Origin of the sequence: Acinetobacter sp. UC24323, assembly GCF_024151445.1 — a bacterium.
GTDB classification, from domain to species: domain Bacteria; phylum Pseudomonadota; class Gammaproteobacteria; order Pseudomonadales; family Moraxellaceae; genus Acinetobacter; species Acinetobacter baumannii.
Genome location: NZ_JAHIBY010000010.1, coordinates 1 through 57,671 on the forward strand (window position 1 = coordinate 1; position 57,671 = coordinate 57,671).

Below are 57,671 nucleotides of genomic sequence, written 5' to 3' on the forward strand. Positions count from 1 at the left end.
TGCAATCGCAGCAGTTAAAGTTGTTTTACCATGGTCAACGTGACCGATTGTACCCACGTTTACGTGTGGTTTATTACGTTCAAACTTGGCTTTAGCCATGATGATCTTCCTTTATTAACTACTCATGGAGGGTCGCTCCATGAGCACTTGGTTTTTAACTAAGAATTAGTTAGGGCTTATAGTAATCGAAAGATTACTCGTCGTCACCTTTTTTACCGCCAGCTTGGAATTTAGCGATGATGCCTTCAGCCACGTTACGTGGAGTTTCAGCATATTTAGCAAATTCCATTGAGTATGTCGCACGACCTTGAGACATAGAACGCATTTGAGTCGCGTAACCAAACATCTCAGCAAGTGGAACTTCTGCTTTAATTGCTTTTGTTCCACCAGGAAGATCGTCCATACCTTGAACCATACCACGACGACGGTTTAAGTCACCCATGATATCGCCCATGTAGTCTTCTGGAGTCTCAACTTCAACTTTCATGATAGGTTCAAGAAGAACAGGATCTGCTTTCATGAAACCATCACGGAATGCGTAAGAACCAGCCATTTTGAACGACAATTCGTCAGAGTCGACATCGTGGTAAGAACCGTCAAAAAGAACAGCTTTAACGCCTACAACTGGGTAACCAGCCAAGACACCATTCTTCATACGTTCTTGAATACCTTTGTCAACTGCACCGAAGAATTCTTTAGGTACTACACCACCAACAACTTCTTCAGCGAATTCGTATTCTTTACCAGCAGCTTCAACGTCAAGCGGTTCTAAACGAACATATACGTGACCGAATTTACCTTTACCACCTGTTTGACGTACGAATTTACCTTCTTGCTCAACAGTTTTCTTAATCGTTTCACGATAAGCAACCATTGGTTTACCGATATTCGCTTCAACACCGAATTCACGCTTCATACGGTCAACGATGATGTCAAGGTGAAGCTCACCCATACCAGCAATAATTGTCTGACCAGATTCTTCATCAGTGTGAACACGGAATGAAGGGTCTTCTTTAGCCAAACGGCCTAAAGCGATAGACATTTTTTCTTGGTCAGCTTTAGTTTTTGGTTCAACCGCTAACTGAATTACTGGATCTGGGAATTCCATACGTTCAAGTGTAATGATGTTTTTCTCATCACATAATGTATCACCAGTAGTAACGTCTTTAAGACCTACACACGCTGCGATATCACCTGCACGGATTTCATCAATATCTTGACGTTCGTTTGCGTGCATTTGCACGATACGACCGATACGTTCACGCTTAGATTTAACTGGGTTATAAACAGCATCACCTTGTTTAAGAACACCAGAGTAAACACGTACGAATGTTAAGTTACCTACGAATTTGTCGTTCATGATTTTGAACGCAAGCGCAGAGAACGGAGCTTCGTCAGATGCTTCACGAGACGCTTTAGTTTCGTCTTTATCGTCAAGGATACCTTCGATCGCTTTAACTTCTGTAGGTGATGGTAAGAATTCAATTACAGCGTCCAACATACGTTGAACACCTTTGTTCTTGAATGCAGAACCACAAAGCATTACTTGGATTTCAGAAGCTAATGTACGAGCACGTAAACCTGCGATGATGTCTTCTTTAGAAAGATCACCCTCTTCAAGGTACTTGTCCATTAACTCTTCAGAAGCTTCAGCAGCAGCTTCAACCATGTTTGTACGCCATTCTTGAGCAGTATCAACTAGGTCAGCTGGAATCTCGCCGTATTCGAACTTCATACCTTGAGAAGCTTCATCCCAGATAATTGCCTTCATTTCGATAAGGTCAACTACACCAGTGAATGTGTCTTCAGCACCGATTGGCACAACGATTGGCACAGGATTCGCACCAAGACGTGTTTTCATTTGTTCAACAACACGGAAGAAGTTTGCACCAGTACGGTCCATCTTGTTCACGAATGCTAAACGAGGCACTTTATATTTGTTAGCCTGACGCCATACAGTTTCAGACTGAGGCTGTACACCACCAACTGCACAGTAAACCATGCAAGCACCGTCAAGAACACGCATAGAACGCTCAACTTCGATTGTGAAGTCAACGTGTCCCGGTGTATCAATTACGTTGATACGGTGTTGTGGGAATTGGTTACCCATACCAGACCAGAAACAAGTTGTTGCAGCAGAGGTAATTGTAATACCACGCTCTTGCTCTTGTTCCATCCAGTCCATTGTTGCTGCACCGTCGTGTACTTCACCAATTTTGTGAGATACACCTGTGTAGAACAAAATACGTTCAGTTGTAGTTGTTTTACCTGCGTCGATGTGCGCAGAGATACCGATGTTACGGTAACGAGTAATTGGGGTTTGGCGAGCCATGATGTCTACATTCCTAAATGTTATCTTTAAAACAGGGCGCACCAATTAAATTGATGCGCACGAATACTCAAGCGGGGCAACTTAAATACCCGCAAAGCCCCCACTTTGGTAGAGAGCAATGTTGAATCTAGCTACTGTATGCATGAGTATTCTCCTGATTAGGGACTGTTTTATCCGCTTAGAAACGGTAGTGAGAGAAGGCTTTGTTAGCTTCTGCCATACGGTGCACGTCTTCACGTTTTTTGATCGCAGCACCTTTGCCTTCAGCTGCATCAAGCAACTCGCCAGCAAGACGTAAAGCCATAGTTTTTTCAGAACGCTTAGCAGCAGCATCTACTAACCAACGCATTGCTAAGGCAGTACGACGGGATGGGCGTACTTCCATAGGTACTTGATAAGTAGCACCACCAACACGGCGTGCTTTTACTTCGACCATAGGACGAACTTTTTCAAGAGTAGTCTCGAAAAACTCAACTGGGTCTACTTTGTTTTTTTCTTGAACGCGTTCTAAAGCACCGTAAACGATACTTTCAGCAATAGATTTTTTACCATCTTGCATTACGTGGTTCATGAATTTAGCGATTGTTTGGCTGCTAAATTTAGGATCTGGAAGGATCTCACGAGCAGCGACTACGCGACGTCTTGGCATTTTAATACACCTAATAATATGACACTTCAGGATGATCCAGCAGTTTGTACAAGTGTCATGTACACGACGCTGGCCTTACTATACGTCGCTTGAATTACAAATCTATGAAGAATTCAAACAAGCGAAACGCTAAAGGGCTTTTGGACTAGTTTCCCAGAATTACTTCTTAGGACGTTTAGCACCGTATTTAGAACGTGATTGGTTACGATCTTTAACACCAGCACAGTCTAAAGAACCACGAACGGTATGGTAACGTACACCCGGTAAGTCTTTAACACGACCACCACGGATAAGAACAACACTGTGCTCTTGTAAGTTATGGCCTTCACCACCGATGTAGCTAGATACTTCAAAACCTGAAGTTAAGCGAACACGGCAAACCTTACGCATAGCTGAGTTAGGTTTTTTAGGTGTAGTTGTATAAACACGTGTACAAACACCACGACGTTGTGGACAAGCCTTCAACGCAGGAACTTTGGATTTTTCAACCAAAGTCGTACGACCCTTACGGATCAACTGATTCGTTGTTGCCATATGGCAATTCTCCCGTTATTAAAAAACCTTAAAAAGAAAACACCTCTTTTTAAGGGCACATAATTGTAAGCCAAGATGCAAAAATGGTCAACATGGCAGCAGTTGCCAAATGTTGACCATATCAATGATTGACAGGATTATTTACAAATTTAAATAGGGGTGAAATTTAGTTTTCAAACCCTACCTTTGTAATTGTATTGTTAAGAGTACTTTTGCCCCTCTATAACGTCATCATTTTCTTCACTTTCAGGCTCTAATGCTGGCTTTTGTTCACTATGTTCATGTTCAACTACATGTTTCTCTGCAAGATGCTCAATTCCTTGGTGAACATTTTCTTGAACTTTCTCTTCGCTTTTTTCAGAAGTATTTGATTTGACCACAACAGATACTTTTGAAATTACATCATGATTTTCAATTTTATGATGCTGTGTAGCATGAACACTACCATTTTCACCCACATTTAAAAGACGTGGACTCGCTTTTTGAATTAGAGTTACCGCCGCGTAGTACGCCTGTAATGGTGATAAATGCTCATTTGGATGTTCATTTAAATAATGTCTTGCTGCACCGAAAATAGCTTGTGCCTTATGGCCTACATCTTCTTGTAACTTCCAACTATAAACAGCACTAAGCACTGCACCAGCTACTGGAGTAAACTTGCCTACCACAGCAAGTTGCGGAACTTTATTTAACCAGTTCCATTTAAACTCACCATTTTCATCAACTAACCAGCTTTTTAAGGTTTCAATATCATTTGAAGAGCCAAGTACTTGCTGGAACTGTTGAATGTCTTGAGTCTCCAACATATTTCGTAAGGCTTTCAGTGCCAAGAGTAAAGTCTGCTTTTCCGCAATTAAGCTGATATCAACTTCTTTAAAAATAAATTCAACAACGTCTTGGTCAGTTGCTTCGGTTAAATCAAAGCCGTGTGATCTACCTGTTTGGTAAATTGTTCTTAAAACTAGGACCAATGAAACTGGAATATCTACGGCTGCTCCAACCATTCCAGATACGCCCGTAATTGCACCTTGAATACTGGCAATCAATTTATTTTGTTCAATAAGTGCCTGGCTTAAACGTTGGGAGCGTGAGGTATCTTTTGTAAGCTCAAATAAGTCTTTGGCCCCCGCTTCTTCTAAAATTTTTTCAGTTAACGTACTTTTCGAACTAAAGTCATTCAACCAATCAAATAAATAGCTTGATATTTTTTCATTCCAGTCAGGTGAAATAAATGTAGCGATACCATTGACCTTTCTAAAATGGCGTCCAAATACCTGACGAGTAACTTTAGGTAAATGTTCACGTAACATTTGTTGTGGGCTTTCATACTGCTCCACTTCAAACGGACTTTTATTTCTGGCATTACCTTCTACTGTTTTGCCATTTGAAAGTGGCTCAACCAATTTACTTACCTCACCAATTTGACTTTGCTGCAAGATGTTTAAACCAGTAGAACTGAGCTTTTTAGCCACTCCGAAGACCTGAGAAAACAAATTGTCAGATTGATTATTATTAAATTTTGTCATCCAGTACCTCGATTTTTTAATTTATCTAATTAGAGATAAATACTAGGTGGAATGTGGATTTATCTCAACTTGAATGTGTGTATTTTAGTTAACCCTAAATGCAACATACTGTGTATTTGGTTATTTTTTTTAAATGCAAAATTGACATAAAGATTTGCCATAAGAAATAAAAAACCTTTCTGCTATCATGGTAGCAACGAAAACATGGGTCTACTGTTCTTACAGCTATATTCTCCTATCATTTAATAGCTGCTCATGATCATAGACTTTAAATATCACCATAAAGGGACCTGTAGATGAAACGTGTTGTAATCACTGGTATGGGTATTAACTCATGTATCGGTAACTCTTTAGAAGAAGTTACTCATTCACTTAAAAATGGAATCTCCGGGACACGTTTTAACCCAACTTATGCTGAACTCAATTTTAAAAGTCATGTCAGCGCTGCGGCAGAACAAGATTTTGACAATATTGATCGTAAATTAAAACGGTTCATGGGCGTATGTGCAATGTACGCTTATAACTCTGCTGTTGCAGCTGTTGAACATGCTGGCTTAAAAGCAGAAGATTTAGCAGATAATCCACGTTATGGTATTGCTGGTGGTTCAGGCGGTGGTTCAACTGCTTCTGTTGTAGAAATGACTGAGCTTTTAGAAACTAAAGGTGCTCGTAAAGTTGGTCCTTTCTTTGTTCCACGTAACATGACAAATACAATCACTGCAAACGTGGGTGTAGCATTTAAACTTCAAGGTATTGCTCACTCAATTGCAAGTGCTTGTGCAACTTCTGCAGACGCAATTGGTTATGCATATAACCTTATCGCTCTAGGCAAACAAGATCTTATGCTTGCTGGTGGTGGTGAAGAAGATCACTGGTCTCAAAGCCTATTGTTTGATGCAATGGGTGCTTTGTGTTCTAAATACAACGACACACCTGAAACAGCATCTCGTCCATATTCTAAAGACCGTGACGGTTTCGTTATTGCTGGCGGTGGCGGTTTCGTTGTTCTTGAATCTCTTGAACATGCTCAAGCACGTGGTGCAAATATTCTTGCTGAAGTTGTTGCTTATGCTGCAAACAGTGACGGTGCTGACATGGTAGCTCCAAGTGGTGAAGGTGCAACTCGCTGTATCTTGATGGCTCTTGAAGAAGCGAAACAACACGGCGTAGATAAAATTGACTATGTAAATACACATGGTACTTCTACACCAGCAGGTGACGTGACTGAGCTTAAAGCGATGGAACGTGCTTTTGGTGAAGGTAAAGTTCCACCTCTTAGCTCGACTAAATCTATGACTGGTCACAGCTTAGGTGCTGCTGGTGTTCATGAAGCAATTTACTCTGTATTAATGCTTCAAAATGACTTTATCGCGCCAAACATCAACGTGACTGAGCTTGATGAAGGTACGGAAGGCTTTGATATTGTGCTTGAAAAACGTGATACAAAATTGAATACTGTAATGAGTAACAGTTTTGGCTTTGGCGGTGTTAACGCTTGCCTAATTTTCAAGAAGTGGGATACATAATCCCGCGTAGGATTATCGATGGATGCACCTTCTGATGCCTTTTTGTGGGTAAAAGCATTACATATTATTGCTGTGGTTTGTTGGTTCGCTGCTTTGTTCTACTTACCACGTCTTTATGTTTATCATGCAATGAGTGATGATGCTACAAGCCATCAACGCTTTGAAGTAATGGAACGTAAGTTGTATCGAGGTATTATGTGGCCATCTATGATTGCCACATTAATTACTGCTCACTTTCTCGTAGATTGGGGGGATGCAACTAGACATTACCATGAAGCCACTTGGTTTTATCTAAAAGTTGGATTAGTGGCTTTATTAGTGATCTACCATTTAGTTTGTGGTTACTATCGCAAAAAGCTTATTGGAAATGCTCACTACAAATCACATAAGTTCTGGCGTTTCTTTAATGAAATGCCAACCTTAATTTTATTTGCTGTTGTGATTTTAGTTGTTGTAAAACCTCAGTTTTAACTGGGGTTTTTTATTATCTAGGACTCTCATCTCATTCTCTTATACATTTTACTGACTCAACCTATTCATAATTTATTATTCAGAGCAAAAGACTTTTATACCAGTCTTAATACATTCTTATAAAAACATCTCATCTTTTTTATAAATTCAATCAACAGAAAGGATAAAGCATGAAAAGTCTGGCTTTTATTCATCGTAACGATACTCGCTTTGCGGTCGGTGATTTTTATCCAGTTCTTTCTGTTTTTTCTTACCATGAGTTAGGCAATACCCTCTCACCCTTCTTACTACTCGACCATTTAGGTCCCGGAAAAATTGCACCTTCTATGAAACGTAGAGGAGTTAATGATCATCCCCATCGTGGATTCGAAACGGTAACACTTGTTTATGCAGGTGAACTAGAACACAAAGATTCATCTGGTGGAGGTGGATTTATAAGTGCTGGCGATGTGCAATGGATGACCGCAGCCTCTGGTGTGATTCATCGGGAATTGTTTAGTGAAGAGTATTCTCGATCTGGTGGTCCTTTTGAAATGATTCAACTTTGGGTCAATTTACCAGCAGCAAATAAAATGAACTCTCCGCGCTATCAAAGTTTAAAGAAAGCTGAAATACCGATGGTGGAACTGGAAAATGAAGCTGGATTTGTACGTATTATTGCAGGGCAGTTTAAGCATGTTATGGGCCCTGCCCTCACTCACACTCCTATTACCGTATTAGATGTAGAGCTTCAGGCAGGTCAACAAACTGCCTTCCCTGCTCAATCTGGTGAAACAGCTTTAGTTTATTTACGTTCAGGTCGGGCACAATTTCAAAAAGATGAAGACGTTCTAGAGGAACAAGGCCTAGCAGTCATGTCAAACCAAGGAGAGCATTTCTCTATTACTGCCCTGCAAAGTTGCAAATTACTTATTTTGACAGGACACCCCATCGCAGAACCGATTAATGGTCATGGTCCATTTGTAATGAATACTTATGATGAGATTTTACAAGCCTATGATGATATTAAAAATGGAAGATTTGCCAAGTAAAACAGACCAGCTGCCGCATGAGAAACAAATGACAGTTATTTGCGTCTGTCTTTCAACATAGTTGATGTATGTTATGCTACAAACCAATAGATGAACTTATTTATTAGCAAAACTATGTTCACTCTCAACGCTTTTAAAATTGTCATATATCGACAATTTATTATTTTCACCCTTTTTATATTTCGTCACTTAAAAAGCTATCCAATTCGATTTCTTACACCTGAAGAAAAAGCTTTAGCACAAAGGGTGTTTGGGAGTTTGCTAGATTGTGAACGTCCTAAAATTATTGCTACTCGTTACTTACCGTGGCAAGCGCATGGAATTTTGATGGCTCCAAATGGGAATATATACGTCAATCTTTCTGACTACAGCAGTAATTACGCGCTAGAGTCTAAATTCATACAAGGGATTTTTATTCATGAGCTAGCTCATGTTATGCAATACCAACGAGGTATTCATGTATTACTAAAAGGTGCGTTACTACAATCCGCCTACTATCTGAGCTTTAAATATTACAATCCTTATAAATATACTTATCATCCTCAGAAAGCATTTAGTTCTTACAATATTGAGCAGCAAGGAGAAATTGCTAGAGATATCTGTTCAGGTAAACTGCCAAATATCATTTGTTTACCTCAACTTGATTTGTAACCAAATAATCCAGTTTGTTTTCAACGTAACTTTTTTGCTAACTTATCAATAGAAATTTGATAAACAAAAAACATAAAAATAAAGTTGAGATCTGAATTTATTAATGTCAAATTATTGAAAATAAGTATAAAAACTTATTTCAAATTTTTGAGCGATAAGGCAGTATACAAACAATAAAAATAATGAAGCTTGTTTCTATTGTATACAGAAAATCTCGTTATTTTTACGCAGAAAATATGTGATTGGTATATATTATTGATCTTGACATTTTTGTTTACTATTTTACGTGTTTATTATCGTGCTATACACATCGTTGAAAAATTATATCCATAAAAATCAACAATATGTGTATTTATATTCGTTATGATCTAGGATTAGGTTTGAATGAAAAGTTTTAAAGTTGCCCTTGCTCAGTTTTCTCCGCATATTGGCAATATTGACTCAAACACCCAAAAGATGATTGAGCAAGCAAATCAGGCGAAAAAACAAGACGCTGACCTGATTATTTTTCCTGAGCTTTCTGTGATTGGTTATCCAGCTGAAGACTTATTGTTACGTCCAAATTTAAATAAGCGGATACAAAAGGCTTTTGCTCAACTTAGTGAAGTTAAAGATATTGTGATGGTTTTCGGCTTCGTAAACCAGACAGAAGATGGCCAACGCTATAATTCAGCTGCTGTCATGAAAGACGGTCAGGTTTTAGGTGTCTTCAATAAACATAACTTGCCAAACTATGGCGTTTTTGATGAAAAACGTTATTTCCAAAAAGGCCATCAGCACTTGGTATTTGAGTACTTAGGCCATAAGTTTGGTGTACTCATTTGTGAAGATATCTGGTCAATCAATACAGTAAAACAATTAAGCCAATTAAATGTTGATACTGTACTTGTGCTTAATTCATCGCCATATGAAGTGGGTAAACCACAGCATCGTAAACAGACATTAAGTGAGCTTGCAAAGCAGCTTCATTTAAATATTGTTTATGTTAACCAAGTTGGTGGACAAGATGATTTAATTTTTGATGGTACAAGTTTTGTCAGCAATCAAAATGGTGAAATTGCTTTACAAGCACCTAGCTTTAAAGAAGATCTCTATGTTGCTGAATTTGACCGCGATACAAAATTATATAAAGTTGTCGAGTCTGCTCCTGCATTAGAAACTTTTGCAGAGATCTATCAAGGCCTAGTCATGGCAACACGTGACTATGTAGAACGCTCAGGTTTTCCTGGAGTAATTTTAGGTCTTTCTGGTGGTATTGACTCTGCCCTTACGCTTGCTATCGCAGTTGATGCAATCGGTGCAGAGAGAGTTCAAGCTGTGATGATGCCATATACTTACACTTCTCAAATTAGTGTAGAAGATGCAGCGGAACAAGCTCGCCGTATGGGCGTGACTTTCGGTATTGCCGAAATTCATTCAATCGTAAATAGCTTCATGCAAACTTTGTATCCGTTCTTTGGTAATTCACCAGCCGATGCGACTGAAGAAAATTTACAAGCGCGCGCTCGTGGCACATTGCTTATGGGCTTATCTAACAAGTTTGGTAATTTAGTTCTTTCTACAGGTAATAAATCTGAACTTTCAGTTGGCTATTGCACACTTTACGGTGACATGGTGGGTGGCTTTGCTGTTCTCAAAGATGTTTATAAAACAATCGTGTTTGAATTAGCAAAATACCGTAATAGCTTAAGTGAAACTCCGGTTATTCCTGAGCGTGTAATTACTCGCCCACCTTCAGCAGAACTGCGTCCAGATCAAAAAGACCAAGACTCTTTACCAGCGTATGATGTATTGGATGCTATCCTTTATGCATACATTGAAGAAGATTTAGGTCAGGCAGACATTATTGCCAAAGGTTTTGATAAAGAAGTTGTTGAAAAAGTCATCCGTTTAGTTGATCGTAATGAATATAAACGTCGTCAAGGTGCGATTGGCCCGAGAATTACTTCTCGTGCATTTAGTCGCGAACGACGTTATCCGATTGTCAACGGTTGGACAGCGAATGACTGAGCAGAAAAACTCATCAAAAACTACAGCACTTGCTCAAGCACTTTTGCTTGAGCAGGTGGAATTTTTCAAAAAACAATTATCTATAGAAAACTCACCTATTTATTTCCGGCAATTTATTCAGCTTTTTATGCAACATGCCGATGAAATTAAACTTTATGAAGTTGTGGATTTAGAACAATTACAAGCCGTTGTGAAACGCTATGCTTTTGAAATGCAGCTTGGTGCAGGCTTGCTTGAGTTTATTGGGGAAATTGCACAGCGTATTTATTTATCTGCCATGAAATCTCCAGTTCAGCTACAAGACTTGGTATCCGATCACCAGTTTGAAATGTGGCTTTCCAAGTTTTTGGAAATGGAGCATATTCCACATTATCTCAATCAGTTTTTAAGAACTAGCCCTTCTGTTCAACAACTTTGCCAATATATTGCCACTTCAACCTTAGAACAAAAATTACCTAAATTTCTAACGGCCTCTAGAGTGGATGACTACCATTTTGAATGGCAACATAAACTCAAAAAATTCTCTTTTTTACAGCAACAACGTCTTGAGCATAAGCTTGAAACGTGGATTGCCAGCTTTATTCATGAACAACTGACAGAATTAAGCCTTTTATCGGCTGAAGATTTAGAAAGCTTAGTACGTCATATCTGGGAAGATATTAGACATAAAAAAATTTATGAGTTTATGAAACAGCTCACTCCTCTCGATGTTGAGGAGTTCTTTGTTTTAATTTATGAATACTGGAAAGAATTACGACAGTCACAATTTATGCAAGGTCTTATTTTGTATGGTGTCGAAGTTTTTTATGATTTTTATAAAGATCAGAGTTTATTTGAAGTATTAAGTGCAATTGGTTTATCCGAAACTGACTTACAAACTGAAGCTTTACGTTTTTATCCAAAAGTTATGGATGCCTTTAATGAGCACGGTATTTTGGAACCGTTACTTCAAGCGCTCTTAGCTCCTTTTTATCAAAGCTCAAAAACACTCGATATAATTGAAAAACATTTTAGTGAGTAAAAAATAGATAAAAAGAAACCACGCAGGAGCGTGGTTTTTAAAATGGTGGCTATGACGAGACTTGAACTTGTGACCCCCGCATTATGAGTGCGGTGCTCTAACCAACTGAGCTACATAGCCGTAAACTGTGTGCGCATTATCTATAGTTCTGTATAGCAGGTCAATACTTCAAAACTCTTTATGCCCACCAAATGAACAAATATGATTCAGATCACCATTATTTGTTCATTTTTTAGCAAATTCTTACTTTAAGCAATTGATCGGCCACAGAAATATATTAAAGATCTAATACCAATTTTTTGCCTTTTGCTCTTGATACACAAATCATCATGCTCTTTTGTGAAGCTTTTTCAGCATCACTTAAGTATTGATCGAAGTGTTCTGCTTCACCTTCTAAGATAGCGGTTTCACATGTACCACAAACCCCTTCTCGGCATAGACATTCCACATCAATATTTAATGTCTCGATGGCTTGTAAAATAGTCTGGTTACTTTGTACTTCAATTTCCTGATTAGATTTGGCAAGTACCACCGTAAATGCTTCACCATCTTCAGGAACTGTTGAGGCAAATTGTTCCCAATGAATGTATTCATCGCGGTAACGGTGCTTGTTACAACAATCAATCACAGCATCAATCATAGGTTTAGGTCCACATACATATACATGTGTGCCTTTTGGTTGCGATGAAATTAATTCGTCTAAATTAAGCATGCTGCCTTCTGAGTCAACATAACTAAATACATGCCCTGCATGTTTCTGTGTTAGCTCATCAAGTAAAGCTGCATGTTCAGGTGAACGGTAAGCATAGTGCAGCTCATACTCTGCTCCACGTGCTGCCAGCTCATCCATTTGAGGTAAGAATGGTGTAATACCAATACCACCAGCTATCAAGATATGTTTATTGCCTGTTTCAGCTAATGGAAATAAATTTTTTGGTTCTGAAATCTGGATTTCACAGCCTTCATTGCACTGATCATGCATGAAAACTGATCCGCCCTTACCTTCCACATCCTTACGAACGCAGACTTGGTAAGTTGATAAATCTTGCGTACAGCTCATCAATGAGTAGGCATTGGAAAGTTGTTCATTCATTTTGACAATAATATGGCTTCCCCCACTAAATCGAGGAAAGTTCTGCCCATCTTGACGTTTGAACGTAAACCGTTTGATTAAAGGGGTTAGCTGTTCCACACGAGTAACAACCGCTGGGAACATTTCATAATGACTCGCCATATTAGAATCCTTCTTTTACCGCATATTTTTGTTGTTAGGGCTTATCCTTAAAGCCCTAAACACATGTATTTAATGGTCATGAATTCTTCAAGACCATATTTTGAGCCTTCACGCCCAACACCTGATTGTTTCACACCGCCAAATGGTACAACTTCATTTGAAATTGCAGTGGCATTCATACCGACCATTCCATATTCAAGCTGTTCTGACACTCGCCATAAACGTGAAATATTTTCGCTATAAACATACGCTGCCAAACCGAAGATAGTGTCATTTGCTTGAGCAACCACATCTGCTTCATCTGTAAAGCGAATGAGCGGCGCAACTGGACCAAAAATTTCTTCTTGGACAATTTCCATTGTACGGTCAACGTTAGTTAAAACTGATGGTTCATAAAAGGTTTGTCCTAAAGCATGCTGCTTACCACCACAGGCAATCTTAGCGCCTTTGCTCACTGCATCATCAATTAACTGCTGTGCTTTCAAAACTGCCTTTTCATTAATTAATGGGCCAATTTGTACGCCATCTTCAAGTCCATTACCGACTTTAAACTTTTGTACTTCTTGTACAAACTTCTCGGCAAAAGCTTGATAAATATTGTCATGTACATAAATGCGGTTAGCACAAACACAGGTCTGGCCTGCATTACGGAACTTGGCAAAAATCGCGCCTTGTACAGCTTTATCTAAATCGGCATCATCAAACACAATCAGAGGAGCATTTCCACCCAACTCAAGCGCCAATTTTTTAATGGTGCTTGAACACTGCTGCATCAATAAACGGCCCACTGGCGTTGAACCAGTAAAAGTTAACTTCTTCACTTTTTCATGTGAAGTAAATACCGAGCCAATTTCTTGAGATTTACCAGTAACAACATTAATCACACCAGCTGGAATACCTGCTTTTTCTGCAAGCTTTGCAATCGCTAATGCACAGTAAGGTGTTTCATTGGCTGGCTTAATCACGACCGTACAACCCGCTGCTAAAGCTGGCGCTGCTTTACGGGTAATCATGGCAATTGGGAAATTCCACGGCGTAATCGCAGCCACCACACCCACAGGTTCTTTACTAATAATAAAGCGCTGCTGGTTATTTACGGTTGGAATCACATCACCATAAATACGCTTGCCTTCTTCGGCAAACCATTGAATAAATGATGCAGCATAGCGGACCTCACCTTTTGCTTCTGCTAAAGGCTTGCCTTGCTCAATGGTCATGATTAAAGCAAGTTCATCGGTATGATCGAGAACCAGTTTATGCCAAGCCAATAAGATATCAGCACGGTTTTGGGCCGTTAAAGCTTTCCAACTTTGTAAAGCCGTATAGGCAGCTTCAACTGCTTGGGTTGCCTCCGCTGCTCCCATATTAGGAATTGTGCCAATTTCTTCGCCTGTAGCTGGGTTACTCACCGGAACCGTGGCATTTGACTGTGCAGCTAGCCATTGCCCATTAATATAGGCTTGTTGCTGAAATAGTTCAGTACTTTGTAAACTCGACATATCGTCTTCCTAAATGAAGAATCAGGTGTAAGTCATGTTTACACCTGAATAAATCCCTTTGTTTTTATTGATGGTACTGCGCCACAAGATGTTGGAAGTAAGCAATACCATGCTCACTGATACCAGAACGTTGCTTGTCAGTCATGATACGGCCTTGACCACGATAACCACGTGATTTCAATCCACGTTGTACGCTCTCTACCAAGTTCAAATCTTCCGGGCGGAATACATTGCGATACCACTCAATCAAATCTTTTTGATCTTGAGTCAGTTCTTCGTTCGTAAAGTAAATATCGTAATGCTGCAAAGTTGTTTCTGCATCAACAGGGAATTCATAAATAACTGTCATGAAGTTGCTGCCTGGTGGTACGTTGAACATGGTGCAAGGCCAAGTCCAGAAACCATGAAACTCAGGATCTGTTACTGATGGATCAAGTTTGAATGACTTCTCAGATGAACGTGCAAAACCATATTGCAATGTCCAGTTTTGATGCGTTGTGTGCCAGTATTTATCGACTTGTACAGAGTCAGCAAAGCCTGGATGTGCAGGTCCACAGTGGTAGCATTCCATGTAGTTATCAACAATCACTTTCCAGTTTGCTGGTGTTTCTGTCACAAAGCGTGCTGCCAATTTTAAATCTTTAATCACACCACATGCCTGATTTAAACGTTCAGCAAAGCCCGGGAGCTGGTCTTCTATACAAGTCGCATTTTCATCCATATTAATAAATACGAAACCTGCATATTCTTCGACTTTTAAAGGCACCATGCTTGAGTTTTCTTTATCGAAAGATTCAACGTGGTCACAGTTACGTGCCAATGCCAAGCTACCGTCTAGCTTAAACGTCCATGCATGATATGGGCAGGTAATTACATTTTTTGCTTTACCACTACCGCTTAAAAGTTCATGACCACGGTGCGGACACACATTATAAAATGCGCGTAGAACACTATCTTTACCACGAATGATGACAATATTTTCACCAATTACTTTACGGGTAATATAGTCATTTGGCTGAGCCAACTCACTACCATGTGCAACGCAAATCCAGCTTTTAGCAAAGATTGCCTCTTTCTCGTGCTCAAAAACTTGAGATGAAGTATAGAAAACTTTAGGGAAAGTCCATGCAACATCTGGGTTTGCGCAAAAATCTTCAGGTAATTTTTCAACTGCACTCATGTTTTTACTCCATTAAATTCTTTTCGTCCAAATGACTCGATATTAAATTGATGTCTTTTCGGCACTGCTCAACATGCGACGTATTGCACTTAGCATGTTTTGATATAAATGTTGAACTTCCGGACAGTCACGCATCAAACGTAAACTGCCATGTAATAAACCTTTACCTAAATGAAACTCGTTAGGGATGCCTGCTTGTTCCAGTTTTTGGGTAAAGAGGTAACCGTCATCACTTAAAGGGTCATATTCTGCAACAGCCACAAAACTTGTAGGCATATCTGAAAAATCAGTTGCCAATAAAGGTGCTAGATGTAAATCCTGCCAATCTTGTGAATTCGGTGCATATTCCTTTAAATAAAAATGCATATCTTCTGTTGTTAACAATGGCGCATGGGCGTGCTTTTGTGCGGATGGGGTATCAAATGCTGTCGTTAAACATGGATAAACCAATGCCAGCCCTTGAGCTTGCAAACCACTATGTTGTAGCTCCACTGCAAGAGCTGCTGCTAAATTACCGCCTGCGCTATCACCTGCTAGAACGATATTTTCACTATCGATTTGCCAAGCTGAACCATGTTGTTTAAGCCAGTGATAGACTGCTAAACAATCTTCAAAGGCTGCTGGAAAACGATGCTCTGGAGCCAAGCGGTAATCCACACTAATAACAACCGCATTTAAGTCCTTACACAAATAACTGGTAATAAACTCATGTGAATCGAGTCCACCCACCATCCAACCACCACCATGTAGATACAACACACATGGCCAACCAGACTCAGGTCGATTTGTTTTTGGTAAATACACACGAACAGGCACAGGATGCTCTTCATTTGCAATCACTCGATCTTCTACATCTAACTTGTCATCACGTGGCAAAGTGTAGTGTCGGCACATGGCATCATATGCCGCACGGACTGAGTCAATATCTGCATCTGCTGGTGAATAAATGCTGCTCCAATACACAAGGCTTTGCATTTCTTCACTTAAGGCATAAGTAGCCTGTTCATATGTCGTCATTACCATTCCCTCTAGCTGGTTTTTCTATCCAGTTTGATTGAGCTTGCAAGCTCAAGCTGCATCCGTTTTGCATGTTCATCTTGAGTCTGGTTTAAACCAATTTCCTGATCATCATAACCTTGTTGCTCAATTAAATGTGATGGGACTTTGGCATAATCCTGTATGAGCCATTTCACTAAGCCATAGGTCTGAATCAGAATAATCACGATGAATGGTAAAGCCGTCACAATAGTTGCCGTTTTCATGGTGTCTAATGGTGCTTTACTAAAGATCATGGCAATTGGAACTAAGGTCAGCATGACACACCAGAACAAACGTGCATTTGGCGATGGATCTTGCCCTTCACTTAAACCGCGTGTACATGTTGCTGAAACCGCATACCCGACTGCATCCATGTGTGCTGCCAAGAACACCACCATAATGCCGAGGAAAATCCACATCATGAGTTTTCCGGCAGGTAACAGGCTAAGCAATTGACCAATCGCAACCTCACCACCTTGTTGGCTTAAGATTTGCGGCACATTTACAGCTCCATGAATAAAGCTATAAACACTATAGTTTTCAAACACACCAAAGATGAACCAAAGACCGACACTGCCACCAATGACCATGGCAAAGATCACTTCTTTAATAGTACGGCCTTTAGAAACACGCGTTACAAAGAGTGCCACACCTGGTGCATATGAAATCCACCATAACCAGTAGAAAACAGTCCATTCACGGGTAAACTTGCCGTCACCCATTGGATCAGTAAACAAGCTCATATCGACAAAGTTGGTTGCCATTAACCCGAAACTCATTAATGAATTATTCAAAATGAATTGAGTCGGACCAAAGCAAAGTACATAAATTGCAAATAGCACTACACCCAAGCACACCATATGGCTTAAACGCTGCATGCCCTTGTCCATACCTACATATGAACTGAGTGCGAACAGAACTGAAACTGCCAAAATAATGATAACCTTGGTCATAAAGGTATTTGGAATGCCTGTGAGCTGAGACAAAATATTGGTAAATGTCACGGCAGTGAGTACCAATGAAATCGTCAATGCACCGAACATGCAAAGCAAGAACATTAAGTCGACTAAACGACCAACCACGCCAGTTGATTTAAAGCCTGTCACAGCCTCAATCACTGAAGCTAGACTTAAACCCTTATTTTTTCTCACATGGTAGCTGTAGCACAAAGAAATTGATGCCAAAGCATAAATTGCCCAAGCACTTAAGCCAGAGTGAAAAAACGAGTAAGCCACACTATATTTCAATGCTTCTGCTGACTCAGGCGGTAAGCTCAAACCCGGAGTTTGATAATAGTAGGCCCAGTCCAAAAAGCCCCAGTACAATGTAGAAGACCCAATACCCGACAAGATGAACATAAAAATCCATGACATTGTGCTGTATTGAGGTTTTCCTTCTCCAAGCTTAATTTTTCCGTATTTACTAAAGGCAAGACCAAAAGTAAAAATAATGGCTAAAAAAGCAAACAGTAATACTGGGGTTGTAAATACCGATGTCGTCCACTGCATCCATGTTGCAGCAATCTTTATCGATTCTTGCGAATAAATCGCCAAACCAGCAACTGAAATAAATACAAACAGTAAGCTGGTTACGGCAAGAAATTTATCCGTATAAATTTTTGTGTTTTGATTATCCATATCCATACATCCATTTTTGGATGGCGTTATTCCATAGCGAATACGTCCATTTTAGTTTGGGCTACACATGATGCAATTGCATCTCCTACCTCATAAGTCTTTGCCTGACCGCCGATATCGGCTGTTTTTGGGCCATTAATTAATACATTCTCAATCGCCTGCATAATATCTTGACCCGCTTGGATACAGCGCTCGTCTTCTTCACCAAAGAATTCGAACATCATGGCACCCGACCAGATCGCAGCGATTGGGTTGGCAATTTGTTTACCGTAAATATCTGGTGCTGAACCATGGACAGGTTCAAACAGTGATGGAAATTTTCTTTCTGGGTTTAAATTTGCCGATGCCGCTAAACCAATGGTTCCCGTACATGCAGGACCTAAATCGGAAAGAATATCGCCAAATAAATTTGATGCCACAACCACATCAAAGCGTTCAGGTTGTAAAACAAAACGAGCCGCTAAAATATCAACATGCTGTTTATCAGCTTGAATTTGTGGATACTGTTTTGCCATCGCATCAACGCGCTCATCCCAGTACGGCATGCTCACTGCAATACCATTTGACTTGGTCGCTGCGGTAATTTTTTTCGCATCTCGCTGATTTGCAAACTCAAATGCATAACGCAAAATTCGATCTACGCCATGACGTGTAAATACGGCTTCTTGTAAAACAAACTCGCGGTCTGTTCCTTCAAAAGCTTTACCGCCAATCGCTGAGTATTCACCTTCACTATTTTCACGAACCACGTAGAAGTCGATATCGCCTGGTTTTTTACCTACCAATGGACATTTCACACCCGGCATTAAGCGCACTGGACGTAAATTTACATATTGGTCAAAACCACGACGGAACTGGAGCAGCGAACCCCAAAGCGAAATATGGTCAGGCACTTTATCTGGCCAGCCTACAGCGCCAAAATAAATTGCATCGTAGCCCTGCAAAGTTTCAAACCAGTCATCTGGCATCATTTTGCCGTGTTCAAGGTAGTAATCGCAGCTTGCCCAATCGAAAGCATCTAACTGAAGATCAATGCCGTACTTCTCTGCTGCTGCCTTTACAACCTTAATACCTTCTGGTAGAACTTCTAAACCAATGCCATCGCCTGCAATCGTGGCAACTTTATATCTTTTTGCCATAAGCTTCCTTCACACCTTCGACTAATATCCTTGTATGGCTTAAACATGATGTTTTAAGCAAAAATGATCAACAACAGAACTATCACTCCAATGGACACGGATCGTGAATAATCTACCTAACCTATCGGATTTAAAGGTTTTTTGCACAGTCGCCAAACTAAAAAGTTTTGTCGAATCTGCTGAGGAACTCGGGACATCGCCAGCTTTTATTAGCAAGCGAATTAATATTCTAGAAAACACGTTGAGCTGCAAACTTTTTCATCGCAGCACGCGTCACGTTAGCCTGACAGAAGATGGCAAACTCATACTTGAGAGAGTTTCAAATATTCTTGAAGAATTTGATGAAGTCTGCGAACTGGTCAATAACCCGCTCAGTACACCTACGGGTCGTATGGATATTATTAGTAGCTTTGGTTTTGGCAGAAAACATGTCGCACCAATTTTGTCTAAATTAATGATGCTGTATCCAAAGCTACAGATTCATTTTGATACCATCGACAATACCAAAGACCTGATTCAACACAGTATTGATTTAGACATTAGAATTGGTAATGAAATTGCACCCAATATGATTGCGAAGAAGCTGGCTTCTAATTTTCGTATTTTGTGCGCGTCACCGAGTTATTTACTTAAACACGGCGTACCTGACAGTATTGAAGATTTGCAAACACATGACTGTTTAACAATTAGTGAACGCGACCAATCCTCGGTTTTATGGAAATTTAGGCATGCTTCCGAAGATGTCTCAGTGCATATCAAACCCCGCTTTGTTTCAAATAACGGCGAAATTATTCATCAACTTGCCATAGAAGGTCACGGTATTATTTTCCGTTCGATTTGGGATGTTGCAGATGAATTGATTACCGGCCAACTTCAGCATATTTTGCCTGAGTACTGGCAAGATGCAGATGTCTGGGCAGTTTATCCATCACGACTCAAAAGCTCCTCCAAACTGCAAACCTGTATTTTGTTTATTCAAAACGAATTGCTCAATCGTTTACAGCATGTGCAAAACCTAAGCCGTGGACAACTTATTTCACCAGCCGTCAAACGAGAGCCACCGCCTGAAAAAGTCTTTCTATAAAAAAAGCCCTAAGTGGGCCTGTTCACTTAGGGCAATAGTTTACTTTTAACTTCTAGAAATAATATCCAATTGAAAGATAAAACAGTTTATCCCAATCATTACTGCTACCTTGTGCAAGGCCATTCGCCCCACCACCAACCATTGGATCATTTTTACTCATAATATATTCACCCTGAATACCAATGGCTTTGTAATTAAAATAAACGCCTGCAATTAAACGCTCAGAGTCTTTATATCCATCCTCATCTTTGAAAAAGCGGCTATGAGAGATATAGGGCTTAATATTTTCAAGTTTGTGGAATGGCTGAGCAAAGGTATAGTTAATTTCATTGACCAGATATTTTCCTTTGTTAGCAACTTGATACGGGTAATCAAATGCTCCAATGGTTGAGCTATTTGGCAATAAATTATCGCCATTAGTGACATCTTGCTTACCTGCTAAGAACATCCATTGCCATGCTTGATATTGCGTTTGAGCAAATACATTCCATGATTTGCGGTGTCCATCTTCGTCTGTTCTTTTATTTTCTAAATCAGAATACCAAACTGAACCACCTAACTCGGTCGAAAGTTTTTGAGCTTTATCAAGCTCAAATTTTCTAGAAGCTCGAGCAATCCACATATTTTTTTCTTCAATATTGGTTCCTGTAGTTAAATCATCAGCTTCAATGAAATTACCACTATATCGGCTTGAGTCTTTTGATGTCCCCTTATAATTTCCTCCATCAGTTGGATAGAATCCTAAGGTTAAATTGTATTTGTCATCTGCAAATTTATATTTAATCCCCAGATTATCAATATCTTCTAAACCAACGGTATTTAAAAGCGTTTCGTAATAACTACTTCCCCAAAATTCACCAAAGCCAAAATCAACAGGCTGCAAACCTGCCGTGACTCTTTGTTGGTCAGATAACTTATACCCTACCCAAGCTTTTTTTAGAAAAATCGCATCACACAAGCGATCATATTGATAACAGCGAGCATCTGCTCCTGCAATCCAGTTTGGGTTTTCATAACCTAACACTAATTTAATATCAGTAAGTCGCCAGTCATCATTTTGGGAACCTTCATTGGCCTCGACCACATAATCTTTATGTAAATAGCGAGAACGTACTGCACCAGATACTTTAAATTGACCCGAATCTAAAGTTGGATCACCCCAACTCAAATCAGCTGCAGAGACTTGTGCTCCAGCAGTTAAACTTAGAATTCCTAAAAATAATAATGACCTTTTCATGTCTTCAACATCCTTGTTAAGTGTTATAAGAACATGAAGAAATTGGCTTAGACAAACAATGCCAGAAGTATGAAGTCGGTCTTTACAAACTGTGTTTAATCAAAAAAACAAGCATAAAAAAAGACCACGCAGGAGCGTGGTCTGTAAAATGGTGGCTATGACGAGACTTGAACTTGTGACCCCCGCATTATGAGTGCGGTGCTCTAACCAACTGAGCTACATAGCCGTAAACTGTGCGCGCATTATCTTAGCTTCTTAACCGCGCGTCAAGAAAAATTTTCAATAAAATGAGGTGAAGTGAGCCTATAAGCCGGGTTCTGTCGAGGATGGTCATTCCTCTAGGCGTACAATCACTCATACGCTCAAGCGACCTACCCGAATCCAGTACGGGCCGCACCTAGGATTCCTATTTGGTCTTGCTTCTGGTGGGGTTTGCCATGCCGTGAACTGTTACCAGACACGCGGTGCGCTCTTACCGCACCCTTTCACCCTTACCTCACGAATGAGGCGGTCTACTCTCTGCTGCACTTTCCGTCGGCTTTCACCGCCCAGGCGTTACCTGGCACCCTGCCCTATGAAGCCCGGACTTTCCTCTCCTGCTTCAGTCACGGAGACTTCCACAGCAGCGACCATCCAGCTCACTTCGAGGGCGCATATTAACAAATTTATTGACTAATTGCTTGTGCTTTTTTGAGCAATTAATCTTTTATATTTGTCGAGTAACTGTTCTTCCGTTTCCTCATGCTGCGGATCTTTTGGAATACAGTCTACTGGACAAAATAATTGGCACTGTGGCTGGTCATGGTGACCAACGCACTCTGTACATAAATCAGGATCGATTTCATAAATCACTTCGCCCATAAAGATCGCCTCATTGGGGCAAACTGGTTCACAAACATCGCAGTTTATGCATTCATCAGTGATATATAACGACACGTTACCAACCTTGTTGATGTTTACGTTCAAAGGCTTCAACCACAGCTTGCGGAACAAACTTGGTTACATCTCCTTTTAAACGAGCAATTTCTCGAATTAATGTCGAAGAAATAAAAGAATACTGTTCAGAAGGTGTTAAAAACACCGCCTCGAAATGTGGATCAAGCTGACGGTTCATATTGGCCAGTTGAAATTCATATTCAAAGTCAGAAACTGCTCTTAAACCACGAAGTACTGCTGTGGCCTTTTGTTCTTTAAAAAAGTTAACCAACAAACCATCAAAACCTACAAACTCAACATTTGATAGATGGCCTAATGATGATTGCGCCAGTGCAACTCTTTCTTCTAAGCTGAACAAAGGGTTTTTATGATGTCCAATTGCAATCGCTACTACAACTTCATCAAACATTCTTGATGCTCTAGTAACTAAATCAACGTGCCCATTCGTGATAGGGTCAAATGTTCCAGGATAAATTACACGCGTTTTAGACATCCGCTAGTACTCTAATTGTATTGTGCGCCTATTTTAGCAAAAGTTATACATGAGACGAAATATTGATATGTGGGAAAAAACTTCACCTTGGCATCAGTTTACGGCACAATAGGGACAATTGTGGAAGTTTGAATTATGGCGAAAGCAACAGTAGTAAAGAAACATAATGGCGGAACCATCGCACAAAACAAACGTGCCCGTCATGATTATTTTATCGAAGAAAAATTTGAAGCTGGCATGTCTTTACTAGGCTGGGAAGTAAAATCTTTACGTGCCGGTCGTATGAGTTTGACAGAAAGTTATGTCATTTTTAAAAATGGTGAAGCATTCTTATTTGGTGCTCAGATTCAACCACTCCTTTCTGCATCTACACATATTGTGCCGGAAGCTACACGTACACGAAAATTATTATTATCTCGTCGTGAACTTGAAAAGCTTATGGGTGCGGTGAACCAAAAAGGTTATTCGTGCGTTCCATTAGCATGTTACTGGAAAGGTCATCTGGTTAAGCTTGAAATTGCACTCGTGAAAGGTAAACAACTTCACGATAAACGTGCGACTGAAAAAGAACGTGACTGGCAACGTGATAAAGCACGTATATTTCATAAGTAATAGACTAAAAAGCCTCTTTATAGAGGCTTTTTTATTTTTCACTAATTTAATCTATATAAAAGCCCAGCAATATATTCACCAAACCATTTAGCAGTATCTAAATCACCTTGCGGCGGTGTAATTTCAACAGGTGCATTATCTGATTGAGTCATCAATCCTAAACAGCTCGATAAACGGTTTAAATCGGTTTCAGTATGGCCTGTTGTCATTAAAGGTAAACCTGACCACAACATGCCGTGCTGCATCGCAAAAATGTTAAGTTGTTGCAGAACCGCTAGTTTATCACCACTTAAACCGCCCGAATTTGCAAAACCCGCTGCTAACTTACCCTGCCATAAACGATTTTTCCAACGTTTAGATGTACTATCCATAAACTTTTTAAAATCGGCAGTTACGCTTCCCATATAAGTTGGGGAACCAAAAATAATGCCCTGTGAGGCATCTAAAACATCCCAATCAATATGCTCAATATTCATCACATGTACTTTGACGCCCATCACTTCGGCACCACTTGCGATAGCAGACGCTACCTTTGCAGTGTGACCATAGGGACTGTGATAGACAATAGAGAGATGTTTTTCAGGCAAAGACATAAGCTTAATATTTTGAGCGATTTTTTCTATTTTATCATTTTATTAAAACTTGCTAAACCTTGTTCTCTAAACATGAAATCTCAGTACTTGCCTTAATTTCTTGAATAAATAGGGAAAATTCAAAATAAAAAACTCTCTTATGCTATTTTGAAATTTAAACAACATAAGAGAGTATTATTACAACAATCATATCCTTAAGAAGAAATATGATTTTTCAAAACTACATAAAAACAAAAGTTGCCATACGGCCAGTTTTAGCATCACGGCGGTAAGAAAAATATTCATCTTGCTGTTGGTATGAACACTGATCTCCCCCTAAAACTTTTTCAACTCCTAGGCTCTGTAAGATAAAACGAGCAATTGCATACAAATCAGCATGAAATTTATTTGGAGCTGCCCCATCAATAAATGCAGTTTCCAATTCAGGATATTTACTACAAAAAGCAGTTTTTACCTCTGCTCCAATTTCAAAGCAAGGTTGACTAATCGCTGCACCCAACCATGCCCATGTTGGAGGACTCTGCATTGCAGCGACTATATTTTCAATAATACCTCCCGCTAAACCTCGCCAACCTGCATGTAAGTTAGCAATTTCTGTACCTTCAGCATTACCAAGCACGACTGGTAAACAATCGGCTGTCATCATCATTAACGCATGACCTTTGGTTTGCGTAATCAAGCCGTCGCCAATTAAAGCTGTAAAGGGAATTTGTTCATTTACTGTATGGCAAATCGTGCTATGTGTTTGGGTCATCCATGTCATTTTTTTAACCCCAAACTGAGCAAATTCATCTAACAGCATCATCCGATGCTGCTGGACACGCTGAGCTTCGTCTTTAACGTGCAAAGCAAGATTAAAACCTGTTAGCTCTGTTTGCTCTGCTGGTAATGCCAAAGGGTGATGAACTCGTGTCTGCCCTACGAATACGCCTTGAGGTAAACCTTGAACAAATTCCATATACCAGTCCTTAATATGCAGCGTTTTCTGTACGTAAAACATTAACCAACTGCGTAAAATCTTCAGGCCATGGTGCTTCGAATAACATTTCTTCACCAGTACGAGGGTGTTTTAATCCCAATTTAGCAGCATGAAGTGCTTGGCGTTTAAAACCGCGTAAAGTTTCGATGAGTAACTCAGATGCCCCTGCCGGAATACGTACACGGTTCATATAAACTTGGTCACCAACCAAACCATGTCCAATATAACTAAAGTGAACGCGAATCTGGTGGGTACGGCCAGTCTCAAGTTGCGCTTGTACACGGGTAAAGTCTCTAAAACGCTCTTTCACGTTATAGTGCGTTACAGCATCACGCCCACCCGGCAAAATTGCCATTTTTACACGGTCAACCGGATGTCTTTTAATCGGCTCATCGATTGTGCCACCTGCAATAATATTGCCATAAGTGACTAAGTCATAAATACGATAAACAGATTTATCTCCCAATTGTTTACTCAAAGAAAATTGTGCTTCGAGATTTTTAGCAACAACTAGTAAACCACTGGTATCTTTATCAATACGATGTACTAGACCAGCACGTGAAAGCTCGGCTGACTTAGGTGAATGGTAAAGCAAAGCATTGACCAAAGTACCCGAGGTATTACCTGCGCCAGGATGAACCACCATACCTACCGGTTTATTAATGACTAAAATATCTTCATCTTCGTAAACAATATCGAGTGGAATATTTTCTGGTTGACTGTTGGTCTGTGCTTCAAGCTCAACATTTAAAGTTAGCGTTTCATTGCCTTCGCAACGATATTTAGGTTTGACAATGTTACCATTTACCAACAGATGACCTTCTTTCATCCATTGTTTAAGTTTTTCACGTGAAAACTCACTCCACACCATGGCTGCCACTTGGTCGATACGTTGCCCTAAGTAGCTTTCATCTAACTGAACTTGCAACGATAAACGTGTTGCAGTTGTATCAGAAGTATGGTTATCTGCATCCTCAGAATCTTCTAGTAAATTGAAGTCTGTTTCAGAGAAGTTTGTGTTTGAAGATTGTGCTGAAGTCATTTGATCATTTAGATAAAAGTGGTTTAATAGCGCAATTGTAGCTCATTGCCCAACATAACAGAGGAGTTTTTATGTCGCTACCACGTTATAAAATTACGATGCTTGCCTTATCTTTAGGTGTAGCGTCTGCATTTGTGGGCTGTAGCAGCAATCCAAGTAAAAAAGAAGTGGTCGATACTGGCCCTCAATCTAGTGAGCAAGCATATTTTGACAAGGCTCAAAAAGCTCTTGATCGTGGTCAATATCTTGACGCTACCAAATCTTTAGAAGCGATTGATACTTATTATCCAACTGGACAATACGCACAACAAGCACAACTTGAACTTCTCTATTCAAAATTTAAGCAAAAAGATTATGAAGGTGCGATTGCACTCGCAGAACGTTTTATTCGTTTAAATCCTCAGCATCCAAATGTAGATTATGCTTACTACGTACGTGGCGTATCTAATATGGAGATGAACTACGATAGCTTGTTGCGTTACACCTCTTTGCAACAATCTCACCGTGATGTGAGTTATTTAAAAGTTGCATATCAAAACTTTGTTGATCTTATTCGTCGCTTCCCAAGTAGCCAGTATTCTGTCGATGCAGCACAGCGTATGAAGTTTATTGGGCAAGAGCTTGCTGAAAGTGAAATGAATGCAGCGCGTTTTAACGTTAAACGTAAAGCATGGATTGCCGCAGCTGAACGTTCACAATGGGTGATTGAACACTACCCACAAACACCTCAAGTACCAGAAGCTTTAGCAACTTTGGCATATAGCTATGACCAATTAGGTGATAAGGCAACTTCACAACAATACATCGAAGTTTTAAAACTTAATTATCCGAGCCTTGTCAATAAAAATGGCACTGTCAACATGCGTGCTGCACGTAAAGAAGGTAACTGGATCAACCGTGCAACCTTAGGTATTCTTGGTCGTGAATCTAAGTCTGTAACACCAGATACGACTACTTCTTCTGAAGCTGAACCAAAACGTAGTCTACTAAACCGCGTAAGCTTTGGTTTAATTGGCAACTCAGGTAAAGAAGAAGCGGAAGAAACAACTAACACACCTGTTGAAGCACCAAAAAGTGAACGTAGTTGGACTAATCGCTTAAGCTTCGGTTTACTAGATAAACCTGAGCCAAAAGCAGCAGAAGGCACAACAATTGCACCAGCAACATCTTCGAGTGAAGCACCGAGTGCCTCACCAGCAGATAACGAAGCAGATGACGCTGCTCAATAAGCAATAAAAGCTTAAAAATAACCAACAAACAGGCAAGTAATATCACTTGCCTGTTTGTTTTTATAAAATAGTAAAATATTTATCGGGCATATCTCGATTCATCATGTCAGAATAATCTGACCTATCGCATCATTAGTTTAAACACGGTTATCTGAATTATGGCAATTCCACAGCATACGATTGATCAGATCTTAGATCGCACAGATATTGTCGATCTGATTGGTCAACGTGTGAAACTGAAAAAAACCGGACGAACTTATTCTGGTTGTTGCCCTTTTCATCAAGAGAAAACGCCTTCTTTCCATGTTTACCGCGATAAACAGTATTATCACTGCTTTGGCTGTCAGGCGAACGGAAATGCTATTCGCTTCCTAATGGACATTGATAACCGAAACTTTATTGATGTGATGAAGGAATTATCGAGTAATACGGGAGTCGAATTACCAAAAGATAATACTGATAATAAAAAACTGTCTTATACACGCCAAGTTACAAAACCATCAACACCGCCCAAAACGGTTGCTGAACCGACTACTCAAGCACCTATAGAAGATCAGTACAATACGTTTGAACCCGTATATTTTGATGATCCCTTTGCCCAGTTTGAACAGCCATTTAGCTTTGATGAGCCAGTACAAGAAGGTAATTTATATGACCTTCTAGAAAATGTTGCCCAGTTTTATGAACATCAATTACCGACTAGTCAAAAAGCTAAAAATTACTTTAAGCAACGCGGTTTAAGTGACCAGACTATTCAGTTCTGGCGTTTAGGTTATGCTCCTGAAGACTGGCAACATCTAGAAAAAGCTTTCCCTTATGATATTGAGGGCTTAAAGCAGCTTGGTCTCATCCGTTCAAGCGACAGTGGTCGTGACTTTGACCTTTTACGTGATCGTGTTATTTTTCCAATTCGGGACCCTAAAGGCCGTGTAGTTGGCTTTGGTGGTCGTGCGCTCAATGATGAAATTAAGCCTAAATACATCAACTCGCCCGATTCGGAAGTATTCCATAAAAATCAATTACTGTATGGGCTATATGAAGGCCGAAAATTAAAAGCAAATGACTGGTTAATGGTCGAAGGTTATATGGATGTCATTGCTTTACAGCAATATGGCATTACTGGTGCAGTTGCGACTTTAGGAACGGCAAGTAATACCGAACACCTTAATATCTTATTTAAACAAAATAACCGGATTACGATTGCTTTTGACGGTGATGCTGCAGGTCAAAAGGCCGCACGCCGAACTTTAGAAATTGCATTACCCTTACTCAATGATGGTCGTGAGCTCAAATTCTTTGTATTGCCAAATGACCATGACCCTGACTCTTTAATCCGCCGTGAAGGAGTGGAAAACTTCCAGAAGCTTCTACAGCAAGCTCCTTTACTTTCTGACTTTGTTTTTGCTCATCTTACTGGGCAACATGACATTAGTACGCCCGAAGGTAAAAGTCTTGTTATGGGCGAATTAAGAGAATTGACCGAGTTATTACCAAAACAAGGGTCTTTTCGCTATCTACTAACCCAATCTTTCCGTGAAAAATTAGGCTTAGGTAAGCGCTTCACTCCACAAATTAGCCACGATGCATCCCTATCTTTTAATATTCAAACGAAAGATGAAGACTTTGCAATTGCAATTTTGATGCACCATCCGTTTCTTTATATTCATTTTGAAGGATTACGGGCTTATATTCCGCAAGATGAGTTGTTGGCTAAAATATTAGCAATTTTAAACCGTATATTTGACGAATTGCCTGATGACCAAGAACTAGCTACCTATTATGTTTTAGGTGCTTGTAGCAGTTATTGCCATGAAATTGCAGATATTATGCAAAGGACCAACATTCAAGCCTTAACTCAAGCACCGGAAGTAGCAGATAAACTCGCAAAAGAATATGCTTTAGGCTTACAAGAAAGATATTTACGTCAAAAACTAAAATCTAAAATCTCATTAGTTGAGTCAAGAAACTTAAGACAACAACTCAATGAACTTACCAAACAGATTAGCTTAAGACTTCTTTCTTAACGTTTGGGTTTTCGCTCATGATCAAATACATCCTGTAAATGCTGCTGTAACCATTCAAAATAGTCTGGGCTCTCTGCTTTTGCAGCTTCACGCAACAACATAGAGGTCGGATGTATTAGTTTTTGCGTCAAACGATGGGCAAATTGCTGCAACACTTGCTCAGGATTTCCACCATGATGCAGAGCCTCTAATGCATGGGTAAGCTCTCGCTGACTAATTTCTTCACTATGTTGGCGGTAAGCATGAATTGTACTGCCCGCCTCTTTGACTTTTTGATGCGTAATTAGCTGGGTAGCTAGCTGATTAACCATCACCTCAGCTTCAACAGCCGCTTGACGACGTTGAGCCAAGTTTTCATCGATCACACTTTGTAGATCATCTACACCGTATAAATACACTCCATCAAGCGACTCTACTTTAGGGTCAATATCACGCGGTACAGCTAAATCGACCATTAACATTTGCTGATAACGGCGTTTTTTTAATGCAGTTTTGACATCTGCATAAGCAATAACCTGATGCAAACTACCCGTACAACTTGAAACAACATCGGCACGATATAGATTCTCAGCCAAATCTGAAAAATCAATAATCTCAACTTCAACTTGATGTGCAATTTCTTGGGCCAATTGATCGGCGCGTTCACGGCTACGATTACAAACAATTATCTTGGCAACGCCCATTTCAGCTAAATGCTTGGCAACAAGGCTATTCATTTCGCCAGCAGCAACCACCATAACCGTTAGTTTTTCAGGTTTACTAAAAACCTGTAAAGCGAGCTGCGCAACTGCATAACCCATTGAAACGGCATGACTACCTACAGCTGTTTCAGAGCGCACACGTTTAGCGGCGTAAAAAGCGTACTCAAATACACTATTTAATTCTGGAGAAACTGTTTGCGCTTCTTTAGCCAATGCTAGAGCACTTTTCACCTGCCCTAAAATTTGCGGTTCGCCCAACATGAGTGAGTCCAAACCACTTGCTACACGCATTAAATGTGTGATGGCTTGAGCATTTTCGTAACGATAAACATGATGAATTAACTGCTTTACATCAATATTATTGGCATCAGCTAACCATTTCAGAAGGCTTTCGGCATCTTCCGCCATGGCGTAGACTTCTGTACGGTTACATGTTGAGACAACCACTAAGTCTTTTAAAGACTCGTGATGACGTTGTTCGGCAAGCAAATTACTTAATCGCTCTGCATTGAAAGCAATTTGCTCGCGGAGTTCTACAGAAGCTGTTTGATGGTTGACACCCAATGCAAAGAAAGACATATCAGATCATCATTTCGCTAAATTTATGCTATTGTGCAACATCGGTGTCATAAAAAGCATTACTTTGGATCAATAAAAATTGCGTCAAATGAATAGCCGTATTAATTTTAACGGTGCTTCGATAAGACAGTATTCTACCACATTCTTATTGTTAGGTAGCATGTCCTCATATGTCTATGCACGTCCAGTGCAAGAGACCTATGCCGTGCATTCATTTGATCAGGCTTTACAGCAGAGTATGGTCGCTGAATTTGCCTTAGCTTATGACGATATTCCCACAGCACTGCACAATTACACAGTGCTTGCGATAAAAAGCAACTCAACAACAATTAAACAGCGTGCATTAGACGTTGCACTTGAATATAACGACTTACAAGCTGCATTAAATATTGCAACACATTGGGTTGTTCAAGAGCCTAAAGATGTCCCTGCTCTATTTTATTTATCGCATATTGCGCTAAAAACACATGAATATCAGCTTGCTGCCGAGACTTTAGATAAAATTTTAAAAATAGATCCAACTGCCGATCTTGAACAAATTTTGGCAAGCATTGCACCTGAAAATGCACAGGATCGAGAAGTTTTATTAACCGCTTTACGTTCTAGTGCAGAGAAAGACAACCCATCCATCTTAGCGCTTATTGCCAACCTAGAAGCACAAAATGGTCAGTTAGAACCTGCCTTAAGTACCATCAATCGCGCACTACGACGTCGCCCTAAAGTGACAAGCTTTATCTTAATGAAAGCCAATTTACTAATCGCACTCAGTGATCAGGAAGGTGCTTTAAAATGGTATGCAAAATCAAGCCGTAAATATAAGAAAAACCTAGACATTCGCCTAGCCGAAGTACGTTACCTCATCCAGATTAATCAACCCCAGCTTGCTCTTGAAAAATTAGAGAAAATTATTGAAAGCAATCCTCATGCTGAAGAGGCTTTGTTTATTGCTGGTTTAACCAGTATTGACCTTAAGCAATATGACAAAGCAGAACAATATCTGGTTGATTTACGCAACTCTGCAAAATATCAAAATGAGGCGTATTACTACTTAGCGATTAATGCTGAAAGAAAACAACATTATGAAACTGCTAAAGCTTACTACCGTTTAGTCGATGGTAGTTTGTATATTGTTTCAAGACGCAATCTCATTGCAATCTATGATAAACAAGAAAACTTACACGACGCTTTACGCTTTTTAACCCAAGAGCGAGTCAATTATCCTCAGCATGCAAGCTTTCTTTACCAAGCTCAAGCTGAAATTTTAAAGAAGATGGGCAATAAAAAAGCTGCATTAAATTTATTAGATGAAGCGATCAAAAACTTACCAGATGATCCGGAGCTCATCTATGCAGAAGTTTTATTATTAGACCCTTATACTGACCGCGATAAACTCGATAAAACACTCAAACAATTATTGCAGTTAGAACCCAATAGCCCAACGTATCTAAACGCCTATGCTTATACATTAGCTTTGCAAAATCGTAGGCTTAAGGAAGCACGTCAATATGCTGAACAGGCTTTAGAATATGCCCCAGAACAAGCTTCTATTCTGGATACGCTAGGCTATATCGCATTTTTACAAAATGATTATGAAGCGGCTGCGGAAGCTTTAGGCAAAGCATATGAACTAAGTCATAACATAAATATTGGCATTCGTTACGCTAAGGCACTTTATATGCAAGGATCATTAACTCAGTTCAGTGCCGTGTTACAACAACTGAAACAAAAGCACGCAAATGATCCACAATTACAACAACTTGATGCGTTAATTTTACCTACATCTGCAAAAAAGAGTTAAATTTATGAGCAAACTTGCCCAACTGTGCACAGCGATCTGTGGATCAAGTGTTTTATTTTTAACCGGTTGTCAGCATTTTACTCAACCTAAAGCTGCAGTTACCCACCAAGTACAAGACGAAAAACACTTCAATTTACAAGGTAAAATTGGAGTACGTACCCCCCAACAAACTGGTAGTGCATTCTTTACATGGATTCAACAGCAAGACAATTTCGATATCGAATTAAGCGGTATTTTAGGTGTTGGAAAAACACAAATTCAGGGTAAACCTGGTGAAGTTACTCTAAACAGTGCTAAAACTGGACTGATTACGGCTGCATCTCCTGAAGAACTTTTAGAGCGTGCAACTGGCTGGCAAGCACCAATTACTCATTTAACCAGTTGGATTTTAGCGAAACCTGCAACTTTAAGTGCTCAAATTAGTAAAGATAATGCAAATCGTGTGAGCCAACTCATCGAAGATGGCTGGACAGTTAATTTTAGTTATGATGGTGAACAAACTCTACCAAATAAACTGGTTTTAAAGCAGGCTCTTGCTGAAGATAAAGAAAACCGTATTACAATGGTGATCCAAAACCGCTAATCCTTATTATATAAATCTATGATTCGAGTACCTTCTCCAGCTAAGCTCAACCTGTTTTTGCATATCACAGGACGTCGTGAAAATGGTTACCATGAACTACAAACCATTTTCCAACTTATTGATTTATATGACTGGATGACATTTACGCCTATATCTGAAGATGAGATTCAGATTGAAGGTTTAGGTGAGGTTCAACTTGAGCAAAATCTGATTTATCGGGCGGCACAGATATTACGCCCTCACGCTCAAAATCCTTGCGGACTCCATATAAAAATTGAAAAAAATATTCCGATGGGTGCTGGTTTAGGTGGCGGTTCTTCCAATGCAGCAACGACGCTTATTGTCTTAAATCAATTATGGCAATGTGGTCTAACTGAAGAACAATTAGCTCAGTTCGGTGTCAAGCTTGGTGCCGATGTTCCAATTTTTATTTATGGGTTAAATGCATGGGCTGAAGGGATTGGTGAACATTTATCATTCATAGACTTAGATCAAAAACAATTCATTGTTTTAAAACCTGATTGTTTTATCAGCACTCAACTGCTTTTTTCACAAAAAACATTGACAAGAGATTCTAAGCCCACTACATTTTGCGCCTATCAGTTAGAACCTTCTAATTTCGGAAATAACTTTGAGCCTTTGGCTAGAGAGTTATACCCTGAAGTTGAAGAAGCAATGCAATATCTCGACCAATTTGGTCATGCAAAGCTTACAGGTACAGGTGCTTGTGTTTTTGCTGAGGTAACCGATGAAATGAATGTTGATGACATTCTTAAACATGCACCATGTAAAGCTTACTTGGTACATAGTTTAAAAGAATCTCCTTTACGTCATTTTAAAGTTACAAGTTAGGGGCGTCGCCAAGTGGTAAGGCAGCGGGTTTTGATCCCGCCATCCGTTGGTTCGAATCCAGCCGCCCCTGCCATTTTCCACCTGTAATGATGATTGTATTAGGGGCGTCGCCAAGTGGTAAGGCAGCGGGTTTTGATCCCGCCATCCGTTGGTTCGAATCCAGCCGCCCCTGCCATCTTAATACAGCATCGAATTTAGGGGCGTCGCCAAGTGGTAAGGCAGCGGGTTTTGATCCCGCCATCCGTTGGTTCGAATCCAGCCGCCCCTGCCATTCTCTTATTTAAAAGACAGACTTAATTGCCTTGCTTTTTGTTGATTAACCTTGACATTGCATTGCAAAAATATTAAAGTTCTGCCGCATTAGGGGCGTCGCCAAGTGGTAAGGCAGCGGGTTTTGATCCCGCCATCCGTTGGTTCGAATCCAGCCGCCCCTGCCATCTACTTCATTACATACCAACCGCCAAGGGTGCTTCATGCCCAATCTTGTCGTTTTTAGTGGAAATGCTCATCCACAGTTCGCTCAAAAAGTCGTAAGTCACTTACATATCCCTCTAGGTGCTGCATCAGTCGGTCAGTTCTCTGATGGTGAAATTTCAGTAGAAATTACTGAAAATGTTCGTGGTAAAGACGTATTTATCGTTCAGCCTACTTGTGCTCCAACCAATGACAACCTTATGGAAATCTTGGTTATGGCAGATGCTTTGCGTCGTGCAAGTGCTGGTCGTATTACTGCTGTTATCCCTTATTTTGGTTATGCTCGCCAAGACCGTCGTCCACGTTCTGCACGTGTGCCGATCACAGCGAAAGTTGTTGCAGACATGCTTACCACTGTTGGTATTGACCGTGTCGTAATGATTGACTTACATGCTGACCAAATCCAGGGCTTCTTCGATATTCCAGTCGACAACATCTACGGTACTCCTGCTTTGCTTGCTGACTTACGTCAACAACAACATGACAACCTTATGGTGGTTTCTCCTGACGTTGGCGGTGTTGTACGTGCTCGTGCCGTTGCTAAACAGATGGGTGATATCGATTTAGCAATCATCGACAAACGTCGTCAAAAAGCCAACGAGTCGCAAGTTATGCACTTGATTGGTGACGTAAAAGATCGTGATTGCGTTATCGTAGACGACATGGTTGATACAGCTGGTACATTGTGTAAAGCAGCTGATGCGCTTAAACAATTCGGTGCACGTCGTGTTGTTGCTTACGCAACTCACCCTGTACTTTCAGGCAAAGCAATTGAGAACTTACGTAACTCTGTTATTGATGAGTTAGTTGTAACTGACACAATTCCTCTTTCTGAAGAAGCATTAAACTTAGGCAAAATTCGCCAAGTTTCTGTTGCTAGCATGGTTGCTGAAACGATTCGTCGTATTAATAACGAAGAGTCTATCAGCGCGATGTTCGATAGTTTATAATATTGCAGCTTTTTTCTTAACCCTAGCTTTGGCTGGGGTTTTCTATCACTAAACTGGTCGCAAGTTTAGTTTATTTAATCTTTAATGAGGATTTATCTCATGGCAAACTTCGTATTAAACGCTCAAGCGCGTGCTGAAGACAAACAAGGGAAAGGTGCGAGCCGCCGCCTTCGTCGCGAATCTTTAGTTCCAGCTATCATCTACGGTGGTAACGCTGAGCCTGTAGCAGTTACTTTAGAACTTCGTGAGCTTGTAAAAGCTTTAGAAAGCAACGCTTTCTTTGAAGAAGTTGTTGAAATCAAAGTAGGTGACAAAGTTGAAAACGTTAAAATCCAAGCGTTACAACGTCACCCAGCTAAAAACACTCCTATGCACGCTGACTTCAAACGCGCATAAGTGTTTAAAGGCGTAGATTAGTGTCAAATATTTCGCTAATTGTTGGTTTGGGCAATCCTGGTTCAGAATATGCCCAAACCCGCCATAATGCAGGTTTCTGGTTCGTCGAACAGCTTGCAGATAAATATGGCATTACATTAAAAAATGATCCAAAATTTCACGGAATCAGTGGTCGTGGTAATATAGAAGGGCACGATGTTCGCTTACTTCTACCTATGACTTATATGAATCGTTCCGGACAAAGTGTTGTTCCTTTCTCAAAGTTCTATCAAATTGCTCCTGAAGCAATTCTGATTGCTCATGATGAACTTGATATGAACCCTGGTGTAATTCGCCTCAAAACAGGCGGTGGACACGGCGGTCATAACGGTTTACGTGATATTGTCCCGCATATTGGCCCAAATTTTCATCGTTTACGTATTGGTATTGGACATCCCGGCTCAAAAGAAAGAGTTTCTGGACATGTGCTCGGGAAAGCACCAAGTAGTGAACAAAGCCTGATGGATGGAGCAATTGATCATGCTCTCTCTAAAGTAAAGTTACTTGTTCAAGGGCAAGTACCACAGGCCATGAATCAAATTAATGCGTATAAACCAGCTTAAATTGTTGAACAATCAAGCTTGCTATCTTGCTTTTTTAGGAGCAAAATGCGCATCAGCCACCTAGCCGGCGGCAAAGGCGAAAGATTTCACCATAAGATCTTCATCTTAGATCTACTCAGGAGACGCTAGCCATGCTATCTCGTTTATTAAAATGCAAAATTCACCGTGCAGTTGTAACCCATGCTGAACTTCACTATGAAGGTTCTTGTGCAATTGATGGCGTATTGATGGACTTAGCTGGTATTCGTGAATACGAAGAAATCCACGTTTGGAACGTAACTAATGGCAAGCGCTTCACAACTTACGCAATTCGTGGTGAAGATAACTCTGGCATTATTTCAGTAAATGGTGGCGCTGCTCACCAAGCAGATGTGGGCGATTTAGTTATTATTGCTACTTTTGGTGATTTCACAGAAGCTGAAGCAAATGCCCATAAACCACGCTTGGTATATGCGAACCCAGATAACACAGTCAATCACACAGCGAACTGTATTCCTGTGCAAGTTGCCTAATTAAAGATTTAAAAATAATAAAAAGCCCGTAAATACGGGCTTTTTTTATAAGACTTTATAAACTTCTGGCAGTTCCCTTCCACCAGCTCTGTTGCTGCTTACAATTTAGAGGCTGTAGCTCTTCTCCACGTAAATCAAATAAAATCGCCTCTCCTTTTGCATTTACCTTAAATTCAGCATATTTCGCTTTCTCATAGCAATGAGCTAAGCCTTCGGCAAATAAGAAACTGCGAGAAGCTGGGTACAAAGATTGATAGTGATTGTCCGGATTTTTTAAAATTAAATTCTGCTCATTAGATAAAGAGTTAGGGTCTAAAATAGTACGGATTACTCGATTTCGTGAATCTAAAATAACTTTTGCTGGAACAGAAGCATGATTAAAAATCACCTGATCTAAAGCTTCACTTTCTGTCAAAGCTTTGAGAGATTGTAAATTTAATTCATAAGCCAGCGCCATGTAGTCTCCTTGTAGAATAGAACGAGGATCAACTGGTTTCAGCTTAATAAAAATACTTTTACTCTGATGCAGGTGCCATTCATTTTTCATCACTAAACCTGCAAAAAATAATACAGTGACTATTGCAAGCATAAGAGAGAAATACTTTTTCATTACTTTTCTCCCTCAATACAATTAATTTTAGCTTCTTTCATAAGTAGCCCATATAGAGCCAGCAATATAATGCCCGACACCAAGATTGATGCACTTTTAGCTAAAAAACTTAATTGTAAACTGTAATAAAGTTGCCAAAGCACAAAGGCAAATACTACGAGCGTAACACCATAAACAATGCGATCTTTATTTTTTAAAGCCCATGTCAAAATAACAAATAAGATGAATACTTCAAAATAGCCGAGTGCAATAAGTAATATGCCAAAAACTAAAAAGGCAAAAAAAGTTATACCGTGAAGTTGCCGATAGAGATAGAAAAAACTAAAGCATAATAACCATACGCACGGCAATGCATAAAGCAACCATAGTGACTGATCAGCCGAATCAACAAATGCTAATCCTATAAAGGTATCAAAGAATGAACTCACCCAAATTACAACGAGCGTACATAAGAAGATACTCCGCTTATATGATACGACCGCTTTACTTCCTATCAGTAGTACCGAGCTAAAAACCAAATAGTTAAGTAAGACTAAATTTAAATAAGTCTGAGTAGAGTTTAAGGACCATAATGAATGATCCATTTGTAGTAGATAGATTACTGCTATACCATAAGTTGCAAGCATTTGAATTAAAATAAAGAACCAGTGAGGCTTAAGAAAATAACTAATACATAAAATAAAGATCTGGGCAATCAATATCCATAAAATTTGATCTGTTTCAGAACCAAGATGGAATAAAAAAGCAGTCTGTCCACTCACAAATAAACAATATGCAAACTGCCGGATGAAATAACTTTGCGATTTTGTTAGTAAAGTTATAGCTACAGCAACAAAGATGATTCCAATAATTAAGGAAATAGTCTCCCAAAACACCAAAGTAAATGCTGCAAGCGCTAGACCAGCAAGCCAAGCACCAATTGCCAAAGGAATGATATAAAAACGGCTTTGACGGAAAATCTTGATTAAGAAATAACTAATGAGTGCAAACCAAGTAAAAATAATCCCCGCGATCAATAAAAAGATGAACTCATTAGAATCTTTAAATAGTTGATTAATACCATCCACAAGCCATATGGTAGCCGTCACACCAAGAACAGCAGCCATTAAACTGGCACACAACTGATCATCTTTATTAAAAAAATAATAAAAAGCGATGATTCCTAGAAAAAAAGCCGAGATCAGATAAGGTAAATTTTCACTTGATAGGAATTGAATCATTCCTGTTATTGAAATAACAGCAAACCAAGCAATAAAAATAAAACGTAAAGCCGTATATTTCTTTTGACAGATCCAAAATTGCACAAGACTTAATAAATTTAGAGCAAAAAGATAAAGATAGGGAAATTTTTCTGCCCAGAAAGTCTGTTTAAAAAATAAAAATAGGGTGAGTTGGCTTGTAATACAAATTAAAGCAAAGATTCCAATATTTGGTCGATATAGCCACGGCAATAAAAGCAAAGTCCAAATCAAGAAAAGTAAATAACTGTCTGCACCGGTTTGATAAACTTGCCCAATTACAGCCAAACTCAAACCGACCATTAAGCCGCAGATGCCATGTAAAGTTTGCCTTACTCCCTCACTTAAAGTCTTTTTGATACTCACCCAAGCTGTCATAAGTAATATAACAGGTGGAATAATGAGTTGAATGCTATCTGGAAGCATCAACCAATTAGCAGCAATTAAGTACAGAATACTGAGCGCCATAAATACATAACTGAAAATATGGAGATGCTGAATAAATAAAGTATTCCTAAAAGGATAATAATCTCTTATCTGCATGAAACACCTGTTTTATTTATAATTTTCTAGAAAAAACATAACATTCACTTTTAAGCTCAACAAGTAAGCTCTTGTTAAAAAGCCTATTTCAATTTATGAAAATACTTATTCATAAAGAGACTTAGCATTCTACAAAAGCATCTAGCCAATTTTGCCAAGCGCGCTATAATAAAACCCATCGCTTCAGGGCGGGGTGTAATTCCCCACCGGTGGTAAAGTTAATTTTTATTGTTAAATTAACAAGCCCACGAGCTTAAATTATGTAATTTGAGCAGATTTGGTGAAACTCCAAAGCCGACGGTATAGTCCGGATGAAAGAAGACGACGAACTGGAACAAATCCGTTTTATTTCAGTACCAGCCTGTTTTTGCATCAGTCCTGAAATGTTCAACCGTATTCTTACGAGAGCGTTTCATTATGTCTAGTTTAATTCAACCAGAACTTTTTTTCTCAGCCCTCTCTCCTGCTGAGCAACGCATCCAACAAGCATTAGAAGATATCCGTCAAGGCAAACCTGTCTTGGTGATGGATGACTTCGATCGTGAAAATGAAGCAGATTTAATTGTTGCAGCAGAAACCCTAACTGTTGAGACCATGGCACGTATGATTCGTGATGGCTCAGGTATCGTATGTTTATGCCTTACTGAAGAGTTAGCTGATCATCTTGAACTTCCACCAATGGTTTCTCAAAACTCAAGTCAGTTTCATACTGCATTTACAGTGACTATTGAAGCTGCTCAAGGCGTTACCACTGGCGTTTCTGCTAAAGACCGTGTAACAACGATTAAAACGGCTATTAAAGATGGTGCTGTTGCAAGTGATCTTAACCGTCCAGGCCATGTTTTCCCATTACGCGCACGTAATGGTGGCGTGCTTACCCGTCGAGGTCATACGGAGGGGACTATTGATCTAGCAAGATTAGCTGGTTTAAAACCTGCTGGAGTATTATGTGAATTAACCAATCCGGATGGGACAATGGCATCAGGAATTCAAGTTTTAGCATATGCTCAAACTCATCATTTAACCGTGATTACAATTGAAGAGCTTGTACAATATCGTCAACAACACGGTATTTAAAAATAAATAAAAAGGTTTGACTTGTTCACTTGCAGGTCAAACCTCTAAATTATAATTCTTGAAATTTAAGAAACTTTCTTTTGTGCGGCCTGTTCTTCAACATAATCTAAAAGTTCAGAAAATTTTGTAATCTTTGCTTTAGGTTGTGCTTGAGTAAGTTCTTCTGGTGTCCCATAACCATAAGTCACAGCTACCGCTTCAATACCATTATGACGGGCGCCTAAAACATCATATTGACGATCACCCACCATCAAGCATTCTTCTGGGTTTAATTGCTCACGTTCAAGAATATAATGGATAAGCTCAGCTTTATTGGTCCGTTCACCCGTTAATTCACTACCGTAAATTTGTACAAAATATTGGCTTAAATCAAAATGATCTAAAATTCGTTTTGCATAAATCGTTGGTTTAGCAGTAGCAACGAACAAACGATACCCTTCTGCTTTTAAGGCCTTAAGTGTTTCCGCAACAGATGGGTATACTTCATTTTCAAATAAACCAATCACCGAGAAACGCTCACGGTAAGCAAGCAAAGCTTGCTCAGCTAGTGCATCATCTTGAGTAGCTAATAATTTTGCTAATGACGCTTTTAAAGGTGGGCCAATCGTCCAATCAATATTTAAATCGGCAGCTAATGGATAACCTAACTTATCCATTGCATAACGAATTGATGTATGGATACCAACTTTAGGGTCTGTTAAGGTTCCATCTAAATCAATCAAAATATGTTTTATAGCCATTCAATCACTAACCCAGTAAAGTATTTAATTCAATTGGTCGAGAGTTTAATTAAACTCTCTTATACTAACGTAAATTTAAATTGAAAAGGAAATAACCGTGCGTCCAACCGTACTTTGTTTCTCGGGTTTAGACCCTTCAGGTGGTGCAGGTTTACAAGCCGATATTGAAGCGATTGGACAAAGTGGTGCACATGCAGCAATTGCATGTACAGCCCTCACCATTCAGAATTCTCAACAAGTATTTGGCTTTGAAGCAACCTCAAAAGAACTATTATTAGCCCAAGCAAATGCTGTTGTAGGCGATTTACCCATTAAATGTGTTAAGTCTGGCATGCTAGGCACTACCGACAATATTGCGGCTCTAGCCGAATTTTTACGTGCTCATCCTGACTATCAATATGTACTTGATCCTGTTTTAGTTGCAAACAGTGGCGGTTCGTTAGGAGACCAAGCAACTTTAGTTAAAGCATTTGTGGAGCTTATTCCTCTAGCGACACTCATTACTCCAAATACAGTTGAATTGCGCGCTTTAACAGGCGTTACCGACTTAGATCAAGCAACCCAAAAGTTATTTGAAATGGGTGCCAAGGCCGTATTGGTGAAAGGTGGACATGAAGACACACCTGACTTTATTAAAAATAGTTTATATATTGATGGCGAGCTTGCAGCAAGTAGTACATGTCCGCGCCTTGAAGGTGAATATCATGGCTCAGGTTGTTCATTAGCGAGTTTTATTGCAGGTCGTTTAGCTCTAGGTGACTCTTTAAAAATTGCAGTTCAACATGCAGAAACATGGTTATTTGGTGTGTTAAAAAATGCTGAAACACCTGTACTCAATGGACAAAAGATTCCAAAACGGTTTTAACCAATAAATAAAAAAGGCGCTTTAAGCGCCTTTTTTATATTCCTATTATTGAGGAATACGTAAAACTTGTCCTGGAAAAATCTCATCTGGATCTTTCAGCATTGGTTTATTCGCTTCAAAGATTTTTTGATATTGATTGGCATCACCATAAAACTCTTTAGCAATTTTTGAAAGATTATCACCAGATTTCACTGTATAAAATTTGCTTTCTGGCTCAGGAGTTGCAACAGTCATCTGGTCATCTACTTGTGCCACATGATCTACATTACCCACAATAAGAATGATTTTTTCTTTATCTGCTTGGCTTTGGACTTGTCCTTTAATAATAGCAGTGTCAGTTGAGCCATTATATGTTACAGATAAGCCTTCCACCCCAAGGCCTAAGCTTTTAATCAATCCCAATAATTTATTCGCAATTTCTTGTGCAGAAGGTTCTGCTGGTGTTGCTGGAGCTGCTTGTGGTTCTGCTGGTGCGGTATTTTTCTTACCAATACCTTTTACAAAATCAAAAAGACCCATTATTTAGTCCTCATATTATTGTTTATAGTAAAGTCATTAAACTGACCCTTATTGTTATACTTGAAAAAAGAGATACCTCTGCTATCAATTGAGGTTGATCTTGTAAAAATATGTATCTCTATCAATTATCTTACTCGTATAAAAAAAGCCACCTTACGGTGGCCTTCTTTTTTAATCAGCAATATGCGAATTAACCAAGTTTTTTAGTTACATAGTCAATTGCAGATTGAACTGTAGTGATTTCGTTTGAATCTTCATCAGGGATAGTGATGTCGAAGTCATTTTCGAAAGACATAACAAGTTCAACTAAATCTAAAGAGTCAGCACCCAAGTCATCCATGAAAGATGCTTCGTTTTTAATCTCTTCAGCTTTAAGACCAAGTTGTTCTGCAACCGCTTGTTTAACGCGTTGTTCGATATCGCTCACAGGAATTCTCCTCATTGCTTGTGGCGTTTGATTTGCCACTAGTTTAATTGAATATAAAAATTTTTAAAAGTTTATACATCGGCGTTAGGCCATGTATAAACCACCATTTACATGTAATACCGTACCGGTAATGTAACCTGCTTTATCACTTGCAAGGAAACTCACCGCATTTGCGATATCTTGTGGCTCGCCTAAGCGATTTAAAGCCACTTGATCACTCATTTTTTTGCGAATGTCTTCACTAAGTGCATCTGTCATTTCTGTTGCAATAAAACCTGGTGCCACACTGTTTACAGTGATTTGGCGGCTACCCATCTCTTTTGCAAGACTACGGCTAAATGCTTCAATACCTGCTTTAGCAGCAGAATAGTTCGCTTGGCCTGGGTTTGCAAAGTGAGCTACAACAGAACTGATATTAATAATGCGACCAAAACGTGCTTTCGTCATACCCTTAAGCACACGTTTAGATAAACGATAAACGGCTTTAAGGTGGATATTGAGGATGTCATCCCAATCATCTTCCGACATACGAAGCAACAAATTGTCTTTCGTAATACCTGCATTGTTAACGAGAACAAGTACAGGACCATAGTTCTGTTCAATATGAGACACGACTGCTTCAATCTCATCGAGATTACGCACATCGAGAGCCAAACCTGCACCTTGTTCACCAAAGCTATCAGTTAGCTTTTGTGCACCAGATTCAGAAGTCGCAGTACCTACGACAAAATAACCGTCTTGAATAAGTTGCTGGGCAATTGCAGCGCCAATGCCCCGACTCGCGCCCGTTACTAATGCAACTTTGCGTTCTTGTGTCATGCAATTTTTCCTTCTGCCACTAAAACAGCATTTAGGGCATCTTCCATTTTGCTCTTACTATCAATAGAAAAAGCTTTTTCAATATTTGGTAAACGCTTTGCGAGATTACTCAATACTGTACCTGGGCCACACTCAACAATGTACTGAATACCTTGGTCTTGTAGAGACTGCATGGTACGTGTCCATTGTACAGACTGGTACAATTGTGCTGTTAAAGCCTGACGTAATTGAGCAACATCGGTAGCAATTCCCGCGTTGACATTTTGTATTACAGGAATGGTAGGTAGCTCAATGGCAGTTTGTTCCAAAGCTTCTGCAAATTTTTCTGCTGCCGGCTTCATCAATGAACAATGTGATGGAACAGAAACCGGTAAAGCAATTGCTTTAGCAGATTGTTCTTTTGCCAATGCCATAACTTGCTGTACAGATGCGGTACTACCAGCAATCACAACTTGACCTTGTGAATTATAGTTTGCTGCTTCAACTGAACCTTGGCCTGATGCAGACACGCTCTGGCACAATTCAACTACTTTATCATCAGCTAAACCAAGAATAGCAGCCATAGCGCCTTCCCCTTGAGGAACAGCATTTTGCATGAGTTTTCCACGCAAATTAACTAACTTAACTGCATCCGCCAAACTCATTGAACCTGCTGCAACTAAAGCGCTGTATTCACCTAAAGAGTGACCTGCAAGGTATTTAGGGGCTAAACCACCTAAATCTAACCATAAACGCCATAAAGCAATACTGGCAGTTAATAATACAGGCTGGGTATTTTCTGTTTGGTCTAAACCTTCACCACTTTGTGCAATGTGCCAAAGATCAAATCCTAGCGCGTCTGAAGCTTCGGCAAAAGTTTGCCCAACTCCACTAAACTGTTCTGCGAGTTCAGCGAGCATACCAACTTTTTGTGAACCTTGACCTGGAAACACAAATGCAGTTTTTGTGGCTAAAGCTACTTGTTCAAGACGTTTAGCAGACATAAGAAATCCTTTTTGGGTTTTCACTCATTTCTCTGGAGCGGAAATTTAACATTTAATTTGTATATTTATAATTGCGAAAAACAACAAAAAAAGGGAGCTTTCGCTCCCATTTTTTCTATACTTAAGCATCACGCTTAATGCATATCATGCAATTATTCAGCATCAGCTGCTTTAGCGAATAATTGGCGACCACGGTAGAAACCGTCTTTAGTCACGTGGTGACGACGATGAGTTTCACCAGTTGCTTGGTCTACTGTTAATGCATTCTCGGTTAAAGCGTCATGTGAACGGCGCATGTCACGGCGAGAGCGACTTTTACGGTTTTGCTGAACGGCCATGATGGCTCCTTACAAAGATCGAAAAAATGGATCAGAACAAATTCAGTTGTCTTATCCCATAATCATAACACAAATTATGAGTTAAGTTTACCCTTCAAACCTGCCAAAACATCAAACGGATTATCCCGTTTCTCTTCGACAACGTTCTGAATGGTAGGTTGATGTTTATGTTCACAAGCATCATGCTTGGGAGATAAAGGCATCAACAATAACAGTTCATCTTCTAGTAATGCGAGTAAGTTGATCGAGGCAGGTGTATCAAAATCACCTTTTGTCGAAGACTCACTTTCACCTAAAACGATGAAATCAGCATCCTCATCCAAGCGCTCTATCAGTGACTCATCATCTACAAGTGCAATATGAAAGTCAGAAACAATTGGCATTTCAACAGGTTCCAAACAACGTTGGCACTCCATTGGAACTTTTGTTTCCATGTGACCATCTAACCACACAATGCGATGATAGGCATCCATTGATAGCTTACAGTCTATGTTGATCAATTGGTTATCAATTGACCCAACAGCTTCACGAGCAATACGAGCAAAGCGAGACAATGGCAGTTGACCTGACCATGTAAAGCCTTGTTCAGCCCATTTAAACGGCTCAATCTGTGCCGGAAAGGTATTTGCTGACATAATTAAGGCGGCAATTCTACAAATTCATCGGTACTCTGTCAAAGATTAAGATACAATTTTGTACTTCTTTAGACAGAACTCGGGGTAAATTAAGCAATGCACCTGTTGCAGCCGCAACCTGAAGTTAACACTTCATTACTCGTTTGCACCCATTCAACCCACCAGAACCCTCTTTTACCTGACGTGGTGCAACTCTCACCATGGCCAAGCTCAAAATTAGAGTCTGAGCAAGTTGATTGGCTTATTTTACACTTTAATCACTGGTTTTCCCACCATAATGTGACATTAGTTCGTGGAGAATTTGAACCAGAATATTTCCCAGCCAATGAGCATGAGCCAGCAAAAATTCAATTTGCTCATGGTTTTTTCAATAGTGCTCTTCACGAAATTAGCCATTGGACAATTGCAGGTGCAAAACGTCGCCTATTACCCGATTTAGGGTATTGGTATGCGCCAGATGGCAGAACTAAAGAACAGCAAGACTTATTTGAACAGGTAGAAATCAAACCTCAAGCCATTGAATGGTTATTTGCACAGTCTTTTGGCAGAAAATTCAGAGTCTCGCTAGATAACCTTACGGGCGATGGTGGAGATGGCAGAAAGTTTAAAGATAATGTTTATGCCCAAGTTCAACGTTACTTTTCTGGTGAAGCAAAGCTGCCTGCCGATGCAGCAAGATTCATTGAATGTATTTGCCAATGTACGCGAGCAGGTGCGGCATTACAATTAAATGAATTTAAACGTGAACTCCTTGATTAAATGACAAAAAAACTACGTAAGTTACTTGCTTCATAAGTTTGAAAGGTCTAATACTATTTTTAATAATGGCGTGATGGAGTCTCTAAAATATGCTGCATTTACATGTACATCCTGAAAATCCACAGCAACGCCTCATTGAACAAGCGGTTGAGCGTATTCGTGCCGGAGATGTTGTGGTCTATCCTACCGATGCTGCCTATGCAATCGGATGCCAGATTGGTAATAAAAATGCGATGGAACGGATTGCCCAGATTCGTGGTTTAGGTCCTAAACATCAATATGCAATTATGTGTTGCGATTTATCAGATATCGCGACTTATGCCAAAGTTGATAATGCGACGTACCGTTTACTAAAGGCAAATACACCAGCCATCACCACTTTCATTTTACCGGCAACCAGTGAAGTTCCACGTAGGTTAATGCACCCTAAAAAGAAAACGATTGGTCTACGTATTCCAAGCAATCCAATTTGTCAGGCTTTATTAAAAGAGCTCGGTGAACCTTTACTCACCAGTACATTAATTTTACCGGGGCAAGAAGATCCACTAGATGATCCTTACGATATTGAAAATCAATTAGCTAAGCGTATTGATGTCTTTATTGATGGTGGTTTTGGTACTTTAACAACCACGAGTATTGTTGATTTATCAGGTGAGCATCCTGAAATTATTCGTCGTGGTGTCGGTGATGTAAGTGCTTTTGAATAAGCACTTACTTTTCATTTTTTACCAATAGTTTAAAAAAAAGCATTATCAAGAAAAAAAATACTCTTTATTTAGTTTGGATTTTTTTTACACTTTAGTCGTTAAGCAATTTATTAAAAGTCACAATTCCTTTAGAATGCTTCTCACTATCTGCTGTTCTTCTGCTACAGCTCTTATTGACTTGAAAAACAAGTCTCATGCTTTTGAAAATTCGCGTGGCTTATAATCGTAATGAACCAATCACTTCATCAATCCATGGAAGACGTTCCACACATCCGTGTTTTAGATGAGTGGCACGATACGATTCCTGAGGATCTTTATATTCCTCCAGCTGCCTTTGAGATTTTGCTCGAACAGTTTGAAGGACCACTCGACTTTTTAATTTATCTGATTCAAAAAAACGGTTTTGATCTCATCCAGCTTGATATTGCTCCTATTGCAACTCAATATTTGGCTTATATGGATAGTATGAAATCCTTAAACATTGAGCTGACTGCCGACTATATGGTCATGGCTGCTTTATTGGCTGATTTGAAATCTCGCTTACTTTTACCTAAGCCTACTGTAGTAAGCATCGAAAAAGATCCTAAACAGGATCTTATTGATCGACTCGAAACTTATTTACGCATTAAACAAGCCGCTGAACGTTTAGGCCAAATGCCAGTTCTTGACCGTGATACATTCAGTGCCAATGTAAGCTTAGGTCATATTGCACCTGTTTATGAAGGTTATGATGTTTCAGCATTACACGATGCTTTGTTCTGTGTATTTAACCGTCCGGAACCTGTAACACACACAATTGCGCAAGAGCCTGTACTGTTAGAAGAACGTATTGCTTATATTGAAGAGAAATTAGAGTCAGGCGACGTGTTAAGTTTTAAAGAATTACTTAATCCCCAACAAGGCCGTATGGGAATGGTTGTAACTTTTATGGCTGTTTTAGAATTGACCCGACAACAAAAGATTAAGATTATTGCTACAGGAGTTGAAGCTCCACTAGCTATTCAAGGGTCTTCAATATGAGCAGTTTTGAACAAAATAATAATGATTTGTCATTAGCCGATATTCATCATGAAGTTTTATTACAGCTTGAAGCCATTATTTTTGCTAGTGAAGCGCCTGTCTCAATTGCCCGTTTAAAAGAAGCATTTAATAATCAATATAACAAACAACAGCTTCGTCAGCTTTTACAACAGCTTGCCCTTTTACAACATGGCCGTTCCATTGAGTTGATTGAAACTGCGCAGGGCTTTCGTTTTCAGGTAAGATCCAAATATCGCAATATCATTGCGCAGATTTGGCCAGAGCGACCAACAAAACTGTCACCATCATTACTAGAAACGTTGGCTGTCATTGCGTATCATCAACCGGTCACACGTGCTGATATTGAACAAATTCGTGGTGTATCTAATAATAGTCAGATTCTCAGAACGCTATTTGACTGGAACTGGATTAAAGAAGCCGGTTTTAGAGATTTACCCGGAAGACCTGCGTTGCTAATTACAACGCCTCAATTTCTGAATGCTTTTGGTCTAGCCTCTCTAGGCCAATTGCCTCCCCTGCAGAACGCCAAGGAAGCATTTATGGCTCTCGATGCAAATGCACCGAAGTCATAAAGAGGTGGACTGTTGATCATTATGTCTAAGGTTGTGCTGTCATGAGTGAAAAATTGCAAAAAGTATTAGCGCGAATCGGATTAGGTTCTCGCCGATATATGGAAGAGGTTATTGCCGCAGGACGCGTGAGTGTGAACGGCCGCGTTGCCCAAGTTGGCGAGCGCATTGAACCAGGCGATGAATTACGCATTGATGGCCGTAAAGTTCAGTTCCAGATCGAAGATGAAATTCGTCGTCGTGTACTGATTTATTATAAACCAGAGGGTGAAATCTGTTCACGTAATGACCCTGAAAAGCGTCCAACCGTATTTGATCATTTACCACAAATTGCAAATGACCGTTGGGTAATGGTAGGCCGTCTAGATATTAACAGTACAGGTTTATTACTTTTTACAAACGATGGCGAACTTGCTAACCGCTTAATGCATCCATCTAATGAAATTGAACGTGAATACGCTGTACGTGTAATGGGTGAAGTAACACCACAATTACGTCAAAACATGGTCAATGGTGTAGAGCTTGAAGATGGCCCTGCCAAATTCGAATCTTTCTCTGAAATTGGTGGTGAAGGTATTAACCGCTGGTATCAAGTTGTAGTGAAAGAAGGCCGTAACCGTGAAGTACGCCGTATTTTTGAATCACAAGGCCTTAAAGTAAGCCGCTTATTGCGTACTCGCTACGGTACTGTCATTTTACCACGCGAATTACGGACTGGTCGCTGGATGGAACTCGACAAAACTGACATCGATAACTTGGCAAAATCTGTTGAGTTAAAACCACGTCAAGGTACAGGCTTATTTGGTATGGCAAAACGTCGCACCGAACGTATGACAGAAAAGCCAATGGCAGCACGCCGTGGTGGTTACTTACGTCAGCAACGTCGTGATGATGAAAAAGAAGCGCCAGCTAACACAGGTAATCAGCGCAAATCGACTGGTTTTAACCGTGGATTTAAAAAGTTCTAAGTAAAGCTTTTAAATCAAAAAACCGCTCAATTTAGAGCGGTTTTTTATGGCCTAATTTTTTAATTCATTCATTTTTGCTAATTCAATCCATTCAGCTTCAGGGAAATGAATGGCTAAATAGTCCTTCAAATAATTTGAAGTATCTTGAGAGATTAATGGATCTTTTGATTCATCTTTTAGGTTGTAAACCAAAGCTTTTAGTTTCATACCACGTGACTTAAGCGCCTCGAGACTAAGCAATGTATGGTTAATACTCCCCAAACGACCAGACGTCACCAAAATAACAGGAAACTGATGCTGAGCAATGTAATCAATAGTAAGTAAACTGGTGGTTAAGGGTACCATTAAGCCACCTGCACCTTCTAACAATACAATTTCAAAACGCTCAGCCAATGTTTGAGTCGCATTCTCAATTTTTTGAAAATCGATCTCTCGGTTATCAAGACGCGTTGCTAAATGAGGTGAAGCAGGATAACTAAAGATTTCCGGCATAGTCAGCTTGTCATGATCTTCCTGAAACCAACCTTGCCCCATAATTTCACGATGCTTCTGGATATCCTCTGAGATATCAGCATTACCTGTTTGAATAAGTTTTTGGGTAATTACTTTTTTACCCTGCTCAGTCCATAATTTTGCTAAGAAACCTGTCGCGTAGGTTTTACCAATTTCGGTATCAATCCCACTCACAAAATAGATCTGGCCACTCATTTACTTCATTCTCCGGGCAATACAATAAATCGGGTGATATGTTAGGGAGTACCCCTCGGCGTGCTTAAACCGGTCATAATCTTGATAAAACTGCTGTAAAGATTGCTTAGTCCAACGATGCTGAGCAGTTGCCGTTACACCTGTTGCTTTTAAATGCTGCAACACGGCTTTAGGCGAATCGAAATAAAGCTGAGTTTCTGACTGTGCCAAATGCAAAATCTCAAAACCAGCCTGAGTTAAGGCACTATTCCAATTTTCAAGATTCCAATAATTTAAACCTTGCCCAGTTAGCTCTTTAATTTCAATGAGGTTTTTAGGACCAAATGTTGAAAAGCATAGCCAGCCTTGCTCATTTAAAGCAGCATAGCAATGTTGAAGTAGCCGTGGTAAATCTTGCATCCATTGCAAAGCTGAACCGGAAACAATCATATCAAGCTGCTGAGGGAATTCTAAGGTTTCAACGTCTCCAATTAACCATTTCACATGTTCTTCATGATTAAAGTGCTGTTGCACCTCTGCATACAAATCATTTAAAACTAAATTTTCAATTTGAAAAGATTCAACAAGCAGACGAGTTAAATTGCCAGAACCACAACCAATTTCAAAGACACGTGACATTGCGCTTGGACAAAATTGCTTTAGTAAGTTCGTTAAGTTTTGGCAAATTTGTTTTTGGACAATTGCATGCTTTGAATAGCTTTGCCCTGCTTTAGCAAAACGTTGGGCAACCAAATTTTTATTCAAACTCACAGGAAACTCACCAATGCTTCAAGTTCATGTTGCTCAACCATTGATGTTAAGGAAATGCGCAAACGCGAACTATTTTTAGGTACTGTTGGTGGACGTACAGGCATGGCATAAAAACCGCTTTCCTGAACCTGTTTCGCCTTATCGATAGCAGCCTGACTTTCTCCCACAATCACTGGAATAATATGGCTGGTCGATGGACTCACATACCCCTTTTGCACCACTGCTTGTTGAAGATATTGGCTAATATTTTTTAAATGTTCACGTTGAGATTGAGCCATTAATACTTTTTTAAAAATAAAATTTGCCCATGCCATAACAATCGGAGGTTGAGCGGTACTAAAAATAAGCGGACGCATTTTATTAATGAGATAATCTTTAATAATTGGATGGCAAATAATATAACCACCGACTGCTGCTAGCGCTTTACCCAAGGTACCAACTAGAAAATCAATTTCCTGAATTACATTATATTGTTCGGCACATCCTAAACCTTGCTGTCCACGTACGCCAATTGAATGCGCTTCATCGACATATAACATGGTTTTAGCAAAGCGTTTTTTAAGCTGGACTAAAGCGGTTAAATCTGTTTCATCGCCATCCATACTAAAAATACTTTCCGTGACCACAATAATTCGTTCAATCTGGTCATCATCATGATACTTTTGTAGAAGTTGCTCTAAATGCTGTAAATCATTATGTCGATACCTCACATACTGGGCACCAGACAAACGGATCCCATCAATCATACTGGCATGAACTAACTTATCTGCCAGAATTAAAGTTTTACTATCAGCAACAGCGGGCAAAATACCAATATTCATATGGTAGCCACTATTAAATAATAGAGCCGCCCGACCACCAAATGCTTGGCTTAGGCTATTTTCCAACTGTTCATATTCATCAAAATTGCCCGTTAATAAACGTGAAGATGAAGAACTAAAATAGCTGCGTTCTAATGGATAGCAATCTAAAAATTCTTGGCGAAGATCAATATCAGCTGCCAACCCAAGATAGTCATTTGAAGCTAAGTTGAGCATCGTTTTATTTTGAATCGTAATAAAACGGCCATGCTGCACATTTTGGGTAAATTGTCTGAAATTACCTTGTCGTTTTAACTCATCTAACTCTGTAGCAAAATGATCGAGCAATGACATCTTAATGTGCCCCCTGCATCGTTTTAACTACTTCAACCAACTGTTCGAGCAAGCCACTTAACTCTTGTTGAGTGATGACATAAGGCGGCATGACATAAACTAATTTTCCAAAAGGACGAATCCAGATTCCACGCTCTACAAATTGTTGCTGTAAAGTTTTCATATCGACATTAAAGGTGAGTTCTACTACACCAATCGCCCCGAGCACTCTTACATCAGCAACATAATCAAGCTGGCTTAAAGGCATTAAATATTGGCTAAGCTGTTGCTCAATTCGCTTAATATTGGCCTGCCAATCTTGCTCAATTAATAATTGCGTACTTTTTAAAGCAACGGCACAAGCGAGTGGATTGGCCATAAAAGTTGGGCCGTGCATAAATACCCCAGCCTCACCGCGACTAATGGTTTCTGCTACATGCTTTGTCGTTAAGGTCGCAGACAAAGTCATATAACCGCCTGTTAACCCTTTACCTAGGCACATAATATCTGGCTCAACATGTGCATGTTCCCAAGCGAAAAGCTTACCGGTACGACCAAAACCAGTGGCAATTTCATCAAAAATCAATAACAGATGATATTGTTCACAAAGCGCTTTAGCCTGACGTAAATATTCAGGGTGATAAAAGCGCATGCCCCCTGCACCTTGGACAATCGGCTCAATAATAAGTGCAGCAAGGTTTTCATGATTTTGCTGAATAGCTTGCTCTAACTCGGCAATATCTTCTCGGTTCCACTCCTCATGAAATTTGGTTTGCGGAGCTGCTACAAAAAGACGGTTCGGTAAGCTGGTACCAAAAATCTGATGCATGCCTGTCACTGGATCACAAACAGACATCGCATTCCATGTATCACCGTGATAACCAGAACGTGTAGTAATAAAATTTGTTTTTTGTGGCTGGCCTTGTGCTGTCCAGAATTGCACAGCCATTTTCAAAGCAACTTCAACGGCAACGGAACCTGAGTCTGCATAAAAAATTTTATCGAGACTCGGCGGTGTAATTTTTAAAAGAATTTTGCCAAGTTCAATAGCAGGATCATGAGTTAAACCGCCAAACATGATATGAGACATATTTTGTAGCTGGTCGGTCACTGCCTGATTAAGTTCAGGGTGGTTATAGCCATGAATTGCACACCACCAAGATGACATACCATCAATTAAAGTTCTACCATCATCAAGTTCAATCGTTGCTCCATAGGCACACTTCACTTTAAATGTGGGTAAAGGTTGGGTCATTGAAGTATATGGATGCCAAATATGTTCCAAATCAAAATTATCGGTCATCCTCTATACCTTTTTACAGCAATCAAATCTTTCATTTAGCACATGTTAAACCTGTTAAGAATGAAAGAAAATTGCGAGATCAATCAAAGCTTATGAACTTTGCTGATGAATTGTTAAAAATTGGCAGATTTCTTCAATTGTTCTTTCTACCTGTAAGTAGGGAAAAGCATGTGTAGCATCTTTTATTAGCTTATAACTCATGTTTTCTGTCGCTATATCTTTAAAATTTTCCATAATCTTGCAAGGAATGACATTATCCTGTTCAGCAAACAGGTGAAGCTGTCGTCCTGGATAGGTTTTCAAGTTATCTACCAAATTTAGCTGCTCAAGCATTTGCAAACCTTCTAACAACAGTTTATTTGAGGGCGGATTTGCTATGTTTTGTACACTAAGCCAATCTTGTTTTGCCTGAGATGAGCCAAGTGTAATTAAATAATAAAAACGTTTTAAAGTAGCTTGGGGATTCTGTAAAAAGGATGCTTTAAATTGACTAAATACATCAGCAGGCATAGCAGTATGCCACGAGGTATTAGCCACAAAACAAGGATTAGAGGCAAGCGTAATTAACGTTTTAGTTTGGCCCGTTTGTTTATAAAAAAAGTCAATCAGGTATGTTGCTAACTGTCCACCTAAAGACCAACCTACAACCACATCAATATCAGTTAAAAAATCAAGCTGATCGTGAAAGCCACTATCTAAAACATTAAAAATATTAATAAGTTGCGTATCATACCCAGCTTTCGTTAGACCTAATTTTAACGGTTGCAAAGGTTCTATTCCTACTCCCCAACCTGTAATCAATAAAATTTTATTTTGTAACTTCATATGCACGCTCAAAGACAAATTTATGGAAATTATATATTAATATCAATTTAAAATATCTTTTAAAATCAATATAAAAATTAAATTCAAAAAAGTAAAATCAACTATTTAGGGCTGTTAAATATTCTGAAATATATTGATAAATAAGGCCTAAAATATTTATATGAAATATACAAAAATTTAATTATATAAACATTGAACCAAATCAAAAAACAACATAATCCACACTTCACCCATAAATCCATTATGCAATGTAATTAATGTTAATACTTATGTTTTTTTATTAAAAAAAATGACTCATCAATTCATTTTAATGTTAGAAGATTAAATATTGATCAAAAAATATGGGCAGGCAAATATGAACAATCAAAGTATAATATCAGATGGGAGAGAAAAATATACATATTTTGTTACACCCAATGATATTATAAATACCTTACCTACAGATAAAAATTATTGTTTATTTCTGGATATTGATGGAACATTAGCTCCATTTCAAATTCATCCTGAGCATAGTTTTATTCCAAATACCACCTTAGAAGTTATAAAAAAAATTATTGAATTAAATATACCGGTGATTGCTGTAACAGGACGTGATGTTGAAACAGCAAGTAAGCTACTTCAGTCTATTGAATTACCTATAGCGGGCTTACATGGTTTAGATATTTATTTTGATTCTGATACTTATATTCGCCCAGATTTAAGCGATATTAATTTTCAAAAATTAAAAGAAGATATTATAAATTCTTGTGAAAAATATCCCGATTTATTAATTGAGGATAAAGGACATTCTATTGCTTTACATTATCGAAAAAACCCGGAATTAGAAGACAATGCAATTTATATTATGCAACAGATTAAATATTTTTATCCTCAATTAAAATTAAATAGAGGAAAATTTGTCGTTGAATTATTACCTAAACAGGCAGATAAAGGTAAAGCAATACAAACAATATTAAATCATCTTAATTTACCGTTAATTCATCCCATATTTATAGGAGATGATTTAACGGATGAAACAGGTTTCATTTTTATTAACCAACAGTTTGGCACTTCAATTAAAGTAGGTTCTGGTGAAACAGAAGCTCAATATAGATTAAAAGATATTAATAGTGTTTCTAATTTTCTTTTTTTCTTCCTAGAAAAAATAAAAAAGTTATACGTCAAAAATAGTCAAGATCAGAATGGAGAACAAATATGTCTAAATTAATCGTGTTATCGAATCGAATTAGTATGCCATCGGGTAAGGCTTCAGCAGGTGGCCTTGCAGTAGCTGTACAAGACGCATTAAATGATAGTAACGGCATTTGGTTAGGCTGGAATGGTCAGCAAATTACCGATACTGAAGCGCCTGAATTCGATCAGGCATATTCTCATGGGATCGACTACATTACCTGCCCTCTTACACATCAGCAATATGCACAGTACTACTGTGGTTTTGCTAATAAAGTATTATGGCCAGCCATGCATGATCGGGATGACCTGATCGAATATAATGCAGAAGAATATAATACCTACCAAAAGGTCAATCGTTTATTTGCTGAAAAATTACAGCAGATTGCTCAGCCCGATGATCTTATTTGGGTGCATGACTATCACTTTTTCAGCGTAGCTCGTCATTGCCGTGAATTAGGTATGCAAAATAAAATCGGTTTCTTTTTGCATATCCCTTTCGCAAGCTTAAATATCTGGCGCAAGATCCCAGTTGCACTACAGTTGGTCCAAGATCTTTGCCAATATGATGTGATTGGTTTACAAACTCAAACCGATCAGAACACCTGTATGCAAACCTGTATGGGCTTACTTGAAGCTCAAAAAATACTAAGCGACAGAATCAGTTATAAAAAACGTCAAATCTTGATTAAGTCCTATCCTATCGGTGTTCAGCCAGAGCTTATTCAGCGCCAAGCACAACAGGCCTTTCATACACCATACGTATTTAACTTTGAAGATATACCACGTCAAAAAACAATTATTGGGGTTGACCGGATTGATTATTCAAAAGGTTTACTTGAACGTTTCAATGCATTTGCAACTTTCCTTGAAACTAATCCTGAATATCATGGATTGGTACGTCACCTTCAAGTTGCAACTCCTTCACGTACAGATATTCCAGCCTATCAACGCTTATACCAACGCTTTAAGGCCAAATTAGAGCTGATTAATGAAGAGTTTGCTCATGAAGATTGGCGACCTATCGATTGTTGCTTCGACACAGTTCAACATGACAGTTTGATGCATATTTATCGTCGTTCTGACATTTGCTGGATTAGCTCATTACGTGATGGTATGAATTTGGTCGCAAAAGAATATATTGCGGCTCAAGATCCAGAGAACCCAGGTGTGCTGATTTTATCTAAATATGCCGGTGCTGCTGAACAAATGACTCAAGCATTGATTGTTGATCCATTAGATAGAGCAGCCATGATGGATTCTTTAAAAACCGCTCTAGAGATGTCCAAAGCTGAACGTATTAATCGTTATGAACAGTTAATAGAAGGTTTGGCAGCTACTGACCTGAGCGATTGGCGAAATAATTTCTTGAAGGATTTAGAAAATTCTCCGACATTCACAAAGTCTAAGTTGTCCTTACAAGAAAAGTATCAACCCACTTACCATGTCTTATAATAATTTAAGCTTATGGAACATCGAGGATGTTTTACTCGATGTTCCGCGGTTGGTAAGCAAGCTTAGATTACTTTGCCTTCACAAGAGTAAAGCGATTGAGTATAGCAATCATGGTTAATAAAACCGCCACTCCTGATAAGACAGTGGTTAGGCTAGTCCACTGGCCAATCAAACCAATTAAGGCCGGGCCACTTAATGAACCTGTATAAGCAATCGTTGACACTAAAGACAATGCCGCTGCTTTAGGCATATCATTTTGGCGTCCAACACGAGAGAACATGACTGGTACAATATTAGAACAGCCTAAACCTAAAAGTGCATAACCCAATACGACA

General features: G+C 39.4%; 59 protein-coding genes, 6 tRNA genes, 1 other RNA gene and 1 riboswitch (1 of these 67 running past the window's edge). Of the genes, 30 read left to right on the forward strand and 36 right to left on the reverse strand.

The genetic code is table 11. The features are described from left to right. The 5 genes from KNQ97_RS13875 to KNQ97_RS13895 form a co-directional block, all read right to left on the reverse strand. Positions 1–99 (reverse strand): GTP-binding protein (locus KNQ97_RS13875; protein WP_009586195.1); only part of this gene is annotated, 99 nt, incomplete at its 3' end. A 94-nt stretch (positions 100–193) separates the two neighbouring features. After that, positions 194–2,332: an elongation factor G gene (gene fusA, locus KNQ97_RS13880; RefSeq protein ID WP_000113824.1), complete on the reverse strand. Its 2,139-nt coding sequence runs from the start codon at positions 2,330–2,332 to the stop codon at positions 194–196. A 178-nt stretch (positions 2,333–2,510) separates the two neighbouring features. Next, complete coding sequence (gene rpsG, locus KNQ97_RS13885; protein WP_001138055.1) at positions 2,511–2,981, reverse strand: 30S ribosomal protein S7; 471 nt, start codon at positions 2,979–2,981, stop codon at positions 2,511–2,513. 159 nt (positions 2,982–3,140) lie between these two features. Continuing rightward, positions 3,141–3,515: a 30S ribosomal protein S12 gene (gene rpsL / locus KNQ97_RS13890; protein WP_000246374.1), complete on the reverse strand. Its 375-nt coding sequence runs from the start codon at positions 3,513–3,515 to the stop codon at positions 3,141–3,143. A gap of 200 nt (positions 3,516–3,715) precedes the next feature. Further along, on the reverse strand, positions 3,716–5,041 hold the full coding sequence (locus KNQ97_RS13895) for an EcsC family protein (protein WP_228413878.1): 1,326 nt from the start codon (positions 5,039–5,041) through the stop codon (positions 3,716–3,718). Between the two features lie 296 nt (positions 5,042–5,337). Between KNQ97_RS13895 and KNQ97_RS13900 the strand changes: the two genes are divergently transcribed. The 6 genes from KNQ97_RS13900 to KNQ97_RS13925 all read left to right on the forward strand — a co-directional run bounded on the left by KNQ97_RS13900 (position 5,338) and on the right by KNQ97_RS13925 (position 11,751). After that, the gene (locus tag KNQ97_RS13900) at positions 5,338–6,567 is read left to right on the forward strand and encodes a beta-ketoacyl-ACP synthase II (RefSeq protein WP_253612368.1); all 1,230 of its coding nucleotides are present in this window, start codon (positions 5,338–5,340) and stop codon (positions 6,565–6,567) included. A gap of 18 nt (positions 6,568–6,585) precedes the next feature. Beyond that, the gene (hemJ, locus tag KNQ97_RS13905; protein ID WP_000339889.1) at positions 6,586–7,038 is read left to right on the forward strand and encodes a protoporphyrinogen oxidase HemJ; all 453 of its coding nucleotides are present in this window, start codon (positions 6,586–6,588) and stop codon (positions 7,036–7,038) included. Between the two features lie 170 nt (positions 7,039–7,208). Next, positions 7,209–8,069, forward strand: a complete 861-nt coding sequence (locus KNQ97_RS13910; RefSeq protein WP_253612369.1) for a pirin family protein — start codon at positions 7,209–7,211, stop codon at positions 8,067–8,069. Positions 8,070–8,159: 90 nt separating this feature from the next. Continuing rightward, the gene (locus KNQ97_RS13915; RefSeq protein ID WP_001048150.1) at positions 8,160–8,720 is read left to right on the forward strand and encodes a hypothetical protein; all 561 of its coding nucleotides are present in this window, start codon (positions 8,160–8,162) and stop codon (positions 8,718–8,720) included. Positions 8,721–9,104: 384 nt separating this feature from the next. Next, on the forward strand, positions 9,105–10,730 hold the full coding sequence (locus KNQ97_RS13920; RefSeq protein ID WP_253612370.1) for an NAD+ synthase: 1,626 nt from the start codon (positions 9,105–9,107) through the stop codon (positions 10,728–10,730). Then, positions 10,723–11,751 carry a hypothetical protein gene (locus KNQ97_RS13925; protein ID WP_000139297.1) on the forward strand — a complete coding sequence of 343 codons (1,029 nt, stop codon included), beginning with the start codon at positions 10,723–10,725 and terminating at the stop codon, positions 11,749–11,751. Before KNQ97_RS13920 ends, KNQ97_RS13925 begins: the two co-directional genes overlap by 8 nt. A 43-nt stretch (positions 11,752–11,794) precedes the next feature. Here the strand turns inward: KNQ97_RS13925 and KNQ97_RS13930 are convergent. The 7 genes from KNQ97_RS13930 to KNQ97_RS13960 all read right to left on the reverse strand — a co-directional run bounded on the left by KNQ97_RS13930 (position 11,795) and on the right by KNQ97_RS13960 (position 19,478). Then, a tRNA-Met gene (locus tag KNQ97_RS13930) sits at positions 11,795–11,871 on the reverse strand. 157 nt (positions 11,872–12,028) lie between these two features. Continuing rightward, the gene (gene cntB, locus KNQ97_RS13935; protein WP_000146428.1) at positions 12,029–12,985 is read right to left on the reverse strand and encodes a carnitine monooxygenase, reductase subunit CntB; all 957 of its coding nucleotides are present in this window, start codon (positions 12,983–12,985) and stop codon (positions 12,029–12,031) included. A 47-nt stretch (positions 12,986–13,032) separates the two neighbouring features. Continuing rightward, complete coding sequence (locus tag KNQ97_RS13940) at positions 13,033–14,484, reverse strand: NAD-dependent succinate-semialdehyde dehydrogenase (RefSeq protein WP_000096957.1); 1,452 nt, start codon at positions 14,482–14,484, stop codon at positions 13,033–13,035. A gap of 64 nt (positions 14,485–14,548) precedes the next feature. Continuing rightward, on the reverse strand, positions 14,549–15,664 hold the full coding sequence (gene cntA, locus KNQ97_RS13945; RefSeq protein WP_187142543.1) for a carnitine monooxygenase subunit alpha: 1,116 nt from the start codon (positions 15,662–15,664) through the stop codon (positions 14,549–14,551). Positions 15,665–15,706: 42 nt separating this feature from the next. Next, complete coding sequence (locus tag KNQ97_RS13950; RefSeq protein ID WP_253612371.1) at positions 15,707–16,681, reverse strand: alpha/beta hydrolase; 975 nt, start codon at positions 16,679–16,681, stop codon at positions 15,707–15,709. Positions 16,682–16,692: 11 nt separating this feature from the next. Next, on the reverse strand, positions 16,693–18,345 hold the full coding sequence (locus KNQ97_RS13955) for a BCCT family carnitine transporter (RefSeq protein WP_001984224.1): 1,653 nt from the start codon (positions 18,343–18,345) through the stop codon (positions 16,693–16,695). A 20-nt stretch (positions 18,346–18,365) separates the two neighbouring features. Further along, the gene (locus KNQ97_RS13960) at positions 18,366–19,478 is read right to left on the reverse strand and encodes a tartrate dehydrogenase (protein ID WP_001129656.1); all 1,113 of its coding nucleotides are present in this window, start codon (positions 19,476–19,478) and stop codon (positions 18,366–18,368) included. A 103-nt stretch (positions 19,479–19,581) separates the two neighbouring features. On the opposite strand from KNQ97_RS13960, the gene KNQ97_RS13965 reads away from it, so the two are divergent. Then, complete coding sequence (locus tag KNQ97_RS13965; RefSeq protein ID WP_001061609.1) at positions 19,582–20,562, forward strand: LysR family transcriptional regulator; 981 nt, start codon at positions 19,582–19,584, stop codon at positions 20,560–20,562. Between the two features lie 52 nt (positions 20,563–20,614). Here the strand turns inward: KNQ97_RS13965 and KNQ97_RS13970 are convergent, their stop codons facing one another. The 5 genes from KNQ97_RS13970 to coaD all read right to left on the reverse strand — a co-directional run bounded on the left by KNQ97_RS13970 (position 20,615) and on the right by coaD (position 23,228). Next, a complete protein-coding gene (locus tag KNQ97_RS13970) occupies positions 20,615–21,799 on the reverse strand; it encodes a porin (RefSeq protein WP_057051807.1) in 1,185 nt (394 codons plus the stop codon). Positions 21,800–21,948: 149 nt separating this feature from the next. Continuing rightward, positions 21,949–22,025: transfer RNA gene (locus tag KNQ97_RS13975), tRNA-Met, on the reverse strand. A gap of 64 nt (positions 22,026–22,089) precedes the next feature. Next, positions 22,090–22,444, reverse strand: an RNA gene (gene rnpB, locus KNQ97_RS13980) — RNase P RNA component class A. Positions 22,445–22,471: 27 nt separating this feature from the next. After that, entirely contained in the window at positions 22,472–22,735 is a 264-nt protein-coding gene (locus KNQ97_RS13985) for a YfhL family 4Fe-4S dicluster ferredoxin (protein ID WP_253612372.1), read from the reverse strand. Between the two features lies 1 nt (position 22,736). After that, a complete protein-coding gene (coaD, locus tag KNQ97_RS13990) occupies positions 22,737–23,228 on the reverse strand; it encodes a pantetheine-phosphate adenylyltransferase (protein ID WP_000047853.1) in 492 nt (163 codons plus the stop codon). Between the two features lie 135 nt (positions 23,229–23,363). Between coaD and smpB the strand changes: the two genes are divergently transcribed. After that, positions 23,364–23,840 (forward strand): SsrA-binding protein SmpB, encoded by a 477-nt coding sequence (gene smpB, locus KNQ97_RS13995; RefSeq protein ID WP_001029798.1) that lies wholly within the window; start codon positions 23,364–23,366, stop codon positions 23,838–23,840. Between the two features lie 41 nt (positions 23,841–23,881). On the opposite strand, the gene KNQ97_RS14000 is transcribed toward smpB, so the two are convergent. From KNQ97_RS14000 to rluD, 3 genes are all read right to left on the reverse strand, one after another. After that, a complete protein-coding gene (locus KNQ97_RS14000; RefSeq protein WP_000056378.1) occupies positions 23,882–24,433 on the reverse strand; it encodes a flavodoxin family protein in 552 nt (183 codons plus the stop codon). A 220-nt stretch (positions 24,434–24,653) separates the two neighbouring features. After that, positions 24,654–25,391: a peptidoglycan editing factor PgeF gene (gene pgeF, locus KNQ97_RS14005; protein WP_253612373.1), complete on the reverse strand. Its 738-nt coding sequence runs from the start codon at positions 25,389–25,391 to the stop codon at positions 24,654–24,656. A 10-nt stretch (positions 25,392–25,401) separates the two neighbouring features. Beyond that, positions 25,402–26,454: a 23S rRNA pseudouridine(1911/1915/1917) synthase RluD gene (gene rluD, locus KNQ97_RS14010; protein ID WP_000199621.1), complete on the reverse strand. Its 1,053-nt coding sequence runs from the start codon at positions 26,452–26,454 to the stop codon at positions 25,402–25,404. A 71-nt stretch (positions 26,455–26,525) separates the two neighbouring features. Here rluD and KNQ97_RS14015 point away from each other — a divergent pair, with 71 nt between their 5' ends. Next, positions 26,526–27,683, forward strand: coding sequence for an outer membrane protein assembly factor BamD (locus KNQ97_RS14015; protein WP_000056811.1), 1,158 nt, complete (start codon positions 26,526–26,528; stop codon positions 27,681–27,683). 158 nt (positions 27,684–27,841) lie between these two features. Beyond that, positions 27,842–29,707, forward strand: coding sequence for a DNA primase (locus KNQ97_RS14020; protein ID WP_001007229.1), 1,866 nt, complete (start codon positions 27,842–27,844; stop codon positions 29,705–29,707). On the opposite strand, the gene hemA is transcribed toward KNQ97_RS14020, so the two are convergent. Further along, positions 29,704–30,987, reverse strand: a complete 1,284-nt coding sequence (gene hemA, locus KNQ97_RS14025) for a glutamyl-tRNA reductase (protein ID WP_024432865.1) — start codon at positions 30,985–30,987, stop codon at positions 29,704–29,706. The two genes, KNQ97_RS14020 and hemA, sit on opposite strands and share 4 nt — an antisense overlap. A gap of 88 nt (positions 30,988–31,075) precedes the next feature. Between hemA and KNQ97_RS14030 the strand changes: the two genes are divergently transcribed. The 11 genes from KNQ97_RS14030 (at position 31,076) to panD (ending at position 37,154) form a co-directional block, all read left to right on the forward strand. Next, positions 31,076–32,785: a tetratricopeptide repeat protein gene (locus KNQ97_RS14030; RefSeq protein ID WP_001088484.1), complete on the forward strand. Its 1,710-nt coding sequence runs from the start codon at positions 31,076–31,078 to the stop codon at positions 32,783–32,785. Between the two features lie 4 nt (positions 32,786–32,789). Continuing rightward, on the forward strand, positions 32,790–33,368 hold the full coding sequence (gene lolB, locus KNQ97_RS14035) for a lipoprotein insertase outer membrane protein LolB (RefSeq protein WP_000039823.1): 579 nt from the start codon (positions 32,790–32,792) through the stop codon (positions 33,366–33,368). 18 nt (positions 33,369–33,386) lie between these two features. Continuing rightward, entirely contained in the window at positions 33,387–34,220 is an 834-nt protein-coding gene (gene ispE, locus KNQ97_RS14040) for a 4-(cytidine 5'-diphospho)-2-C-methyl-D-erythritol kinase (protein ID WP_047479951.1), read from the forward strand. After that, positions 34,219–34,293, forward strand: a tRNA-Gln gene (locus KNQ97_RS14045). Before ispE ends, KNQ97_RS14045 begins: the two co-directional genes overlap by 2 nt. A 27-nt stretch (positions 34,294–34,320) precedes the next feature. Further along, positions 34,321–34,395: transfer RNA gene (locus tag KNQ97_RS14050), tRNA-Gln, on the forward strand. 21 nt (positions 34,396–34,416) lie between these two features. Beyond that, a tRNA-Gln gene (locus tag KNQ97_RS14055) sits at positions 34,417–34,491 on the forward strand. A 91-nt stretch (positions 34,492–34,582) separates the two neighbouring features. Then, positions 34,583–34,657, forward strand: a tRNA-Gln gene (locus tag KNQ97_RS14060). A gap of 36 nt (positions 34,658–34,693) precedes the next feature. Beyond that, positions 34,694–35,644 carry a ribose-phosphate pyrophosphokinase gene (locus KNQ97_RS14065; protein ID WP_001133287.1) on the forward strand — a complete coding sequence of 317 codons (951 nt, stop codon included), beginning with the start codon at positions 34,694–34,696 and terminating at the stop codon, positions 35,642–35,644. A gap of 99 nt (positions 35,645–35,743) precedes the next feature. Continuing rightward, positions 35,744–36,040 carry a 50S ribosomal protein L25 gene (gene rplY / locus KNQ97_RS14070; protein WP_001273421.1) on the forward strand — a complete coding sequence of 99 codons (297 nt, stop codon included), beginning with the start codon at positions 35,744–35,746 and terminating at the stop codon, positions 36,038–36,040. Between the two features lie 20 nt (positions 36,041–36,060). Continuing rightward, complete coding sequence (gene pth / locus KNQ97_RS14075) at positions 36,061–36,642, forward strand: aminoacyl-tRNA hydrolase (RefSeq protein ID WP_000065594.1); 582 nt, start codon at positions 36,061–36,063, stop codon at positions 36,640–36,642. A gap of 131 nt (positions 36,643–36,773) precedes the next feature. Further along, a complete protein-coding gene (panD, locus tag KNQ97_RS14080) occupies positions 36,774–37,154 on the forward strand; it encodes an aspartate 1-decarboxylase (RefSeq protein WP_000952664.1) in 381 nt (126 codons plus the stop codon). Positions 37,155–37,209: 55 nt separating this feature from the next. Here the strand turns inward: panD and KNQ97_RS14085 are convergent, their stop codons facing one another. Together KNQ97_RS14085 and KNQ97_RS14090 are read right to left on the reverse strand one after the other, a co-directional pair. Further along, entirely contained in the window at positions 37,210–37,764 is a 555-nt protein-coding gene (locus tag KNQ97_RS14085) for a GDYXXLXY domain-containing protein (protein ID WP_253612374.1), read from the reverse strand. Further along, positions 37,764–39,545, reverse strand: a complete 1,782-nt coding sequence (locus KNQ97_RS14090; protein ID WP_253612375.1) for a DUF2157 domain-containing protein — start codon at positions 39,543–39,545, stop codon at positions 37,764–37,766. The genes KNQ97_RS14085 and KNQ97_RS14090 overlap by 1 nt, the downstream gene beginning before the upstream one ends. 176 nt (positions 39,546–39,721) lie before the next feature. Then, positions 39,722–39,872, forward strand: a riboswitch (FMN riboswitch). Between the two features lie 90 nt (positions 39,873–39,962). On the opposite strand from KNQ97_RS14090, the gene ribB reads away from it, so the two are divergent. Then, on the forward strand, positions 39,963–40,622 hold the full coding sequence (ribB, locus tag KNQ97_RS14095; protein ID WP_000096537.1) for a 3,4-dihydroxy-2-butanone-4-phosphate synthase: 660 nt from the start codon (positions 39,963–39,965) through the stop codon (positions 40,620–40,622). Positions 40,623–40,687: 65 nt separating this feature from the next. Here ribB and KNQ97_RS14100 read toward each other — a convergent pair whose 3' ends face one another. Continuing rightward, complete coding sequence (locus KNQ97_RS14100) at positions 40,688–41,362, reverse strand: HAD-IA family hydrolase (RefSeq protein WP_000985172.1); 675 nt, start codon at positions 41,360–41,362, stop codon at positions 40,688–40,690. 97 nt (positions 41,363–41,459) lie between these two features. On the opposite strand from KNQ97_RS14100, the gene KNQ97_RS14105 reads away from it, so the two are divergent. Beyond that, positions 41,460–42,227, forward strand: a complete 768-nt coding sequence (locus KNQ97_RS14105) for a hydroxymethylpyrimidine/phosphomethylpyrimidine kinase (protein ID WP_001247938.1) — start codon at positions 41,460–41,462, stop codon at positions 42,225–42,227. Positions 42,228–42,272: 45 nt separating this feature from the next. Here KNQ97_RS14105 and lysM read toward each other — a convergent pair whose 3' ends face one another. From lysM to KNQ97_RS14135, 6 genes are all read right to left on the reverse strand, one after another. After that, positions 42,273–42,746 carry a peptidoglycan-binding protein LysM gene (gene lysM / locus KNQ97_RS14110; protein WP_000522216.1) on the reverse strand — a complete coding sequence of 158 codons (474 nt, stop codon included), beginning with the start codon at positions 42,744–42,746 and terminating at the stop codon, positions 42,273–42,275. Positions 42,747–42,936: 190 nt separating this feature from the next. Further along, positions 42,937–43,173, reverse strand: coding sequence for an acyl carrier protein (acpP, locus tag KNQ97_RS14115; RefSeq protein WP_001279871.1), 237 nt, complete (start codon positions 43,171–43,173; stop codon positions 42,937–42,939). Positions 43,174–43,257: 84 nt separating this feature from the next. Beyond that, a complete protein-coding gene (fabG, locus tag KNQ97_RS14120; protein ID WP_000191300.1) occupies positions 43,258–43,992 on the reverse strand; it encodes a 3-oxoacyl-ACP reductase FabG in 735 nt (244 codons plus the stop codon). Continuing rightward, on the reverse strand, positions 43,989–44,975 hold the full coding sequence (gene fabD, locus KNQ97_RS14125; RefSeq protein WP_001274818.1) for an ACP S-malonyltransferase: 987 nt from the start codon (positions 44,973–44,975) through the stop codon (positions 43,989–43,991). Before fabD ends, fabG begins: the two co-directional genes overlap by 4 nt. A gap of 152 nt (positions 44,976–45,127) precedes the next feature. After that, positions 45,128–45,313 carry a 50S ribosomal protein L32 gene (rpmF, locus tag KNQ97_RS14130; protein WP_000290730.1) on the reverse strand — a complete coding sequence of 62 codons (186 nt, stop codon included), beginning with the start codon at positions 45,311–45,313 and terminating at the stop codon, positions 45,128–45,130. A 74-nt stretch (positions 45,314–45,387) separates the two neighbouring features. Beyond that, on the reverse strand, positions 45,388–45,948 hold the full coding sequence (locus KNQ97_RS14135) for a DUF177 domain-containing protein (protein WP_001275712.1): 561 nt from the start codon (positions 45,946–45,948) through the stop codon (positions 45,388–45,390). 96 nt (positions 45,949–46,044) lie between these two features. Here KNQ97_RS14135 and KNQ97_RS14140 point away from each other — a divergent pair, with 96 nt between their 5' ends. The 5 genes from KNQ97_RS14140 (at position 46,045) to rluB (ending at position 49,992) form a co-directional block, all read left to right on the forward strand. Further along, positions 46,045–46,707 (forward strand): elongation factor P hydroxylase, encoded by a 663-nt coding sequence (locus tag KNQ97_RS14140; protein ID WP_000550441.1) that lies wholly within the window; start codon positions 46,045–46,047, stop codon positions 46,705–46,707. A gap of 89 nt (positions 46,708–46,796) precedes the next feature. After that, positions 46,797–47,414 (forward strand): L-threonylcarbamoyladenylate synthase, encoded by a 618-nt coding sequence (locus tag KNQ97_RS14145; RefSeq protein ID WP_000902820.1) that lies wholly within the window; start codon positions 46,797–46,799, stop codon positions 47,412–47,414. Between the two features lie 228 nt (positions 47,415–47,642). After that, the gene (locus tag KNQ97_RS14150; protein WP_001076479.1) at positions 47,643–48,434 is read left to right on the forward strand and encodes a ScpA family protein; all 792 of its coding nucleotides are present in this window, start codon (positions 47,643–47,645) and stop codon (positions 48,432–48,434) included. Further along, positions 48,431–49,027, forward strand: coding sequence for an SMC-Scp complex subunit ScpB (scpB, locus tag KNQ97_RS14155; RefSeq protein WP_000093856.1), 597 nt, complete (start codon positions 48,431–48,433; stop codon positions 49,025–49,027). The genes KNQ97_RS14150 and scpB overlap by 4 nt, the downstream gene beginning before the upstream one ends. Positions 49,028–49,068: 41 nt before the next feature. Further along, the gene (gene rluB, locus KNQ97_RS14160; protein WP_001291249.1) at positions 49,069–49,992 is read left to right on the forward strand and encodes a 23S rRNA pseudouridine(2605) synthase RluB; all 924 of its coding nucleotides are present in this window, start codon (positions 49,069–49,071) and stop codon (positions 49,990–49,992) included. Positions 49,993–50,043: 51 nt separating this feature from the next. On the opposite strand, the gene bioD is transcribed toward rluB, so the two are convergent. The 5 genes from bioD to KNQ97_RS14185 all read right to left on the reverse strand — a co-directional run bounded on the left by bioD (position 50,044) and on the right by KNQ97_RS14185 (position 54,711). After that, entirely contained in the window at positions 50,044–50,700 is a 657-nt protein-coding gene (bioD, locus tag KNQ97_RS14165; protein WP_253612376.1) for a dethiobiotin synthase, read from the reverse strand. Next, positions 50,701–51,450, reverse strand: coding sequence for a malonyl-ACP O-methyltransferase BioC (gene bioC / locus KNQ97_RS14170; RefSeq protein WP_000055871.1), 750 nt, complete (start codon positions 51,448–51,450; stop codon positions 50,701–50,703). Further along, a complete protein-coding gene (locus KNQ97_RS14175; protein WP_000054324.1) occupies positions 51,447–52,604 on the reverse strand; it encodes an 8-amino-7-oxononanoate synthase in 1,158 nt (385 codons plus the stop codon). The genes bioC and KNQ97_RS14175 overlap by 4 nt, the downstream gene beginning before the upstream one ends. 1 nt (position 52,605) lies before the next feature. Next, a complete protein-coding gene (bioA, locus tag KNQ97_RS14180) occupies positions 52,606–53,886 on the reverse strand; it encodes an adenosylmethionine--8-amino-7-oxononanoate transaminase (RefSeq protein WP_253612377.1) in 1,281 nt (426 codons plus the stop codon). A 90-nt stretch (positions 53,887–53,976) separates the two neighbouring features. Further along, entirely contained in the window at positions 53,977–54,711 is a 735-nt protein-coding gene (locus KNQ97_RS14185; RefSeq protein ID WP_253612378.1) for a hydrolase, read from the reverse strand. A 355-nt stretch (positions 54,712–55,066) separates the two neighbouring features. On the opposite strand from KNQ97_RS14185, the gene otsB reads away from it, so the two are divergent. Both otsB and KNQ97_RS14195 read left to right on the forward strand, forming a co-directional pair. Then, the gene (otsB, locus tag KNQ97_RS14190) at positions 55,067–55,918 is read left to right on the forward strand and encodes a trehalose-phosphatase (protein ID WP_032009331.1); all 852 of its coding nucleotides are present in this window, start codon (positions 55,067–55,069) and stop codon (positions 55,916–55,918) included. Beyond that, positions 55,906–57,336, forward strand: a complete 1,431-nt coding sequence (locus KNQ97_RS14195) for a trehalose-6-phosphate synthase (RefSeq protein ID WP_000040106.1) — start codon at positions 55,906–55,908, stop codon at positions 57,334–57,336. The genes otsB and KNQ97_RS14195 overlap by 13 nt, the downstream gene beginning before the upstream one ends. 67 nt (positions 57,337–57,403) lie before the next feature. Here KNQ97_RS14195 and KNQ97_RS14200 read toward each other — a convergent pair whose 3' ends face one another. Further along, positions 57,404–57,671: the final stretch of an MFS transporter gene (locus KNQ97_RS14200; RefSeq protein ID WP_128202572.1), read on the reverse strand. Its footprint extends 926 nt past the window's final position; only the last 268 of its 1,194 coding nucleotides appear in the window; the start codon falls outside the window, past its right edge; the stop codon is at positions 57,404–57,406.

Excerpts from the sequence above, each read along its gene's own strand:
- fusA (WP_000113824.1), bottom strand. The coding sequence starts at position 2,332 with ATGGCTCGCCAAACCCCAATTACTCGTTACCGTAACATCGGTATCTCT.
- rpsG (WP_001138055.1), bottom strand. The coding sequence starts at position 2,981 with ATGCCAAGACGTCGCGTAGTCGCTGCTCGTGAGATCCTTCCAGATCCT.
- rpsL (WP_000246374.1), bottom strand. The coding sequence starts at position 3,515 with ATGGCAACAACGAATCAGTTGATCCGTAAGGGTCGTACGACTTTGGTT.
- KNQ97_RS13895 (WP_228413878.1), bottom strand. The coding sequence starts at position 5,041 with ATGACAAAATTTAATAATAATCAATCTGACAATTTGTTTTCTCAGGTC.
- KNQ97_RS13900 (WP_253612368.1), top strand. The coding sequence starts at position 5,338 with ATGAAACGTGTTGTAATCACTGGTATGGGTATTAACTCATGTATCGGT.
- hemJ (WP_000339889.1), top strand. The coding sequence starts at position 6,586 with ATGGATGCACCTTCTGATGCCTTTTTGTGGGTAAAAGCATTACATATT.
- KNQ97_RS13910 (WP_253612369.1), top strand. The coding sequence starts at position 7,209 with ATGAAAAGTCTGGCTTTTATTCATCGTAACGATACTCGCTTTGCGGTC.
- KNQ97_RS13915 (WP_001048150.1), top strand. The coding sequence starts at position 8,160 with ATGAACTTATTTATTAGCAAAACTATGTTCACTCTCAACGCTTTTAAA.
- KNQ97_RS13920 (WP_253612370.1), top strand. The coding sequence starts at position 9,105 with ATGAAAAGTTTTAAAGTTGCCCTTGCTCAGTTTTCTCCGCATATTGGC.
- KNQ97_RS13925 (WP_000139297.1), top strand. The coding sequence starts at position 10,723 with ATGACTGAGCAGAAAAACTCATCAAAAACTACAGCACTTGCTCAAGCA.
- cntB (WP_000146428.1), bottom strand. The coding sequence starts at position 12,985 with ATGGCGAGTCATTATGAAATGTTCCCAGCGGTTGTTACTCGTGTGGAA.
- KNQ97_RS13940 (WP_000096957.1), bottom strand. The coding sequence starts at position 14,484 with ATGTCGAGTTTACAAAGTACTGAACTATTTCAGCAACAAGCCTATATT.
- cntA (WP_187142543.1), bottom strand. The coding sequence starts at position 15,664 with ATGAGTGCAGTTGAAAAATTACCTGAAGATTTTTGCGCAAACCCAGAT.
- KNQ97_RS13950 (WP_253612371.1), bottom strand. The coding sequence starts at position 16,681 with ATGACGACATATGAACAGGCTACTTATGCCTTAAGTGAAGAAATGCAA.
- KNQ97_RS13955 (WP_001984224.1), bottom strand. The coding sequence starts at position 18,345 with ATGGATATGGATAATCAAAACACAAAAATTTATACGGATAAATTTCTT.
- KNQ97_RS13960 (WP_001129656.1), bottom strand. The coding sequence starts at position 19,478 with ATGGCAAAAAGATATAAAGTTGCCACGATTGCAGGCGATGGCATTGGT.
- KNQ97_RS13970 (WP_057051807.1), bottom strand. The coding sequence starts at position 21,799 with ATGAAAAGGTCATTATTATTTTTAGGAATTCTAAGTTTAACTGCTGGA.
- coaD (WP_000047853.1), bottom strand. The coding sequence starts at position 23,228 with ATGTCTAAAACGCGTGTAATTTATCCTGGAACATTTGACCCTATCACG.
- smpB (WP_001029798.1), top strand. The coding sequence starts at position 23,364 with ATGGCGAAAGCAACAGTAGTAAAGAAACATAATGGCGGAACCATCGCA.
- KNQ97_RS14000 (WP_000056378.1), bottom strand. The coding sequence starts at position 24,433 with ATGTCTTTGCCTGAAAAACATCTCTCTATTGTCTATCACAGTCCCTAT.
- pgeF (WP_253612373.1), bottom strand. The coding sequence starts at position 25,391 with ATGGAATTTGTTCAAGGTTTACCTCAAGGCGTATTCGTAGGGCAGACA.
- rluD (WP_000199621.1), bottom strand. The coding sequence starts at position 26,454 with ATGACTTCAGCACAATCTTCAAACACAAACTTCTCTGAAACAGACTTC.
- KNQ97_RS14015 (WP_000056811.1), top strand. The coding sequence starts at position 26,526 with ATGTCGCTACCACGTTATAAAATTACGATGCTTGCCTTATCTTTAGGT.
- KNQ97_RS14020 (WP_001007229.1), top strand. The coding sequence starts at position 27,842 with ATGGCAATTCCACAGCATACGATTGATCAGATCTTAGATCGCACAGAT.
- hemA (WP_024432865.1), bottom strand. The coding sequence starts at position 30,987 with ATGTCTTTCTTTGCATTGGGTGTCAACCATCAAACAGCTTCTGTAGAA.
- KNQ97_RS14030 (WP_001088484.1), top strand. The coding sequence starts at position 31,076 with ATGAATAGCCGTATTAATTTTAACGGTGCTTCGATAAGACAGTATTCT.
- lolB (WP_000039823.1), top strand. The coding sequence starts at position 32,790 with ATGAGCAAACTTGCCCAACTGTGCACAGCGATCTGTGGATCAAGTGTT.
- ispE (WP_047479951.1), top strand. The coding sequence starts at position 33,387 with ATGATTCGAGTACCTTCTCCAGCTAAGCTCAACCTGTTTTTGCATATC.
- KNQ97_RS14065 (WP_001133287.1), top strand. The coding sequence starts at position 34,694 with ATGCCCAATCTTGTCGTTTTTAGTGGAAATGCTCATCCACAGTTCGCT.
- rplY (WP_001273421.1), top strand. The coding sequence starts at position 35,744 with ATGGCAAACTTCGTATTAAACGCTCAAGCGCGTGCTGAAGACAAACAA.
- panD (WP_000952664.1), top strand. The coding sequence starts at position 36,774 with ATGCTATCTCGTTTATTAAAATGCAAAATTCACCGTGCAGTTGTAACC.
- KNQ97_RS14085 (WP_253612374.1), bottom strand. The coding sequence starts at position 37,764 with ATGAAAAAGTATTTCTCTCTTATGCTTGCAATAGTCACTGTATTATTT.
- KNQ97_RS14090 (WP_253612375.1), bottom strand. The coding sequence starts at position 39,545 with ATGCAGATAAGAGATTATTATCCTTTTAGGAATACTTTATTTATTCAG.
- ribB (WP_000096537.1), top strand. The coding sequence starts at position 39,963 with ATGTCTAGTTTAATTCAACCAGAACTTTTTTTCTCAGCCCTCTCTCCT.
- KNQ97_RS14100 (WP_000985172.1), bottom strand. The coding sequence starts at position 41,362 with ATGGCTATAAAACATATTTTGATTGATTTAGATGGAACCTTAACAGAC.
- lysM (WP_000522216.1), bottom strand. The coding sequence starts at position 42,746 with ATGGGTCTTTTTGATTTTGTAAAAGGTATTGGTAAGAAAAATACCGCA.
- fabG (WP_000191300.1), bottom strand. The coding sequence starts at position 43,992 with ATGACACAAGAACGCAAAGTTGCATTAGTAACGGGCGCGAGTCGGGGC.
- fabD (WP_001274818.1), bottom strand. The coding sequence starts at position 44,975 with ATGTCTGCTAAACGTCTTGAACAAGTAGCTTTAGCCACAAAAACTGCA.
- rpmF (WP_000290730.1), bottom strand. The coding sequence starts at position 45,313 with ATGGCCGTTCAGCAAAACCGTAAAAGTCGCTCTCGCCGTGACATGCGC.
- KNQ97_RS14135 (WP_001275712.1), bottom strand. The coding sequence starts at position 45,948 with ATGTCAGCAAATACCTTTCCGGCACAGATTGAGCCGTTTAAATGGGCT.
- KNQ97_RS14140 (WP_000550441.1), top strand. The coding sequence starts at position 46,045 with ATGCACCTGTTGCAGCCGCAACCTGAAGTTAACACTTCATTACTCGTT.
- KNQ97_RS14145 (WP_000902820.1), top strand. The coding sequence starts at position 46,797 with ATGCTGCATTTACATGTACATCCTGAAAATCCACAGCAACGCCTCATT.
- KNQ97_RS14150 (WP_001076479.1), top strand. The coding sequence starts at position 47,643 with ATGAACCAATCACTTCATCAATCCATGGAAGACGTTCCACACATCCGT.
- scpB (WP_000093856.1), top strand. The coding sequence starts at position 48,431 with ATGAGCAGTTTTGAACAAAATAATAATGATTTGTCATTAGCCGATATT.
- rluB (WP_001291249.1), top strand. The coding sequence starts at position 49,069 with ATGAGTGAAAAATTGCAAAAAGTATTAGCGCGAATCGGATTAGGTTCT.
- bioD (WP_253612376.1), bottom strand. The coding sequence starts at position 50,700 with ATGAGTGGCCAGATCTATTTTGTGAGTGGGATTGATACCGAAATTGGT.
- KNQ97_RS14175 (WP_000054324.1), bottom strand. The coding sequence starts at position 52,604 with ATGTCATTGCTCGATCATTTTGCTACAGAGTTAGATGAGTTAAAACGA.
- bioA (WP_253612377.1), bottom strand. The coding sequence starts at position 53,886 with ATGACCGATAATTTTGATTTGGAACATATTTGGCATCCATATACTTCA.
- KNQ97_RS14185 (WP_253612378.1), bottom strand. The coding sequence starts at position 54,711 with ATGAAGTTACAAAATAAAATTTTATTGATTACAGGTTGGGGAGTAGGA.
- otsB (WP_032009331.1), top strand. The coding sequence starts at position 55,067 with ATGAACAATCAAAGTATAATATCAGATGGGAGAGAAAAATATACATAT.
- KNQ97_RS14195 (WP_000040106.1), top strand. The coding sequence starts at position 55,906 with ATGTCTAAATTAATCGTGTTATCGAATCGAATTAGTATGCCATCGGGT.